The sequence below is a fragment of the Streptomyces cellostaticus genome (genome assembly GCF_023630175.1).
Lineage (GTDB): Bacteria > Actinomycetota > Actinomycetes > Streptomycetales > Streptomycetaceae > Streptomyces > Streptomyces cellostaticus_A.
The window spans coordinates 115344-173014 of sequence record NZ_JALLIN010000008.1; the positions used below are offsets into that span (position 1 = coordinate 115344).

At 73.0% G+C, this 57671-nt stretch carries 46 protein-coding genes, 2 tRNA genes and 1 pseudogene (2 of these 49 cut by a window edge); 8 read left to right on the forward strand and 41 right to left on the reverse strand.

Annotation, left to right across the window (positions count from 1 at the left end; all coding sequences use genetic code 11):
- From MXD57_RS07475 to hrcA, 4 genes are all read right to left on the reverse strand, one after another.
- Window positions 1–166, reverse strand: partial view of a 16S rRNA (uracil(1498)-N(3))-methyltransferase gene (locus MXD57_RS07475; protein WP_250400520.1) — the 5' end (the start) only. Its footprint begins 587 nt before the window's first position; the window shows 166 of its 753 coding nt (coding positions 1–166); the start codon lies at window positions 164–166; the stop codon falls past the left edge of the window.
- A complete protein-coding gene (locus MXD57_RS07480) occupies window positions 163–1239 on the reverse strand; it encodes a nitronate monooxygenase (protein ID WP_250400521.1) in 1077 nt (358 codons plus the stop codon). Before MXD57_RS07480 ends, MXD57_RS07475 begins: the two co-directional genes overlap by 4 nt.
- Before the next feature lie 172 nt (window positions 1240–1411).
- Window positions 1412–2548, reverse strand: a complete 1137-nt coding sequence (gene dnaJ / locus MXD57_RS07485; RefSeq protein ID WP_250400522.1) for a molecular chaperone DnaJ — start codon at window positions 2546–2548, stop codon at window positions 1412–1414.
- On the reverse strand, window positions 2549–3565 hold the full coding sequence (gene hrcA / locus MXD57_RS07490; RefSeq protein ID WP_250400523.1) for a heat-inducible transcriptional repressor HrcA: 1017 nt from the start codon (window positions 3563–3565) through the stop codon (window positions 2549–2551).
- A gap of 161 nt (window positions 3566–3726) precedes the next feature.
- Between hrcA and MXD57_RS07495 the strand changes: the two genes are divergently transcribed.
- Together MXD57_RS07495 and MXD57_RS07500 are read left to right on the forward strand one after the other, a co-directional pair.
- Window positions 3727–4449 carry an MBL fold metallo-hydrolase gene (locus MXD57_RS07495; protein ID WP_250400524.1) on the forward strand — a complete coding sequence of 241 codons (723 nt, stop codon included), beginning with the start codon at window positions 3727–3729 and terminating at the stop codon, window positions 4447–4449.
- Window positions 4450–4483: 34 nt separating this feature from the next.
- Window positions 4484–5281, forward strand: a complete 798-nt coding sequence (locus tag MXD57_RS07500; protein WP_250400525.1) for a DUF3097 domain-containing protein — start codon at window positions 4484–4486, stop codon at window positions 5279–5281.
- Window positions 5282–5498: 217 nt separating this feature from the next.
- Here the strand turns inward: MXD57_RS07500 and hemW are convergent, their stop codons facing one another.
- The 4 genes from hemW to lepA form a co-directional block, all read right to left on the reverse strand.
- Window positions 5499–6731, reverse strand: coding sequence for a radical SAM family heme chaperone HemW (gene hemW, locus MXD57_RS07505; RefSeq protein WP_250400526.1), 1233 nt, complete (start codon window positions 6729–6731; stop codon window positions 5499–5501).
- A gap of 27 nt (window positions 6732–6758) precedes the next feature.
- Window positions 6759–8564, reverse strand: a complete 1806-nt coding sequence (locus MXD57_RS07510) for a SpoIIE family protein phosphatase (protein WP_250400563.1) — start codon at window positions 8562–8564, stop codon at window positions 6759–6761.
- A gap of 190 nt (window positions 8565–8754) precedes the next feature.
- The gene (locus MXD57_RS07515) at window positions 8755–10629 is read right to left on the reverse strand and encodes an AMP-dependent synthetase/ligase (RefSeq protein WP_250400527.1); all 1875 of its coding nucleotides are present in this window, start codon (window positions 10627–10629) and stop codon (window positions 8755–8757) included.
- 261 nt (window positions 10630–10890) lie between these two features.
- Window positions 10891–12765, reverse strand: a complete 1875-nt coding sequence (lepA, locus tag MXD57_RS07520) for a translation elongation factor 4 (protein WP_250400528.1) — start codon at window positions 12763–12765, stop codon at window positions 10891–10893.
- Between the two features lie 226 nt (window positions 12766–12991).
- On the opposite strand from lepA, the gene rpsT reads away from it, so the two are divergent.
- Window positions 12992–13258 (forward strand): 30S ribosomal protein S20, encoded by a 267-nt coding sequence (gene rpsT / locus MXD57_RS07525; RefSeq protein WP_199210489.1) that lies wholly within the window; start codon window positions 12992–12994, stop codon window positions 13256–13258.
- 189 nt (window positions 13259–13447) lie between these two features.
- On the opposite strand, the gene MXD57_RS07530 is transcribed toward rpsT, so the two are convergent.
- The 9 genes from MXD57_RS07530 to leuS form a co-directional block, all read right to left on the reverse strand.
- Window positions 13448–13843, reverse strand: a complete 396-nt coding sequence (locus tag MXD57_RS07530; RefSeq protein ID WP_250400529.1) for a nuclear transport factor 2 family protein — start codon at window positions 13841–13843, stop codon at window positions 13448–13450.
- A 120-nt stretch (window positions 13844–13963) separates the two neighbouring features.
- Entirely contained in the window at window positions 13964–14953 is a 990-nt protein-coding gene (gene holA / locus MXD57_RS07535) for a DNA polymerase III subunit delta (protein ID WP_250400530.1), read from the reverse strand.
- Window positions 14954–15094: 141 nt separating this feature from the next.
- A complete protein-coding gene (locus MXD57_RS07540; RefSeq protein WP_250400531.1) occupies window positions 15095–15340 on the reverse strand; it encodes a hypothetical protein in 246 nt (81 codons plus the stop codon).
- 33 nt (window positions 15341–15373) lie between these two features.
- Window positions 15374–16213, reverse strand: a complete 840-nt coding sequence (locus MXD57_RS07545; protein WP_250400532.1) for an arylamine N-acetyltransferase family protein — start codon at window positions 16211–16213, stop codon at window positions 15374–15376.
- Window positions 16214–16241: 28 nt separating this feature from the next.
- A complete protein-coding gene (locus MXD57_RS07550) occupies window positions 16242–18824 on the reverse strand; it encodes a ComEC/Rec2 family competence protein (protein ID WP_250400533.1) in 2583 nt (860 codons plus the stop codon).
- A complete protein-coding gene (locus MXD57_RS07555; RefSeq protein ID WP_250400534.1) occupies window positions 18821–19963 on the reverse strand; it encodes a ComEA family DNA-binding protein in 1143 nt (380 codons plus the stop codon). Before MXD57_RS07555 ends, MXD57_RS07550 begins: the two co-directional genes overlap by 4 nt.
- Before the next feature lie 136 nt (window positions 19964–20099).
- Window positions 20100–20945: a DegV family protein gene (locus MXD57_RS07560; RefSeq protein ID WP_250400535.1), complete on the reverse strand. Its 846-nt coding sequence runs from the start codon at window positions 20943–20945 to the stop codon at window positions 20100–20102.
- Between the two features lie 72 nt (window positions 20946–21017).
- The gene (locus MXD57_RS07565) at window positions 21018–21752 is read right to left on the reverse strand and encodes a hypothetical protein (RefSeq protein WP_250400536.1); all 735 of its coding nucleotides are present in this window, start codon (window positions 21750–21752) and stop codon (window positions 21018–21020) included.
- A 169-nt stretch (window positions 21753–21921) separates the two neighbouring features.
- Complete coding sequence (leuS, locus tag MXD57_RS07570; RefSeq protein WP_250400537.1) at window positions 21922–24792, reverse strand: leucine--tRNA ligase; 2871 nt, start codon at window positions 24790–24792, stop codon at window positions 21922–21924.
- A 427-nt stretch (window positions 24793–25219) separates the two neighbouring features.
- On the opposite strand from leuS, the gene MXD57_RS07575 reads away from it, so the two are divergent.
- Both MXD57_RS07575 and MXD57_RS07580 read left to right on the forward strand, forming a co-directional pair.
- On the forward strand, window positions 25220–26515 hold the full coding sequence (locus MXD57_RS07575; protein ID WP_250400538.1) for a cytochrome b/b6 domain-containing protein: 1296 nt from the start codon (window positions 25220–25222) through the stop codon (window positions 26513–26515).
- On the forward strand, window positions 26512–28122 hold the full coding sequence (locus MXD57_RS07580; protein ID WP_250400539.1) for an NADH-ubiquinone oxidoreductase-F iron-sulfur binding region domain-containing protein: 1611 nt from the start codon (window positions 26512–26514) through the stop codon (window positions 28120–28122). Before MXD57_RS07575 ends, MXD57_RS07580 begins: the two co-directional genes overlap by 4 nt.
- 176 nt (window positions 28123–28298) lie before the next feature.
- Here MXD57_RS07580 and MXD57_RS07585 read toward each other — a convergent pair.
- Window positions 28299–28371, reverse strand: a tRNA-Ala gene (locus MXD57_RS07585).
- Window positions 28372–28472: 101 nt separating this feature from the next.
- On the opposite strand from MXD57_RS07585, the gene MXD57_RS07590 reads away from it, so the two are divergent.
- Window positions 28473–29714 (forward strand): glycosyltransferase 87 family protein, encoded by a 1242-nt coding sequence (locus MXD57_RS07590; RefSeq protein ID WP_250400540.1) that lies wholly within the window; start codon window positions 28473–28475, stop codon window positions 29712–29714.
- Here MXD57_RS07590 and MXD57_RS07595 read toward each other — a convergent pair.
- The 9 genes from MXD57_RS07595 to MXD57_RS07635 all read right to left on the reverse strand — a co-directional run bounded on the left by MXD57_RS07595 (window position 29693) and on the right by MXD57_RS07635 (window position 34825).
- A complete protein-coding gene (locus MXD57_RS07595; RefSeq protein ID WP_003976229.1) occupies window positions 29693–29926 on the reverse strand; it encodes a hypothetical protein in 234 nt (77 codons plus the stop codon). The genes MXD57_RS07590 and MXD57_RS07595 overlap by 22 nt on opposite strands.
- 3 nt (window positions 29927–29929) lie before the next feature.
- On the reverse strand, window positions 29930–30103 hold the full coding sequence (locus tag MXD57_RS07600; protein ID WP_250400541.1) for a hypothetical protein: 174 nt from the start codon (window positions 30101–30103) through the stop codon (window positions 29930–29932).
- A gap of 362 nt (window positions 30104–30465) precedes the next feature.
- Window positions 30466–30538 (reverse strand) — tRNA-Ala (locus MXD57_RS07605).
- Window positions 30539–30668: 130 nt separating this feature from the next.
- The gene (locus tag MXD57_RS07610; protein ID WP_250400542.1) at window positions 30669–31337 is read right to left on the reverse strand and encodes a histidine phosphatase family protein; all 669 of its coding nucleotides are present in this window, start codon (window positions 31335–31337) and stop codon (window positions 30669–30671) included.
- Complete coding sequence (gene rsfS / locus MXD57_RS07615) at window positions 31334–31768, reverse strand: ribosome silencing factor (RefSeq protein ID WP_250400543.1); 435 nt, start codon at window positions 31766–31768, stop codon at window positions 31334–31336. Before rsfS ends, MXD57_RS07610 begins: the two co-directional genes overlap by 4 nt.
- 101 nt (window positions 31769–31869) lie before the next feature.
- Entirely contained in the window at window positions 31870–33621 is a 1752-nt protein-coding gene (locus tag MXD57_RS07620) for a LytR C-terminal domain-containing protein (RefSeq protein WP_250400544.1), read from the reverse strand.
- Between the two features lie 16 nt (window positions 33622–33637).
- Window positions 33638–34297 carry a nicotinate-nucleotide adenylyltransferase gene (gene nadD, locus MXD57_RS07625; RefSeq protein ID WP_250400545.1) on the reverse strand — a complete coding sequence of 220 codons (660 nt, stop codon included), beginning with the start codon at window positions 34295–34297 and terminating at the stop codon, window positions 33638–33640.
- Window positions 34298–34353: 56 nt separating this feature from the next.
- Window positions 34354–34518, reverse strand: a complete 165-nt coding sequence (locus tag MXD57_RS07630; protein WP_250400546.1) for a hypothetical protein — start codon at window positions 34516–34518, stop codon at window positions 34354–34356.
- A 142-nt stretch (window positions 34519–34660) separates the two neighbouring features.
- Window positions 34661–34825, reverse strand: a complete 165-nt coding sequence (locus MXD57_RS07635; RefSeq protein ID WP_250400547.1) for a hypothetical protein — start codon at window positions 34823–34825, stop codon at window positions 34661–34663.
- A gap of 102 nt (window positions 34826–34927) precedes the next feature.
- On the opposite strand from MXD57_RS07635, the gene MXD57_RS07640 reads away from it, so the two are divergent.
- Window positions 34928–36076, forward strand: coding sequence for a M48 family metallopeptidase (locus MXD57_RS07640; RefSeq protein ID WP_250400548.1), 1149 nt, complete (start codon window positions 34928–34930; stop codon window positions 36074–36076).
- A gap of 41 nt (window positions 36077–36117) precedes the next feature.
- On the opposite strand, the gene MXD57_RS07645 is transcribed toward MXD57_RS07640, so the two are convergent.
- The 5 genes and pseudogenes from MXD57_RS07645 to proB form a co-directional block, all read right to left on the reverse strand.
- Window positions 36118–37188, reverse strand: a complete 1071-nt coding sequence (locus MXD57_RS07645; protein ID WP_250400549.1) for an SCO2583 family membrane protein — start codon at window positions 37186–37188, stop codon at window positions 36118–36120.
- Window positions 37189–37278: 90 nt separating this feature from the next.
- Window positions 37279–37851, reverse strand: a complete 573-nt coding sequence (locus tag MXD57_RS07650) for an SCO2584 family spore wall biosynthesis protein (RefSeq protein ID WP_250400550.1) — start codon at window positions 37849–37851, stop codon at window positions 37279–37281.
- A 108-nt stretch (window positions 37852–37959) separates the two neighbouring features.
- Window positions 37960–39246: a glutamate-5-semialdehyde dehydrogenase gene (locus MXD57_RS07655; RefSeq protein ID WP_250400551.1), complete on the reverse strand. Its 1287-nt coding sequence runs from the start codon at window positions 39244–39246 to the stop codon at window positions 37960–37962.
- Window positions 39247–39373: 127 nt separating this feature from the next.
- Complete coding sequence (locus tag MXD57_RS07660) at window positions 39374–39808, reverse strand: hypothetical protein (protein WP_250400552.1); 435 nt, start codon at window positions 39806–39808, stop codon at window positions 39374–39376.
- Between the two features lie 165 nt (window positions 39809–39973).
- Window positions 39974–41074: pseudogene (proB, locus tag MXD57_RS07665) on the reverse strand (glutamate 5-kinase); the annotation flags it as partial.
- A gap of 230 nt (window positions 41075–41304) precedes the next feature.
- Between proB and MXD57_RS07670 the strand changes: the two are divergent.
- Window positions 41305–42708 (forward strand): polysaccharide pyruvyl transferase family protein, encoded by a 1404-nt coding sequence (locus MXD57_RS07670; protein WP_250400553.1) that lies wholly within the window; start codon window positions 41305–41307, stop codon window positions 42706–42708.
- Between the two features lie 17 nt (window positions 42709–42725).
- Here the strand turns inward: MXD57_RS07670 and MXD57_RS07675 are convergent, their stop codons facing one another.
- The 9 genes from MXD57_RS07675 to MXD57_RS07715 form a co-directional block, all read right to left on the reverse strand.
- Window positions 42726–43964, reverse strand: a complete 1239-nt coding sequence (locus MXD57_RS07675) for a glycosyltransferase family 2 protein (protein ID WP_250400554.1) — start codon at window positions 43962–43964, stop codon at window positions 42726–42728.
- 229 nt (window positions 43965–44193) lie between these two features.
- Window positions 44194–46308 (reverse strand): hypothetical protein, encoded by a 2115-nt coding sequence (locus tag MXD57_RS07680; RefSeq protein ID WP_250400565.1) that lies wholly within the window; start codon window positions 46306–46308, stop codon window positions 44194–44196.
- A 204-nt stretch (window positions 46309–46512) separates the two neighbouring features.
- Window positions 46513–48009: a D-ribitol-5-phosphate cytidylyltransferase gene (locus tag MXD57_RS07685; RefSeq protein WP_250400555.1), complete on the reverse strand. Its 1497-nt coding sequence runs from the start codon at window positions 48007–48009 to the stop codon at window positions 46513–46515.
- 211 nt (window positions 48010–48220) lie between these two features.
- The gene (locus MXD57_RS07690) at window positions 48221–49384 is read right to left on the reverse strand and encodes a hypothetical protein (protein WP_250400556.1); all 1164 of its coding nucleotides are present in this window, start codon (window positions 49382–49384) and stop codon (window positions 48221–48223) included.
- A 112-nt stretch (window positions 49385–49496) separates the two neighbouring features.
- Window positions 49497–51050 carry an alkaline phosphatase D family protein gene (locus MXD57_RS07695; protein ID WP_250400557.1) on the reverse strand — a complete coding sequence of 518 codons (1554 nt, stop codon included), beginning with the start codon at window positions 51048–51050 and terminating at the stop codon, window positions 49497–49499.
- Window positions 51051–51470: 420 nt separating this feature from the next.
- Window positions 51471–52919 carry a GTPase ObgE gene (gene obgE / locus MXD57_RS07700; RefSeq protein ID WP_250400558.1) on the reverse strand — a complete coding sequence of 483 codons (1449 nt, stop codon included), beginning with the start codon at window positions 52917–52919 and terminating at the stop codon, window positions 51471–51473.
- Between the two features lie 116 nt (window positions 52920–53035).
- Complete coding sequence (gene rpmA, locus MXD57_RS07705) at window positions 53036–53290, reverse strand: 50S ribosomal protein L27 (protein WP_018846648.1); 255 nt, start codon at window positions 53288–53290, stop codon at window positions 53036–53038.
- 14 nt (window positions 53291–53304) lie between these two features.
- The gene (gene rplU, locus MXD57_RS07710) at window positions 53305–53625 is read right to left on the reverse strand and encodes a 50S ribosomal protein L21 (RefSeq protein ID WP_004931419.1); all 321 of its coding nucleotides are present in this window, start codon (window positions 53623–53625) and stop codon (window positions 53305–53307) included.
- 232 nt (window positions 53626–53857) lie between these two features.
- Window positions 53858–57671, reverse strand: part of the annotated coding region (locus MXD57_RS07715) for an Rne/Rng family ribonuclease (RefSeq protein ID WP_250400559.1) (this coding region is incomplete at its 5' end). 58 nt of the annotated region lie beyond the right edge of the window; 3814 of its 3872 annotated nt are in view.

The window sequence follows — 57671 nt, forward strand, 5'->3', positions numbered from 1 at the left end:
CGACCCCGGACGCCCCACGGCCCCGGCCGTCGGTGATCACGACCTCCTCGCCGGGCTGCAACCGCCGCACCGACACCGCGTGCCGCCCCTCGGGGCCCTCCACGTCGATGACCGAGCCGGGGCCCACGCCCTCCAGCGAGTCGACGACGAACACCGGCGCGGTCATCGCGCGTCACCCCCGGCCGACAACGCTGTCCGGGCCGCGACGAGTTCGGCCGTCAGCACCTCCACCAACCGCCCGGCAGGCAGCTCCCGGGCCAGCCGGTGTCCCTGGCCGGCCCACAGCGCCATGCCCTGCGCGTCACCGGCCCGGGCGGCGGCCCTGCGCAGCGGCACCGTCACGTGGTGGACCTCGGGGTAGGCGGCGGGGGCGTAGCGGCCGTGCTCGCGCAGGAAGCGGTTGACCAGGCCGCGCGCGGGGCGGCCGGAGAAGGCCCGGGTCAGCTCGGTGCGGGCGAAGAGGGGGTTGGTCAGGGCCTGCTTGTGCAGGGCGTGGGCGCCGGACTCCGGGGTGGCGAGGAACGCCGTGCCGAGCTGGGCGGCGCTCGCGCCCGCCGCGAGGGCGGCGGCGATCTGGCCGCCGCGCATGATGCCGCCGGTGGCGACGACCGGGATGCGCACGGCCTCGCGGATCTGTGCGAGCAGCGACAGCAGGCCGATGCCCGAGCCGTCGTTCTCGGGGACGTCCCGGTGGGCTCCCTGGTGGCCGCCGGCCTCGACGCCCTGCGCGATCACCGCGTCCGCCCCGGCCCGCTCGACGGCACGCGCCTCCTCCGGCGTGGTGGCGGCGACCAGGGTGATCGTCCCGGCGCGGCGCAGGGAGTCGATGGCCTCGCGCGCCGGGACACCGAAGTGGAAGGAGACCACCGGCACCGGGTCGTCGAGCAGTACGGCGAGCTTGGCGTCGTAGCCGTCGTCCCGGCCGCTGTCCGGGTCGCCCAGCTCGGTCTCGTACCAGGCGGCCTCTCCGGCGAGCTGGTGGGTGTAGACCTCGACGGTGCCGGACTCCGCGTACTCGGGCTGCGGCATGAGGAGGTTCACGCCGAAGGGCCGGCCGGTGAGTCCCCGTAGCTGCTTGATCTCCTGGTACATGCCGTCGGCGGTCTTGTAACCGGCGGCGAGGAATCCGAGCCCGCCCGCCTCGGACACGGCCGCGGCGAGCTGGGGTACGGAGATCCCGCCCGCCATGGGAGCCTGCACGATCGGCCGGGGGAAGAGATCGGTCAGCGCGGAGGACATGCCCGCATGTTGTCACGTCCCGGGGGGAGCACCGAATCGGGTCTTCCTCATGGCACATGCCACTTTCCGGCCCACGGCTCCGGCCCACCGCACCGGCCGGCGGGTGGACCGGGGCCGGGCTCCGGGGGCGACGGCCCCCGGCGGGGCCGGGGAGGCACTGCCCCTTCGGCCCTCAGCGCCCGTTGAACGCGTCCTTCAACCGGGAGAACAGACCCTGCTGCCCCGGCTGGAACTGCCCCTGGGGACGCTCCTCGCCCCGGAGCTTCGCCAGTTCGCGCAGCAACCGCTCCTGCTCGGGATCCAGCTTGGTCGGGGTGGTGACCTCGACGTGCACGATCAGGTCGCCCCGGCCGCCGCCGCGCAGATGCGTGACGCCCCGGTTGTGCAGCGGGATCGACTGGCCGGACTGGGTGCCCGGCCGGATGTCGACCTCCTCCAGGCCGTCCAGCGTCTCCAGCGGGACCTTGGTGCCGAGCGCCGCCGCGGTCATCGGGATGGTGACCGTGCAGTGCAGGTCGTCGCCGCGCCGCTGGAAGGTCGAGTGCGGCAGCTCGTGGATCTCGACGTACAGGTCACCGGCCGGACCGCCGCCGGGGCCGACCTCGCCCTCGCCGGCGAGCTGGATCCGGGTGCCGTTGTCGACACCGGCCGGGATCTTCACGGTGAGGGTGCGGCGGGAGCGCACCCGGCCGTCGCCCGCGCACTCGGGGCACGGGGTCGGCACGACCGTACCGAAGCCCTGGCACTGGGGGCAGGGCCGCGAGGTCATGACCTGGCCCAGGAAGGACCGGGTGACCTGCGACACCTCGCCGCGGCCGCGGCACATGTCACATGTCTGGGCGGTCGTGCCCGGAGCCGCGCCCTCGCCGCTGCAGGTGTTGCAGACGACCGCGGTGTCGACCTGGATGTCCTTGGTCGTGCCGAAGGCCGCCTCGTCCAGCTCGACGTCGATCCGGATCATCGCGTCCTGGCCGCGCCGGGTGCGCGAGCGCGGCCCGCGCTGCGACGCCGTGCCGAAGAACGCGTCCATGATGTCGGAGAAGTTGCCGAAGCCACCGGCCCCGAACCCGCCCGCGCCCGCGCCGCCCGACTGGGAGAGCGGGTCGCCGCCGAGGTCGTAGACCTGCTTCTTCTGCGGGTCCGACAGCACCTCGTAAGCGGCGTTGATCTCCTTGAACCGCTCCTGGGTCTTCGGATCGGGGTTGACGTCCGGGTGCAGCTCGCGCGCGAGCCGACGGAACGCCTTCTTGATCTCATCCTGCGACGCGTCGCGGCGCACGCCGAGAACGGCGTAGTAGTCCGTGGCCACTTACGACTCCGCCAGGATCTGTCCGACGTACCGTGCCACTGCGCGTACCGCTCCCATCGTTCCCGGGTAATCCATGCGGGTCGGTCCGACCACGCCGAGCTTGGCAACCGCCTCGCCGCCCGAACCGTAGCCGACCGACACGACGGACGTGGAGTTGAGTCCCTCGTGTGCGTTCTCGTGCCCGATGCGCACCATCACGCCCGGATCCTTCGCCTCGCCGAGGAGCTTGAGGAGCACGACCTGCTCCTCGAGGGCCTCCAGGACGGGCCGGATCGTGAGGGGAAAGTCATGTCCGAAGCGGGTGAGATTGGCGGTGCCGCCGATCATCAGCCGCTCCTCGTTCTCCTCGACCAGTGTCTCCAGCAGAGTGGAGAGCACTGTGGAGACCGTACCGCGATCCTCGTGCTCGAACGCGTCGGGCAGGTCCTCGACCAGACGCGGCACGTCGGTGAACCGGCGTCCCGCGACCCGGCTGTTGAGCCTCGCCCTGAGGTCGGCGAGGGCAGTCTCCCCGAACGGCGCCGGGCAGTCCACCATCCGCTGCTCGACCCGGCCGGTGTCCGTGATCAGCACGAGCATCACGCGCGCGGGGGCGAGCGAGAGCAGCTCCACGTGCCGCACGGTGGACCGGGTCAGGGACGGGTACTGCACGACGGCGACCTGCCGGGTGAGCTGCGCGAGCAGCCGCACCGTGCGGGCGACGACGTCGTCGAGGTCGACGGCGCCCTCGAGGAAGTTCTGGATCGCCCGGCGCTCGGGCCCCGTCATCGGCTTGACGCCCGCGAGCTTGTCCACGAACAGCCGGTAGCCCTTGTCGGTGGGGATGCGCCCGGCGCTGGTGTGCGGCTGGGCGATGTACCCCTCGTCCTCCAGGGCGGCCATGTCGTTGCGCACGGTCGCCGGGGACACGCCGAGGCCGTGCCGCTCGGTGAGTGCCTTGGAGCCGACCGGCTCCTCGGTGCCCACGTAGTCCTGGACGATGGCGCGCAGCACCTGAAGCCTGCGTTCACTCAGCATCCGCGCGCACCTCCAGCATGTCTTCCGCTCGGCCCTTCGGTTCGTCCGCCTGGCACTCGATGTGCCCGAGTGCCAGCGTTCCCCGGCCAGTGTACGGCCGTGGGGTACTCCCCGGGCAAGGTCGGCCCCGCCGTACCCCGTCCTACCGCTAGCGTCGCGTCATGACCGTGACTTGGGAAGAGCTGGGGTGGGAGCGGTTGGCCGGCGGGGTCGGGCGCTGCCGGCTGCCCGGCTGGGACTGCACCGCGGGCCTGGTGCTGGGGGCGGGTACGGCCCTGATGGTGGACGCCGGGTCGAGCCTCGCCGAGGGTGCGCGGCTGCGGGAGCAGGCGCAGCGGCTCGCGGGGCACCGTGTGACCCATCTCGCGCTCACCCATCCCCACTTCGACCACGTCTTCGGGGCGTCCGCCCTGGCCGGGGCCGAGGTGTACGCGGCGGTCGGCATGGACGCGGTGCTGGCGCGCGGGCGCGAGGAGCTGCGCCTGGACGCCATCAGGAACGGCCTGCCGGTGCCGGACGCCGACGAGGCGGTGGACGCGCCGGCGCGGCCCCGGCACCTGGTCTGCGGGGAGTGGACCCTGGACCTGGGCGGCGGGCGCCAGGTGCTGCTGGCCAACGTGGGTCCCGGCCACACGGCCCACGATCTGGCGGTGCTGGTGCCGGGCGACCCGGAGGTCGTCTTCTGCGGCGATCTGGTGGAGGAGTCGGGGGAACCGCAGGCGGGCCCGGACGCGGTGCCGTCCCGCTGGCCGGACGCGCTCGACCACCTGCTGTCCCTCGGCGGCGAGGACGCGCTGTACGTACCCGGCCACGGAGCGGTGGTGGACGCGGCGTTCGTACGGCGTCAGCGCGAAGAGCTCGCGGCTCGCTTCGGCGTGTCATGAGCACGGACCCGCCGGTTCTCCTATCGTCGTGCGAATGCGCCAGTACACCTCCGATCTGACCCCGCCGTGGAAGAAGCCCCGGCCCGTGCCCGAGGTCGCGGCCCAGCCGGGGCTGGTGGTCGAGGAGCCCGGTACCGGGTTCTGCGGGGCGGTGGTCCGCTGCGAGGCGGGCACGGTGACGCTGGAGGACCGCTTCGGCAAGCACCGGGTGTTCCCGCTGGAACCGCGCGGTTTCCTGCTGGAGGGCAGGGTGGTGACCCTGGTGCGGCCGTCGTCGGGTCCGGCACGGCCCACCCGCACGGCGTCCGGTTCGGTGGCCGTTCCCGGCGCACGCGCGCGCGTGGCCCGCGCCGGCCGCATCTACGTCGAGGGCCGGCACGACGCCGAGCTGGTCGAGAAGGTGTGGGGCGACGACCTGCGCGTCGAGGGCGTGGTGGTGGAGTACCTGGAGGGCGTGGACGACCTGCCGTCGATCGTGGCGGAGTTCGCGCCCGGCCCCGACGCGCGGCTGGGTGTCCTGGTGGACCACCTGGTGCCGGGCACGAAGGAGTGGCGCATCGCCGAGTCGGTGACGAGCGAGCACGCGCTGGTCGTCGGCCACCCGTACATCGACGTCTGGGAGGCGGTGAAGCCCGCCTCGCTGGGCATCCGGTCCTGGCCCCGCGTCCCGCACGGCCAGGACTGGAAGACCGGCGTGTGCCGGTCCCTGGGCTGGCCGGAGAACACGGGCGCGGCCTGGCAGCGGATCCTGTCCCGGGTGCGGTCCTACAAGGACCTGGAGCCGGAGCTGCTGGGCCGCGTGGAGGAACTGATCGACTTCGTCACGGCGTAGCGGGGAGCGGCGGAAGGCGCCGAAGCGGCGCGTGTCGAGATCGATGCCGACGGCCGGCGGTGGCACGAGGTCGCCGAACCTACGCGTCCGCCTGCTCCGGTGGTCCGCCGCCAGGCCTGTCCCGGCGGGCCCCGTCCGCCGCGCACCGTCGGCGGCAGCCCACGAACCACGTCAGGGACGCGATCCCGGCTTCCCGCCGGTTCGCCCTCCGGCGGGATCAGTCCACCAGGTCCCGCACCACCGCGTCCGCCAGCAGGCGGCCGCGCAGGGTCAGGACGGCGCGCCCCTCGTCGTACGGGCCCGCCTGGAGGAGGCCGTCGGACAGGGCGCGTCCTGAGGCCGCCAGGCCCTCCCGACGCAGCAGCGACAGGGGGGCGCCCTCCCGCAGCCGCAGCTCCAGCAGGACCCGCTCCACCCGCCGGTCCTCGTCCGAGAGCAGTTCGCGGCCCGCGCCCGGGGAACGGCCCGCGGCCAGTGCCGCCGCGTAGGCGCCCGGGTGCTTGACGTTCCACCAGCGGACCCCGCCCACGTGCGAGTGGGCCCCGGGACCCGCTCCCCACCAGTCGGCGCCCCGCCAGTACAGCTCGTTGTGCAGACAGCGCCCGGACCGGGACGTGGCCCAGTTGGAGACCTCGTACCACTCGAAGCCCGCGGCGGACAGCGTCTCCTCGGCGATCAGGTAGCGGTCCGCGTGGACGTCGTCGTCCGTCGCCGGGACCTCGCCGCGGCGGATGCGCCGGGCGAGCTGGGTGCCCTCCTCCACGATCAGGGCATAGGCGCTGACGTGGTCGGGGCCCGCGCCGACCGCCGCGTCGAGCGAGGCCCGCCAGTCGTCGTCGCTCTCCCCGGGAGTGCCGTAGATCAGGTCCAGGTTGACATGCTCGAAGCCGGCCGCCCGGGCCTCGGCCACACATGCCTCGGGGCGTCCGGGGGTGTGCGTGCGGTCGAGCACGCGCAGCACGTGCTGCCGCGCGCTCTGCATGCCGAACGAGATCCGGTTGAAGCCGCCCTCCCGGAGGGTGGCGAGGTACGCCGGGTCGACCGACTCCGGGTTCGCCTCGGTCGTGATCTCCGCGTCCGGCGCGAGACCGAACTCGTCGCGGATCGCCGCCAGCGCCCGCACCAGGTCGGCCGCGGCCAGCAGGGTGGGCGTGCCGCCGCCCACGAAGACGGTACGGACCTGGCGGGGGTCGTCGCCCAGGACCTTCCGCGCCAGCCGGATCTCGTCCGTCAGGGTGTCCGCGTAGTTGTCCCGGGACGCGAGCACACCGCCGGTGCCGCGCAGCTCGGTGGCGGTGTACGTGTTGAAGTCGCAGTAGCCGCAGCGGGTCGCGCAGTACGGGACGTGCAGGTAGAACCCTAGGGGGCGGCCGGCGGCCCCGGCGAGCGCGGAGGCGGGCAGCGCGCCGTCGTCGGGGACGGGCTCACCGTCGGGGAGTGCGGAAGGCATGCCCCCCATTGTCCCGTACGGCGGGACTCACCCCGCCTGGAGCACCAGCAGGGCCAGGTCGTCCTCGGGCCGGCCCCCGCCGAAGTCGTGCACGAGGCGGCGGATCCGCTCGGCTATCTCCTCGGCGTTCAGGCCCGCGCAGCCGGACAGGGCCCGGGCGAGCCCGTCGCCGTCGTCGAACTGGCGGGAGCCGGAGCGCCGCTCGGTGACGCCGTCGGTGACGCACAGCATGCTGTCGCCGGGCCGCAGCTCGACGGTCTCGCTGGTGTAGGTCTCGTCCTCCACCACGCCGAGCAGGGTCTGCGGGCGGGCCGCGGTGCGCACCTCGCCGTCGGGGCGCAGCAGCAGTGGCAGGGGGTGCCCGGCGGAGGCGAGGGTGCAGCGGACGCCGCCGTCGGCGTGGGGCGTCAGCTCGCCGTAGAGCAGGGACAGGAAGCGTGTCTGCGGTCCGTCCCCGGCGGCCACGGGGCGGCCGCCGGCCGCGACCAGCGTGCGGGCGGCGGCGTCGGCGGCCTCGGTGGCGTCGTCGAGGAGGAGCTGGTTGAGCCGGTCCAGGACGTCGGCGACCCGGTACCCCTCGCGGGCCAGCAGGCGCAGCCACGGCCGGGCGAGCCCGATCACGACGGCCGCCTCCGGGCCCTTGCCCTGGACGTCGCCCACGGCGAAGCACCAGCGGCCGTCGCCCGCCGGGAACAGGTCGTAGAAGTCGCCGCTCGGGCCGCCCTTGTCGCGGGGTTCGTAGACGAGGGCGCTGCTCATGCCGGGGATCTCGGCCACCGCCCCGGGCAGCAGCCCGCGCTGCAGGACGGCGCTGATGGTGGCCTGCCGGGCGTACTGGCGGGCCGCGCCGATGGCGAGGGCCACCCGGCGGCTCAGGTCCTCCACCAGACCGGTCACCTCATCGGGGAACCGGGGCTGTCCGCACCGCCCGAGGACCAGGGTGCCGAGCGGGCGGCCGCCGGCCATGAGGCGGAAGGCGAGGGCCGTGCCGTGGGTGCCGAGCGCCTCGCCGGGCCACGGGTAGGGCTCCGGGTCGGGGCGCAGGCACTCCGGTGGCCGGGGCGGTTGCTTCTCCAGGGCGAGGTGCAGTTCCTCGGCGCGGTCCTCGTCCGCCACCCACACCCGGGCGGGTACGAGGCCGTCGCCGCCGCGTACGGTCGCCTCGTCCTCCAGCCAGACCGCGCACCAGTCGGCGAGCCGGGGCACGATCAGCCGGCCGGTGAGGGCGGCGACCAGGTTCTCGTCGAGCTGTCCGGCCAGCAGGTCGGAGGCCTCGGCGAGGAAGGAGAGCGCGCCCCGGCCGAGCCAGTCCCGGTCGCGTCCGGCTCCCTGCGGCCGCGGGGCGAGGACCTCGGCGACGCCCAGGTCGGGGGCGGACGGGTCCAGGGGTTCGCCGCCGGGCCGCAGCCGCGCCCAGACGGTCTTGCCGTCCCGGCGGTAGGTGACGCCCCAGGTCTCCGCGAGGGTGGCGACCAGGCGCAGCCCGCGCCCGTACTCCTGCGTCTCGTGCGGTGCCTCGCCGGCACCGGGATCGCGCGGGGCGCGGCACGGATGGCGGTCGCCGACCTCGACGACGAGGGCTCCGGACGCCTCCAGACGCCAGTCCACGTCGATGTCGGTGCCCGCGTGGACGACGGCGTTGGTGACGAGTTCGCTGACGACGGCCATGGCGTCGTCCACGAACCGCCGGGGCGCCTGGGGGACGTCGGCGAGCGCGGCGCGCACCAGGGCGCGGGCGGAGCCCGGGGCGAGCGGACTGCCCGGCAGGCCGGCGTGCCCGCGCACCGTCGGGGCGGGGGCGTCGTTCTCCCGTTGCGTCGGTATGGCCGCCATGTCCATGCGGCCAGGGTGACAGACCGGACGCGAGCCTAAGCGGTGAGTCACCGAAGCGGGCGGCAACGCGTGAGAACTGTGCTACCGAGGCGCAGGAAGACGGTCAGTTCCGGACGGGAAGCGGCGCGAGTCGTAAGGGGGCGGGGACCGCACCGGGCGCGGCCCCCGCCGTCCTCACGCTTCGGCGGCGTCAGGATTCACGGGTTCCCGCGTACATCTCGTCGATGAGGTGCTTGTACTCCCGCTCCACGACGGGCCGCTTCAGCTTCAGGCTCGGCGTGATCTCGCCGTGCTCCACATCGAGGTCACGGGGCAGCAGCCGGTACTTCTTGATGGTCTGCCAGCGCTGCAGGCCCTCGTTGAGCTCCTTGACGTAGCCGTCGACCATCTCGACGGTCTGCGGCGCGGCCACCACCTCGGCGTACGACCTGCCGTCGAGTCCGTTGTCCTTGGCCCACTGCAGGATGGCGGCCTCGTCGAGGGCGATGAGGGCGGTGCAGTAGTTCCGGTCGGCGCCGTGCACCAGGATGTTGGAGACGTACGGGCACACCGCCTTGAACTGGCCCTCGACCTCGGCCGGGGCGACGTACTTGCCGCCGGAGGTCTTGATGAGGTCCTTCTTGCGGTCGGTGATCCGCAGGTAGCCGTCGGGGGACAGCTCGCCGATGTCACCGGTGTGGAACCAGCCGTCGGACTCCAGCACCTCGGCGGTCTTCTCGGGCTGCTGGTGGTAGCCGTCCATGATGCCGGGGCCGCGCAGCAGGATCTCGCCGTCGTCGGCGATGCGGACCTCGGTGCCGGGCAGGGGCTTGCCGACGGTGCCGGTGCGGTAGGCCTCGCCGGGGTTGACGAAGGAGGCCGCGGAGGACTCGGTGAGGCCGTAGCCCTCCAGGATGTGGATGCCGGCGCCGGCGAAGAAGAAGCCGATCTCGGGGGCCAGCGCGGAGGCGCCGGAGACACAGGCGCGCAGCCGCCCGCCGAAGGCCTCGCGGAGCTTGCCGTAGACGAGGGTGTCGGCGACCTTGTGCTTGGAGGCCAGGCCGAACGGCACCGAGTGGGCGCCGGTGCGGCGGAAGTTGTCCTGCGAGACCTTGGCGTACTCGCGGGCCACCTCGGCGGCCCACTGGAAGATCTTGTACTTGGCCGCACCGCCCTCGCGGGCCTTGGCCGCGACGCCGTTGTACACCTTCTCGAAGATGCGCGGCACGGCCGCCATGTACGTCGGCCGCACCACCGGGAGATTCTCGATGATCTTGTCGACCCGGCCGTCGACCGCGGTGACGTGCCCGACCTCGATCTGCCCCGAGGTGAGCACCTTGCCGAAGACGTGCGCCAGCGGCAGCCACAGGTACTGCACGTCGTTCCCGTCGACCAGACCGGTCGCGGCGATCGCCTTGGCCATGTACGCCCAGTTGTCGTGCGGCAGGCGCACGCCCTTGGGGCGGCCGGTGGTGCCCGAGGTGTAGATCAGGGTGGCGAGCTGGTCCCCGGTGATCGCACCGACCCGCTCCTTGATCAGCTCGGGGTGCTTCTCCAGATGGGCGGCGCCGCGCTGCTCCAGCTCGGCGAGGGTGGTCACCCAGTCGTCGGTCTCGACGCCGGCCGGGTCGATGACGACGACCTTGGTCAGCGCGGGCAGCTCGGCGCGCTTCTCCACGGCCTTGGCGAGCTGGGCCGCGTCCTCGGCGATCAGCACCCTGCTGTCGGAGTCCGAGAGGATGAACGCCGACTCGTCGGCGTTGGTCTGCGGGTAGATCGTGGTGGTGGCACCGCCCGCGCACATGATGCCGAGGTCGGCGAGGATCCACTCGACCCGGGTGGAGGCGGCGAGCGCCACCCGCTGCTCCGGCTGGAGGCCCAGTTCGATGAGGCCGGCGGCGATGGCGTAGACCCGCTCGGCCGCCTCGCCCCAGGTCAGCGACCTCCAGTCGTCGGGACCCTCCCCGGAGGCCGGGGGCACGGGATGGCGGTAGGCCTCGGCGTCCGGTGTGGCCGCCACGCGCTCCAGGAAGAGGGCCGCCACGGACGGCGGACGGTTCTCGATCAGGGTCTGTGTGTCGCTCACGACATCCTCCGGGGCCCGCGACGGTGCGGCTGGCTCAGGTGCGGCTGGGTTGACTCACGGTGGGATTGGGACTCGTTGTTTAACTCGCGAGTAACTATCGAGCAGGCATCAGGGTAAGGGGCGACCGGCCGCTGCGTAAGGGGCACCGGCCTGTCACTTTCCCCGCGGCGCGGTGCCACGCGCGCACAGGGGCCCGCCGCGCTTTCGCACGACGAGCCCCTCGGTGTCCGTTTTGCGCATGTGACCGGCTGTAACCTCCGGTTACTTCTTGCCCTTGCCCGACCCCGCGCTGTCATCGCTGGACAGGACGGCGATGAAGGCCTCCTGCGGAACCTCCACGGAACCCACCATCTTCATCCGCTTCTTGCCTTCCTTCTGCTTCTCCAGCAGCTTCCGCTTGCGGGAGATGTCGCCGCCGTAGCACTTGGCGAGGACGTCCTTGCGGATGGCGCGGATGGTCTCGCGGGCGATGACCCGGGAGCCGATGGCGGCCTGGATGGGCACCTCGAAGGCCTGCCGCGGGATGAGCTCGCGCAGCTTGGCGACGAGCCGCACGCCGTACGCGTAGGCCGCGTCCTTGTGGGTGATCGCCGAGAAGGCGTCCACCTTGTCGCCGTGCAGCAGGATGTCGACCTTGACCAGGCTCGACGTCTGCTCGCCGGTGGGCTCGTAGTCCAGCGAGGCGTAGCCGCGGGTCTTGGACTTCAGCTGGTCGAAGAAGTCGAAGACGATCTCCGCGAGCGGCAGCGTGTAGCGGATCTCGACCCGGTCCTCCGAGAGGTAGTCCATGCCGAGCAGGGTGCCGCGCCGGGTCTGGCACAGCTCCATGATCGAGCCGATGAACTCGGTGGGCGCCAGGATGGTGGCGCGCACGACGGGCTCGTAGACCTCGTTGATCTTGCCTTCGGGGAACTCGCTGGGGTTGGTGACCGTGTGCTCGGTGCCGTCCTCCATGAGCACGCGGTAGACCACGTTGGGGGCGGTGGCGATCAGGTCCAGCCCGAACTCGCGCTCCAGCCGCTCGCGGATCACGTCCAGGTGCAGCAGGCCGAGGAAACCGACGCGGAAACCGAAGCCGAGGGCGGCGGACGTCTCCGGCTCGTAGACCAGCGCGGCGTCGTTGAGCTGCAGCTTGTCCAGGGCCTCGCGCAGCTCGGGGTAGTCGGAGCCGTCCAGCGGATACAGGCCCGAGAAGACCATGGGCTTGGGGTCCTTGTAGCCGCCGAGCGGCTCCGTGGCGCCCTTGGCCTGGCTGGTGACGGTGTCACCGACCTTGGACTGGCGGACGTCCTTCACACCGGTGATCAGGTAGCCCACCTCACCCACGCCGAGGCCGTCGGCGGGGAGCATCTCGGGCGAGTTGGTCCCGATCTCCAGCAGCTCGTGCGTGGCGCCCGTCGACATCATGCGGATGCGCTCGCGCTTGTTGAGCTGGCCGTCGATGACACGGACGTACGTCACGACACCGCGGTAGGAGTCGTAGACCGAGTCGAAGATCATCGCGCGGGCGGGGGCGTCGGCGACCCCGACCGGCGCCGGGATCTCCCTGACCACCTTGTTCAGCAGGGCGTCGACGCCCAGACCGGTCTTGGCGGAGACCTTGAGGACGTCGTCCGGGTCGCAGCCGACCAGGTTCGCCAGCTCCTCGGCGAACTTCTCCGGCTGCGCGGCCGGCAGGTCGATCTTGTTCAGCACGGGGATGATCGTGAGGTCGTTCTCCATCGCCAGGTAGAGGTTGGCGAGGGTCTGCGCCTCGATGCCCTGGGCGGCGTCGACGAGGAGGATGGTCCCCTCACAGGCGGCCAGTGACCGCGACACCTCGTAGGTGAAGTCGACGTGCCCCGGAGTGTCGATCATGTTGAGGATGTGGGCCGTGCCCTGGTCGGGGCCCTCGGTCGGGGCCCAGGGCAGACGCACCGCCTGGGACTTGATCGTGATGCCGCGCTCGCGCTCGATGTCCATCCGGTCGAGGTACTGAGCACGCATCTGCCGCTGCTCGACCACACCGGTCAGCTGGAGCATCCGGTCGGCGAGCGTGGACTTGCCGTGGTCGATGTGCGCGATGATGCAGAAGTTGCGGATCAGGGCCGGGTCGGTGCGGCTCGGCTCGGGCACATGGTTAGGGGTCGCGGGCACGCAGGGTCCTGTCTCTTGAGGCGCCTTATGCCTCGGGTCGGATCGATACGTAGTCTCCATGGTCCCACGCGGAGGGACCGGAGACCGTTTTGGGCCGCTCGCAGGGCCACTGGTACTGTAGATGGCTGTGCCTCATGCCCTCTCAGCACGAGGCACTACCAGGAAATTTTGGATCACCGGCGCGGGACCCCAACGGCCCCGCACCAGAACCTGAAAAGGCTCCTTCGTGGCGAACATCAAGTCCCAGATCAAGCGGATCAAGACCAACGAGAAGGCCCGGCTGCGCAACAAGGCCGTCAAGTCCTCCCTGAAGACCGCGATCCGCAAGGCCCGTGAGGCCGCTGCCGCGGGTGACACCGAGAAGGCCACCGAGCTGCAGCGCGCTGCCGCGCGTGCGCTCGACAAGGCCGTCTCCAAGGGCGTCATCCACAAGAACCAGGCCGCCAACAAGAAGTCGGCGCTCGCTTCCAAGGTCGCGTCCCTCCAGGGCTGAACCTCCTTTGTGATCTGACCGCCGGAAGGACCCAGAGCGGGCCCTCTCTCATCCGCTCCCGTCCGGCACCCCGGATCCGTACGCGGCCTGCGTTCGCCACGCGGGTGCGGATCCCCCGTTGTGATCCGAAGGCCCCGGCGCTCTCCCTTCCCCAGGGCGGGCGGCGGGGCCTTCGGCATGCCGCGGGCCTCAGCCCCAGAACCGGTTCTCCTCGTCCACGTCGTCGACGCACTCGTCGATGTCGGTGATCCTGTCGCCGACGACACGCAGGACGAGGCATCCGTCCGCACGGTGGCTTCTGCCCTCGCGCTCGGCGGTGATGCGGTGCAGGGCCACGGCATGGCCCCGGCCGTCGACGAACACATGACGCAGCTCGGCGCGGAAGCTGCCACCGGTCTCCTGGAAGAGGCGGCGGTACATGCCGATCACCGCGTCCTGGCCCTTGAAGTCGCCCGAGAGCGCGTGGCTGCCAGGCACGTGGTGGGTGACGTCCGCCGTCATCAGCCCGCGCAGGGCGTCCAGATCGGCGCGGAGGAAGGCCGCGTAGGCCTCGCGGACGAGGGTCGCGTGCGGGTGCTCAGCCATGGCGATCGCCATCTTCCCGTGTGTCTGCGACGGACGGCGGACACCTACGATTCTCCTCGCCGACCGCCGCCGGGCGACTCGATCAGAGGGTGCCGCGACGGCGGAGTACGGCCCCCGCCGTCAGCCCCGGCCTCGGGAGCGCGCGGCCCGGGCGATGGTCACGACCGCCTTCTCCAGCGCGTACTCGGGGTCGTCGCCGCCGCCCTTCACACCCGCGTCGGCCTCGGCGACCGCGCGCAGCGCCACGGCCACTGCGTCCGGTGTCCAGCCCCGCATCTGCTGGCGCACCCGGTCGATCTTCCAGGGCGGCATGCCCAGCTCCCGCGCGAGGTCCGCGGGCCGGCCACCGCGGGCCGAGGAGAGCTTGCCGATCGCCCGCACTCCCTGGGCGAGCGCGCTGGTGATGAGCACCGGGGCCACGCCGGTCGCCAGCGACCACCGGAGCGCTTCCAGCGCCTCCGCCGTCCGCCCCTCCACGGCCCGGTCGGCGACCGTGAAGCTGGAGGCCTCGGCCCGCCCGGTGTAGTACCGGCCGACGACCGCCTCGTCGATCGTCCTCTCGACGTCGGCGACGAGCTGCGACACCGCGGAGGCCAGCTCCCGCAGATCGCTGCCGATGGCGTCGCAGAGCGCCTGGCAGGCCTCCGGCGTCGCCGACCGGCCGAACGAGCGGAACTCCCCCCGTACGAAGGCCAGCCGGTCCGCGGGCTTGGTCATCTTCGGGCAGGCCACCTCCCGCGCGCCCGCCTTGCGCGCCGCGTCCAGCAGCCCCTTGCCCTTGGCGCCGCCCGCGTGCAGCAGCACGAGGGTGATCTCCTCCGCGGGCGACCCGAGGTACGCCTTCACGTCCTTGACGGTGTCGGCGGGGAGATCCTGCGCGTTGCGTACGACCACGACCTTGCGCTCGGCGAAGAGCGAGGGGCTCGTCAGTTCGGCGAGCGTGCCGGGCTGCAACTGGTCCGGCGCCAGGTCCCGTACGTCGGTGTCGGCGTCGGCGGCCCGGGCGGCGGCCACCACCTCCTGCACGGCACGGTCGAGCAGCAGGTCCTCCTGGCCCACGGCGAGGGTCACCGGGGCGAGAGGCTCGTCATTCGCAGTCTTTCTGGCCATCGCCTACAGCATCCCACGCGGCACTGACAGCGACCGGCCCGCGGGCCCCGGCCCGACCCCGGCCCGACCCGGGCGGCGGGGCTCCGGGGCGGCGGGGCTCCGGGGCTCCGGGGTCAAGGCGGCGGGGCGGCGGGGCGGCGGTCAGGGCTCCTCGCGCCAGCCGTCCCACCGGCCCGCGAACGCGTCCAGCTCGGCGGGGTCGAGCCGGCCCGCCTCGTCGCGCAGTGCCAGCAGCCACTGGGCGTCCTCGGCGTCGTCCTCGCCGGCCAGGGCGTCCCGCACCGGCCGAGGAACCTCGTCGACGCCGAAGTGCTCCGCGAGCGCCTCGGCCACCTCCTCGGCGGCGTCGCGGTCGGGCAGCACCAGCACATGTCTCACATCGTTCACGGGCACATTCTCGGGCACCGGGGACGGGCCCGTTCAGCCGGCACCGCTCCGCTGCCGCACCGTCGGCACGGCGGCGGGCCCGATCCCGAACTCCTCCCGGTACAACGCCAGCACCTCCTCGTCCGTCGCCGCCTCCCGGGTCTCCTTCCTCCCGCCGGGTGCCGTGATCGTCAGCGCGCGTCCGCTGAGGGTGATCCGCCCGCCGTCCCCGGTCACCCGCGAGCACACCAGGGACCGGGTGAAGTGCGAACGGGGCGAGGTGCTGTGCCACCAGGCGCCGCCCGCGAAGTCACCGAGCGCCCGCGGCCGCTGCTCCAGCCGGTACCGCGGCCGCCCGTCCCGGAGCACGTCCAGGTCCGCGCCCCCGGTCGCCGGCCCCGCACCGGTCACGCCGGCCGGGTCGGGACCGGACTCCGTCACCCGGAACGTCCCGCCGGGGTCCGGCTGCTCACCGCGCTCGGCCGCCGCCAGCGGAAAGTGGCTGTGCGCCCCGAACCCGACATCCGCGAGCCAGTCGGTGCCGTCCGCCGCGCGCACCCGCAGCGCGAGATGGTCGTACGGGATGCCGAGGCGCCCCTCCTCCCCGTACACCCGGCCCGCCAGCAACGCGACCTCGTAGCCGAGGGCGGCCAGCAACGCCCCGAAGGCGCCGTTCAGTTCGTAGCAGAAGCCGCCCCGCCGACGTCCGACCACCTTGTCCAGCAACCGCTCCTCCTCCAGGACGATCTCCTCGCCCAGATGGATGGAGAGGTTCTCGAAGGGGACGGTCCGCAGATGGCGCAGGTGCAGCTCGCGCAGCGCCTCGGCGGTGGGGTGCTGCGGGCGCGCGGCCCCGATGCGGCGGAGGTAGGCGTCCGCCTGGGCTGAGTTCATGCGCCCAGTCTGGGCGAACACCCGCCGCTCAGTCTCCCGTCACCCGCACCTCCCCCCGCGTCCCGCCGTCACCGACGACCGCGAGCGCCCCGTCCCGGTCGGTGCGCAGCACCACGGCCCCACCGGCCCGCAGCGCGGCCACGGTCGCCGGTGCCGGGTGGCCGTAGGGGTTGCCGGCACCGGTGGAGACGAGCGCCACCCGCGGGGCGGCCAGCCGTATCAGGTACGGGTCCTGGTACGCCGAGCCGTGGTGGGCCACCTTCAGCACGTCCACACCCGCGAGTTCGGCCGCGTCCGGGGACCGCGACAGGGCCTGCTGGGCCGGGGGTTCGAGGTCACCGAGCAGCAGCAGCCGCAGCCCGCCGGAGCGCACGAGCAGGACGACGCTGGCATCGTTCGGGCCGTCTGGTTCCGGTGCCGGTGCCAGGCCCGGGCCTGGCGCCGCGGGCGGCCACAGCACTCGCCAGCTCAGCGCCCCGCTGCGCCGCTCCTCCCCGGCCGCCGCCGTACTGAGCGGGATGTTCCGTCGCGCCGCCTCCCTTCTGACGAACTCGGCCTGGTCGGCGGGTTGCGCGTAGTACGTGGTCTCGATCGCGGCCACCGAGCGGCCCCGCAGCACACCGGGCAGACCGGTGACGTGGTCGGCGTGGAAATGGGTCAGGACCAGCAGCGGGACCCGGGTGACGCCGAGCGCCCGCAGGCAGTGGTCCACCCGTTCCGGATCCGGTCCGGCGTCCACCACCACTCCGGCCCCGTCACCGGCCGCCAGCACGGTGGCGTCACCCTGCCCGACGTCGCACATCGCGTACCGCCAGCCCGGGGGCGGCCAGCCTGTGATCACCCGGGTCAGCGGCGCCGGCCGGACCAAGGCCAGCAGGAGCAGCACGGCTGCCGCGGCACACCACCAGGGGTGCCTCAGCAGCCGCCGTCCGACCGGCGGGACGGCCGCGACGACCGCCGCGAGCAGCAGCGCCCCGGTCCGGCTCGCCGGCCAGTCCACTCCCGCGCCGGGCAGTGCCGCGCCGGTCCGCGCGATCCACGCGATCCATCCGGCGGGCAGGCCGGCGCACCACGCCAGCGCCTCGGCCCCGGGCATCGCCACCGGCGCGACGGCCAGCGCCGCGAACCCCAGCACCGTGGCCGGGGCGACCGCCACCTCGGCCAGCAGGTTGCAGGGCACCGCCACCAGGCTCACCCGGGCCGACAGCAGCGCCACGACCGGCGCGCACACGGCCTGTGCGGTGGCGGCCGCGGCCAGCGCCTCGGCGAGCCGGGCCGGCACCCGGCGCCGCCGCAGGGCCTCGCTCCAGCCGGGTGCCAGCAGCAACAGCGCACCGGTGGCCAGTACGGAGAGCAGGAACCCGTGGCTGCGGGCCAGCCAGGGGTCGTACAGCACCAGCAGCAGTACGGCCGTGGCGAGGGCGGGGAGCATGGATCGGCGGCGTCCGGTGGCCAGGGCGAGAAGGGCGACCGAGCCGCAGGCCGCGGCCCGCAGCACGCTGGGGTCCGGCCGGCACACGATCACGAAGCCGAGCGTGAGCCCTGCCGCCGGCACCGCGGTCGCCCGCAGCGGAAGTCCCAGACGCGGGGCGAGTCCGCGGCGCTCGGCGCGCTGGGCCAGCCCGGGTGGGCCGAGGAGCAGGGCGAGCAGGATCGTGAGGTTGCTGCCCGAGACGGCGAGCAGGTGCGTGAGGTCCGTCTCCTTGAAGGCCTCGTCGAGTTCCGGCGTGATCCGTGAGGTGTCGCCGACGACCAGCCCGGGCAGCAGCGCCCGGGCGTCCGCGGGCAGTTCCCCGGTCGCCTCCCGCAGCCCGGCCCTGAGCCGGCCCGCCAGCCGCTGCGGACCGCTCGGCCCCGCCACGATCTCCGGCTCCGGATCACCGCGCACGCGGAGCACGGCCGCCGTGCGGTCCCCTCCGGTCAGGGCGGGTGCCAGCCGGGCGGTCACCCGCAGCCGGGTGGACGGCAGCAGCCCGAGCCAGGCGCGGCGCGCCTCGCCCGGCCCCGGCGCCGTGCGCGCCGCCTCGCCGGGGGGCGGCCTCGGCGCCGGGACGTCCCGGTCCACGACCAACAGGACCGGGCTCCGCGTCCGCGTGGTCCTCCCGTCGTCCCGCTCGACGCGCCGCACCTCCGCCCGGGCCAGCACCGCCACCGGCGCCGCGTGGTCGCCCCGCACCCGCGGCCTGCTGAGCCACGGGTCGCCGCTCAGCTCGACCTCGGCGGTCACGGCGGCGAAACGCCGTGCCGACTCCGGCACGGGGCCCCGCCGAACGTCCGCTCCGTGCAACCCGGCGGAGGCGGCGGCCGCCGCCACGCACAGGAGCACCGCGGCGACCGGGGCGCGGGACCCGGCGAGCCGGCCGGGACCGGCCCGTCGACGCGTCGACAGCAGCGCGGCCCCGGCGATGCCGCAGCCGACCGTGAGGACGGCACTCCAGGCCGGCGAGGCGCCGAGCACCACGGCGGCCGTCCCCCAGGCGGCGAGAGCGGACGGCACCAGGCGCAGGTCGGCCGGGGCCTCGGGCTCGCCCGGGTGGCCGCTCCCGCGCCGCTCCCCGTGGGCTTCCCGCGTGGGGCCCGGTCGCCCCGCTCCGGCCTCTCCCCCGCTCATGGCCGCACCATGGCGCGCAGGTCGGCGAATCGGCGGTCGCCGATGCCGTCGACCTGTCGCAGTTCGTCCACCGAGCGGAAACCGCCGTGCCGGGTGCGGTAGTCGATGATGTGCCGGGCCAGCACCGGACCGACCCCGGGCAGGGTGTCGAGCTGGTCCACGGTCGCCGTGCTGAGGGAGACCGGGGCCGCGGGGCCCGGGCCCGCCGCCACGGCGCCCGCGCCGTTGCCGGGGGCGGGCGGGACAGCCGCCGTCCCCGCGGGAGCGCCGACCAGCACCTGCTCGCCGTCCACCAGGAAACGGGCCCGGTTGAGCCCCTCGGTGCTCACCCCCGGCCGCACCCCGCCCGCCGCGCGCAGCGCGTCGGCCACCCGGGAACCCGCCGGAAGCCGCTGGATTCCGGGCCTGCGGACCTTGCCACCGACGTCCACGACGATCTCCACCGCGGGCGCCGTCGGGGCGTCCGCGGCTGACGTGTTCACCGCGGGGACGCCGGTGGACCGGCCCGACTTCGGGTTCTCCTCCTTGCCCCCGTAAGGCGCCTCGGCACGCACCACCCGCGGAGCGCTCACCGTCTGCGTGCGGCCCGACCAGAAGTGCTGGACGGCGAACACGGCGGCCGCCACGAGCACCACGGCCAGCGCGACGACGCCCCGCCGCTCCACCCCGCACCGCGCCTGCAGCCAGACCGGCAGCCGCTCCCGCAGCACGAGCCCGGTCCGCTCCCGCAGGCCCGGCGCGGACCGTGCCTCCGGCTCGAAGCGGCCCGTGGCGGGCGGCGGTCGCGTCCCGTGGACACCGGCCGGGCCGGCGTCGTGGGCCGCGGCAGCCGCTTCGCTCGTTCCGGCCGGAGCGGCCGCTGCCGTGCCCGGCGACCGCGGTCCCGGCGCCGGTCCGGTCGCACCCCCCGTCTGCGCGGGAGGTCGGGTGTCCGGCGGGGCGTTGCCCGATTCCGGCCAGTGCACGGCGTGTTCACCGAAGAGGAGTTCCGCGCGGCGGCGCAGGTCCTCGGCCGGCGCGGGCGCGCGGTGCCGGACGCGGGGGCGGTCGGCGGGGCGGCGGACGCGGCCGTCGGAGGCGGGGCCGCGGCCCGGTCCACTGGTCGGGGTGGCGGTGCGTGAACGCGGTCGAAGTGCCATGCGACGAGGTTCGGGCATCGCGCCGACTCGCGATGATCTTGGTCAATTCCCGTGGACGGCCGCCCCGTTGTGGACAACTCCACCACCCGCCCGGGTGATCACATCCGGTGCGACCGCAGCGCCGGACCGAGCCGGCTCAGCGCGGCGAGACGACCGCGCCCAGCAGCCCGGGCCCGGTGTGCGCGCCGATCACCGCGCCGACCTCGCTGACGTGCAGGTCGGCCAGCCGGGGCACCCGGGTTCGCAGCCGCTCGGCGAGGGCGGACGCCCGGTCGGGCGCGGCGAGGTGGTGGACGGCGATGTCCACCTCGGCACCGCCCGCCCGGTCGGCGGCGATCTCCTCCAGGCGAGCGATCGCCCGGGTCGCCGTGCGGACCTTTTCCAGGGGTTCGATGCGCCCGCCGCGTAGCTGGAGCAGCGGCTTGACGGCCAGGGCGGAACCGAGCAGGGCCTGGGCGGCGCCGATACGCCCGCCGCGGCGCAGGTAGTCGAGCGTGTCGACGTAGAAGTAGGCGGAGGTGCCGGCGGCCCGCTTCTCCGCGGCGGTGACGGCCTCGTCCACGCCGGCGCCCGCCTCCGCCGCCTCGGCGGCGGCCAGGGCGCAGAAGCCCAGGGCCATCGCGATCATCCCGGTGTCCACGACCCGCACCGCGACCGGCGCCTCGCGCGCCGCGACGACCGCCGCGTCGTAGGTGCCGGACAGCTCGGCGGACAGGTGCAGGGAGACGATGGCGCCGGCGCCGGACTCGGCGACCCTGCGGTAGGTCTCCGCGAACGTCTGCGGGCTGGGCCGGGAGGTGGTGACCGGACGCCGTTTCTGCAGCGCCTGGGCGAGGGATCGGGTCGAGATCTCGGTGCCCTCTTCGAGTGCCTGGTCACCGAGGACCACGGTCAGGGGCACCGCGGTGATGCCGTGGCGCTCCATCGTCCGTGGCGGCAGGTAGGCCGTTGAATCGGTGACGATCGCGACATGGCGGGACATGAGCTGGAGGTTACCTGCCGGGGTGCCCGTGCGGCAGACCGGCCCCTGTCCGCCGGTCCCGGGGCGGTCCGGTCAAGTGGTGCTCTCGGGGCGCGGGTTCTTCTGCCAGGGGTGGGCCTGTCGCGGCGGTGGCGGGGTGAGCGAGGCCGGTGCGGGCGTCTCGCCGGAGCGGGACGCCCGCGGGTCGCGCCCGGGCTGCCCCCCGGCGGTGCCGTCGGGCGCCGCGGGGGCGTCCTGCCACGCCCGCGCCTGCTGGGGCTCGGTGTCCGTCCAGTGCCGCAGGGCGCCCGTCTCGATGTCGATCTGTGCGCTGAGCGCGTCCAGGTCGTCCTCGGCGAAACGGTGGGACCGGTCACGGGCCGCCCAGCGGAGCGAGTCCGCGGAGTGGGTGATCCGCTCCGTGCGGCGACGCAGTCCGGGAAGGTGCGCGGCGAGCGTCGTCCGGTCCGGCTCGGACTCCAGGCGCTTGAGGTCGGCGTCCAGCTCCTGCCCGTGGGCGCTGAGTCGCTGGAAGAGGCCGAGGGACTCCCGGAGCGACTCGTCCTCGGCCACGCCCGCGTGCAGCGCGTCCTGGGTGGCGCGCATCGAGCTGCGCAGCGTGAGCCGCAGCTGGGCGATCTCGGCGGCCGGGCCGACCTGCGCGATGGATCTGGCGCGCAGGGTGTGGTCCTCGACCGTGCGGCGGGCCTGCGCGATCGTGCGGTCCACGCCGCGCTTGGCGGCGCCGACGGCCTTGACCGTCGCGTACACGCCGAGGGCCACGAAGACCAGGAACAGCAGGGCGAACACGGTGATCACTGTTTCCATGCCGTTCCTCCCGGGCCGGGTGCGGCGTGCGCCGCTGTGCTCTCCACCGTAAACGCAGCGGGCGGGCCCGGGGTTCCGGAGAAACCCCGAACCTGCCCGTAGGGGACCACCCCGAGGTGTCCGGTCCCCGGGCCCTGGGGCGTGCTCACGCGCTCACGCGCTCACGCCCTCACGCCGGAACGATGTTGACCAGCTTGGGCGCCCGCACGATCACCTTGCGGATGGCCGCGCCGTCCAGCGCGGCGACGACCCTCTCGTCCGCCAGGGCCGCCTTCTCCAGCTCCTCGTCGGAGATGCCGGGCGACACCTCCAGACGCGCCTTGACCTTGCCCTTGATCTGCACGACACAGGTCACGGTCTCGTCCACCACGTACCGCGGGTCGGCGACCGGGAAGTCCCGGTGGACGACCGAGTCGGTGTGGCCCAGCTTGCGCCACAGCTCCTCGGCGACGTGCGGGGCGAGCGGGGCGACCAGCAGCACCAGCGGCTCGGCGACCGAGCGGGGCAGCTCGCCGCCGGCCTTGGTCAGGTGGTTGTTCAGCTCGGTCACCTTGGCGATGGCGGTGTTGAAGCGCAGCCCCTCCAGGTCCTGGCGCACGCCGTCGATCGCCTTGTGCAGGGCGCGGAGCGTCTCCTCGCCGGGTTCGGCGTCGGTGACGGTGACCTCGCCGGTGCTCTCGTCGACGATGTTGCGCCACAGCCGCTGCAGCAGCCGGAACTGACCGACCACCGCGCGCGTGTCCCACGGCCGGGACACGTCCAGCGGGCCCATCGCCATCTCGTACAGGCGCAGCGTGTCGGCACCGTACTCGGCGGCGATCTCGTCCGGAGTCACCGCGTTCTTCAGGGACTTGCCCATCTTGCCCAGCAGGCGGGTGACCTTCTCGCCCTGGTGGTAGTACGCGCCGTCGCGCTCCTCGACCTCGGCGGCGGGTACCGCGATGCCGCGGCTGTCGCGGTAGACGTAGGCCTGGATCATGCCCTGGTTGAACAGCTTGTGGAACGGCTCCGCGGAGGAGACGTGCCCCAGGTCGAACAGGACCTTGGACCAGAAGCGCGCGTACAGCAGGTGCAGCACGGCGTGCTCGGCGCCGCCGACGTACAGGTCGACGCCGCCGTGCGGCAGGCCCTCGCGGGGGCCCATCCAGTACCGCTCGATCTCCGGGTCGACGAGCTGCCGGTCGTTGTGCGGGTCCAGGTAGCGGAACTCGTACCAGCAGGAACCGGCCCAGTTGGGCATGGTGTTGGTCTCGCGCCGGTACTTCTTCGGCCCGTCGCCCAGGTCCAGGGTGACGTTGACCCACTCCTCGTTGCGCGACAGCGGGGTCTCGGGCTGGGTGTCGGCGTCGTCCGGGTCGAAGGTGCGCGGGCTGTAGTCCTCGACCTCCGGCAGCTCCAGCGGCAGCATCGACTCGGGCAGCGCGTGGGCGACGCCGTCCTCGTCGTAGACGATCGGGAAGGGCTCGCCCCAGTAGCGCTGGCGGCTGAACAGCCAGTCGCGCAGGCGGAAGTTCACGGTGCCCGCGCCGATGCCCCGGCGTTCCAGCCATGCGGTGATGCGCGCCTTGGCCTCGGTGACGCCCAGGCCGTCGAGGGAGATCTCGTCGTTGGCGGAGTTGATGACCTTCGCGTCGTACGACGCGAAGGCGTCCTCCCAGGTGGAGGTGTCCGTGCCGCGGCCGTCGGTGGGCTCGACGACGCAGTGGATCGGCAGTTCGAAGGCGCGCGCGAACTCGAAGTCGCGCTGGTCGCCCGCCGGGACGGCCATGATCGCGCCGGTGCCGTAGCCCATCAGGACGTAGTCGGCGACGAAGACGGGGACCTGCTCGCCGTTGACCGGGTTGGTGGCGTACGCGCCGATGAAGACACCGGTCTTGTCCTTGGCCTCGGCCTGCCGCTCGACGTCCGACTTGGCGGCGGCCTGCGCGCGGTAGGCGGCGACGGCCTCGGCGGGCGTGGCGTGGCCGCCGGTCCACACCTGGTGGGTGCCCTCGGGCCAGGCCTGCGGGGTGAACTTCTCGACCAGCGGGTGCTCGGGGGCCAGCACCATGTAGGTCGCGCCGAACAGGGTGTCGGGGCGGGTGGTGAAGACGGTGATGCGCTCGCCGTCGATCGGGAAGTCGACACGGGCGCCCTCGGAGCGGCCGATCCAGTTGCGCTGCTGCAGCTTGATGGCCTCGGGCCAGTCCAGCGCCTCCAGGTCGTCCAGCAGCCGGTCGGCGTAGGCGGTGATGCGCATGTTCCACTGGCGCAGCTTGGCCTTGAACACCGGGTAGTTGCCGCGCTCGGAGCGGCCGTCGGCGGTGACCTCCTCGTTGGCCAGCACGGTGCCCAGGCCGGGGCACCAGTTGACCGGCGCGTCGGAGGCGTAGGCCAGGCGGTACTCGCCCAGCACCTCGGCGCGCTCGACGGCGCTCAGCTCGCGCCAGGGGCGCCCGCCGGGCACCGCGCGCTCACCGGACTCGAAGCGGGCGACCAGCTCGGAGATCGGGCGCGCCGCCCCGGCCTCGTCGTCGTACCAGGAGTTGAAGATCTGCAGGAAGATCCACTGGGTCCACTTGTAGTACTCCGGGTCGATCGTGGCGAACGACCGGCGCTTGTCGTGGCCCAGGCCCAGCCGGCGCAGCTGGGCCTTCATGTTCTCGATGTTCGCCTCGGTGGACACGCGCGGATGCGTGCCGGTCTGCACGGCGTACTGCTCGGCGGGCAGGCCGAAGGCGTCGAAGCCCAGGGTGTGCAGGACGTTGTGGCCGGTCATCCGCTGGAACCGGGCGTGGACGTCGGTGGCGATGTAGCCCAGGGGGTGACCGACGTGCAGGCCGGCGCCCGAGGGATACGGGAACATGTCCATGATGAACTTCTTGGGACGGGCGGCCAGCTCGGGGTCGCCCGCCAGGTCGCCCTTGGGGTTCGGCGCCGCATAGGTGTCGTCGGCGTCCCAGAAGTCCTGCCAGCGTGCCTCGATCTCGGCCGCCATGGCGGCCGTGTAGCGGTGCGGCGCGGCCACCTCGGCGGTGGCAGCGGGGTTCGTCTCGCTCATGGTCCTCAAAGCTCCATCGATCGTCTCTGCCTGCGGCTGCCTGCGGCTGTGACACTCAGGAAACGAAAAATCCCCTCGCACAGGAGGGGACGCCGCGCCGATGCCGACCACACGGTTCGACCGGTGGGTCGGTACTGATCAGCGCGGCCCGCTAAGCAGAAGGCGTACGGCACGCATGGCGCTAGGGTACCGCAGCCCTTGAGCAAGCCGCGACGCGCTTCCGTATGCCTGGTGGACATGACACGAACCCGCCCGCAACTGAACCAAGGTCAGAGAATACTTCGCGTAACAGCCACTAAGGGACACCGTCCCAGTCGCATTGTCATTTGATAACAACGCAATAACTCAAAGCTCCTACTGATCGGTATGGCGCCACTTAGAGTTCGGCAGCGGGACCGCTTTCCCGGAACTGCTCGGAGTTGCCCCCATGAACCCTCGTCGTAGTAACAGCTCGCTCCCCAAACCGGGCCGGTCGGCCTATGGGGTGGCGTCCGCCGTCGCCCTGCTGCTCATACCCGTGGTCGTGCTGGTCGGAGGAAGCCAGTTCCAGGAGTTCCTGAACTTCGGAGCGGGCGTCCTCTCCCTGGTCTCGCTGAGCTGTTCGGTGATCTGGGGCCTGTTCGCCCAGGACCGGATCTTCCTGAACACACGCCAGCGGATCATCGGCCAGGCGGTGCACCGGACGACCGCGGTCGCCTCCATCGCGTTCCTGCTGCTGCACATCACGACCAAGATCGCGCTGGACCACACCCAGCTCATCGCCGCGATCGTCCCGTTCTCGCTCGGCGTCACCGGAAGCGCCGGCCTGATCGGACTGGGCTCGCTCGCGGGCCTGCTGATGGTGTTCGTGGGCGTCACCGGCGCCCTGCGCAGCAACTTCGCCGCACCCGCCCCGGTCGCCGCCCGCTGGCGGGCGATGCACATGCTGGCCTATCCGGCCTGGTGCGCGGCGCTGGTGCACGGGCTCTACGCGGGTCGCCCGGCCAAGCCGATCTTCGTGATCCTGTACAGCCTCTCCCTGCTCGGCGTGATGGGCGCGCTGGCGCTGCGCTCCGCCCCGCGCCCCGTCAAGCGCAAGGTCGCCGACCGGCTCGTCGCCGTCCTCGGCTCCTCGGAGCGGCGCGGGTTCGACGAGCTGGACGCGAGCCGCACGCGGGCCGCCGAGTCCGCCCTGCCGGGTTTCGACTCCCGGCGCGAGCCGAGGCCGTCGCCCGCCGACGCGCCGGGCGGCCCCGGGACCGCGCCGCTGTACCAGCCCTCCCCCGCCGCCCCGGCCGCCGAGCCCGGCTCCGGCTTCGCGGCCGCCTATCGCGCGGTGTCCACGCCGGGCCGCCCCCAGCAGCCGTACGCGGCCGACCGGACCGCGCGCATGGACCTGCCGCTGGACATGCAGGCCACGGAGGCGATGCCGCGCGTGGACGGCCCGTCGAGCACCTCGGGAAGCTGGCCGATCCCGTCCCCGCCGCCGGTCGGTGAGGCCCCGCCGTCGGCGTACGACCCGCTCCAGGACACCGGATACAACATCCCGGCCTACGACAATCCCGGCACCGGCGGCTACGGCGGACGTGACATGTACGACACCGGTGAGACGAACGCCCCCTATGGGACGTACAACTCGGGTGACACGTTCAACAGCGGTCCCGCCACCGAAACAACCCCCGGCGCGTACGGCACGCCGGGTTCGGGCGAACCTTGGAACACGCCTTCCGGAGGCTATAGGTGAACGAGGCCCTGCCCGACGTCCCGGAGGTCCGCGTGGTCGGCCTTCCGCAGCTGACCTCGGGCTTCGACCTTGTCGAGCGGCTCGACCTGCCCATGCACCTGAAGGTGCACGGGCCGCTGGACCCGCTGGGCGGCGAACAGCTCGCCCAGCTCGCCGAGCGCATCGGCCTCAAGGGCCGCGGCGGCGCGGGCTTCCCGTTCCACAAGAAGCTGCGCTCGGTCGCCGAGTCGGCGATCAAGCGCGGGGTGCGCCCGGTCGTCGTCGTCAACGGCAGTGAGGACGAGCCGGCCTGCCGCAAGGACACGGTGCTCATCAACCGCGCCCCGCACCTCATCCTGGACGGCGCCCTGCTGTGCGCGGAGGCGCTCGGCGCGCGCACGCTCGTGATCGGCGTCACCAGGGAGTCCACCCAGCGCTCCATGGAGGCGGCGCTGGCCGAACGAGGCCTGAGCAACAGCCGCAGGTCGGCGCTGCGCGCGTGGGTGCAGCGCAACCCGGTCCGGATGGTCACCGGCGCCGCCGCGTCGCTGATCCGCTCGGTCGACGGCGGCCCGGCGATCCCGCCCGGCCGCAAGATCAGCGCCTCGCAGAGCGGCGTCGGCGGCGCGCCCACGCTGCTGTCCAACGCGGAGACGTTCGCGCAGCTCGCCATCGCCGCCCGCATCGGCCCCGAGCGCTACGGCAACACCGGCCTGTACGACGAGCCGGGCACCGTCATGCTCACCGTGTCCGGGGCGGTCGCCCGGCCGATGGTGCTCGAGGTCCCCACCGGGGTGCCGCTGCGCTACGTCCTGCAGCTCGCCGGCGCCCCGCCGGTGCCGCAGGGCGTGCTGACCGGCGGCTACCACGGCAAGTGGATCGACGCGGCGACCGTCAACGAGGCGATCGTCTCCCGCAACTCGCTGAACGCGGTGGGCGGTTCGCTGGGCGCGGGCGCGATCCTGCCGATCAGCCAGGAGACCTGCCCGCTGGGCGAGTCGCTGCGGGTCGCCCAGTGGCTGGCCGAGGAGAGCGCCGGCCAGTGCGGCCCCTGCTACCTCGGACTGCCCGCCGCCGCGCGCGGCCTGGAGGACATCCTGAACGGCGGCGGACCGGCCGCCCTGGAGGCACTGAAGCAGGTCGCGAAGAACGTGAAGCGGCGCGGGGCGTGTTCGCACCCCGACGGCTCCGCGATGTTCCTGGAGTCGACCATCAAGGCGTTCACCGACGACCTGGCCGCGCACGTCCTCGGCAACGGCTGCGGACGGCCCGTGGAGGGCGTGCTGCCGCTCTTCGAGGGGGGCAGGGCCCCCGCCGGCCTCCCGGGCGGCGCCGAGCCCGAGGAGGCCGGCGGCAGCCGCCAGAAGATCTACGTCGACTGGACGCTCTGCCGGGGCCACGGTCTCTGCGCCGACATCCTCCCCGAGGTCTTCGAGCTCGGCGCGGACGGCTTCCCGACGGTGGCGCAGGCTCAGGTGCCGCGCTACGCCGAGGCGAAGGCGCTGCGCGCGGTGCGCCGCTGCCCCGCCCTGGCGCTGCGCATCGAGGAGGACACCCGCGGCCAGGCGCCGTCACGCAACCTGCCCGTCCTCTCCCAGGGCCGCGGCCGGCGGGCGCTCGGGCGCTGACACCAACGGCCACGTGCGAAGGGCGTCCGGACCGGGCGCCCTTCGCACGCCGGTCGACGCGCACACGCGCGGGCGTACGGGCCGGGCGGGACGGCGAACACGTCCGCGACGGGAAACGTGGCAGGAGACACGTCGAAGGCGGACCATCCGTTCGGACGGTCCGCCTTCGATTTCTGTGGAGCTAAGGAGAATTGAACTCCTGACCTCCTGCATGCCATGCAGGCGCTCTACCAACTGAGCTATAGCCCCTCGCCTTGTTCCGCCCGGTCTCCCCGGCGGCGACGCCAACATTACACGGTCCCGGGGGTGCAGCACCAAATCGTTTCCCGCTTGGCGCCATATGAGAGCTAATGTCTGCTTTCGTGACCCTGATCGCGCCCCCCGGAGCCCGGCGCCGTCCGCCGGTGGCGGCGGGCGCGTGCCTGGTGTCGTTCACGGTGTTCTGGCTGGCCCAGCGGGCCGCGCACGTGTCGATGATCGACCTGATGGTGTACCGGGCCGAGGGGGCCACCGTCCGCGCGGGCGGCGACCTGTACGCGCTGCGGGCGACCGCCGCGCACCTGCCCACCACCTATCCCCCCTTCGCGGCCCTGCTGTTCACGGCGTTGACGCTGCCGGGCACCGCGGTCCTGCGCACGCTGGCCACGGCCGGGAACCTGGTCCTGCTGCTGGTGTTCGTGCGGCTGTCCCTGACGCTGGCCGGGCACACGCGCGCGCAGACCGTCTGGTGGGTCGCGGCGGTGGCCGTCTGGTGCGAGCCGGTGTGGACGACCCTGCGCTACGGCCAGGTCAACCTGCTGCTGGCCACGGTGGTGCTGTGGGACCTGGCCCCGCACCGGGCCGGCGGCCGCGGCCGCCGGCCCGGTGCGGGGCTCGGGCTGGCCGCCGCGGTGAAGCTGACGCCGGCGCTGTTCCTGGTGTTCCTGCTCGCCACGGGGATCGCGGCCCGGCTGCGGGGCGGCGACGGGGAGCCGTGGCTGCGTCACGCGCGAGGGGCGGCGATCACGTTCACCGGCGCCACCCTGCTCGCGGCGGCCGCCCTGCCGAAGGACTCCTGGCGGTTCTGGACGGACACGGTGTTCCGCTCGGACCGGGTCGGGCACGCCGAGGACACCGCCGACCAGGCCCTGCGCGGCGTTCTGGCGCGACTGCTGCACACCGCGGACCCCGGCGCCGTCTGGACGGCCTGCGCGGCCGTGGTGGCCGCCGCGGGGCTCGCCGTGGCGGTGGCGGCGGAGCTGCGCGGGATGCGGGCCTGGGCGGTGTGCTGCTGCGCGGTCACCGCACTGCTGGTCAGCCCGGTGTCGTGGACGCACCACTGGGTGTGGTGCGTACCCGTGGTGCTGCTGCTGTGGTCGCGCGGACACCGGGCGGCGGCCCTGGGCGCGGCCCTGGTGTTCTGCTCGTACGCCCCCTGGTGGGTGCCGCACGGCCCGGCACGGCCCGAACTGCACCAGAGCGGCGCGCAGATGGCGCTGTCGGCCCTCTACGCGGGGGCCGCCGCGCTGTTCCTGGTGGCGGCCCGCGCCGCGACATCGTTGCCGGGGCGACGTCGGGGGTCGGCGTTACGTCAAGCCGTGACGAAGGAGTAGAACCTCTTGAGCGTGCAGTGCTCCTCCAGCAGGCGGCCGTAGATCGGCTCGCCCTCCAGCTCGCGGTAGGTCTCGATCGGGTCGCCTTTTATGATCAGCGCCCGCGCGCATTCCTCGCACCAGTACTGGTAGTCGGGATTGACCGGCTCCATGTCGCGGACGATCGGCGTACCACTGCCGCACCAGTCGCACTTCCGCCTGTGTGCACCCATCGATCAGCTCCAGCTGTGGCCGCAGGCCGTGCACACGTAGGAGATTCCGCCGTTGTCGCCGAGGACCTGCGCCACATGCCCGGAACCGCAGGAAGGGCAGCTGATCCGGGTGGCCTTCTCCCGTATCGACGCAGCATCGAGGAGGTGGCCGACCTCCCCAAGGATGCTCGCAGGCATCGCTACTCCTCCCGTCGGGCCGCGCCCCCTTCCGGCCGTTTGATTCTGCCACGGCCGGGCCAATACGGTCAGCGACGCCTCGGTACCGGTCCGGACACGGCGCCCGCCGCGGCCTGGCCGGCGGTACCCGCGCGCCCACCGGGAACGCCTCCGTGGAGGTATACGCCCGCAGGCCCCCGGGTGACTCAAGCCGGTACGGGACCAGTCTGCCCAACACCGCCCCGCCGGGTCAGCCGGACGAGCCGGTAACAACGCGAGGGCCGGCCGTCCGGAACAGTCGCCGGAACACAGAGGATCCCGCCCCCTGTGGGGGACGGGATCCTCATCATCGATCTCTGACAACTCGGCAGAGTGTCGATCCGTGGAGCTAAGGAGAATTGAACTCCTGACCTCCTGCATGCCATGCAGGCGCTCTACCAACTGAGCTATAGCCCCTTGTCCCACGCGGCGAGCCGCATGGTGTTTCGCCCCGCTCGGCGGGGCGAACAAGAAGAACTTTAGCCTGTGACCTGCCGGAAAGTGAAATCCGGGTCCCCGGGTGGGGAACGGCGGGCCGGAGGGCCGCTCAGTCGTCGTCGCCGAGGACGGGCTCCGGGAGGGTGCCCGCGTTGTGCTCCAGCAGGCGCCAGCCGCGGGCGCCCTCGCCGAGGACGGACCAGCAGCAGTTGGACAGGCCGCCGAGGCTCTCCCAGTGCTGGGCCTCGAGGCCCAGGAGCCGACCGATGGTGGTGCGGATGGTGCCGCCGTGGCTGACCACCACGAGGGTGCCGTCCTCGGGCAGCTTGTCGGCGTGCCGCAGCACGACGGGAGCGGCCCGGTCGGCGACCTCGGTCTCCAGCTCACCGCCGCCGCGGCGGACCGCCTCGCCGCGCTTCCAGGCGGCGTACTCCTCGCCGTGGCGGGTGATGATCTCGTCGTGCGTCAGCCCCTGCCAGACGCCCGCGTAGGTCTCGCGCAGACCCTCGTCCCGGGTGACGTCGAGCCCGGTGAGGGCGGCCAGCTCGGCGGCCGTGTTCGCGGCCCGGAGCAGGTCGGAGGAGACGATCGCGTCGGGCCTCAGCGAGGCGAGCAGCCGGGCGGCGCGGCGGGCCTGGCCGACGCCGGTCTCGGTCAGCTCGACGTCCGTGCTGCCCTGGAAGCGGCGCTCGACGTTCCACGAGGTCTGGCCGTGCCGCCACAGGATGACGCGGCGGCCCCGGCCCCTGTGATCGGTCACTTCGCCGGTGGCGCTCATCGCCAGTCCCCGTCCGGCTCCTCGGCCTGCAGCTTGGCGTGCTCCTCGGCCTTGCCGCGGGTGGCCCTGGCGTCGGCGGGCAGTTCGAGCTCGGGGCAGTCCTTCCACAGCCGCTCCAGGGCGTAGAAGACCCGCTCCTCGCTGTGCTGGACGTGGACGACGATGTCGACGTAGTCGAGCAGGATCCAGCGGGACTCGCGGTCGCCCTCGCGGCGTACGGGCTTGGCGCCGAGTTCCTTCTGCAGGCGCTCCTCGATCTCGTCGACGATCGCCCGGACCTGGCGGTCGTTCGGCGCGGAGGCCAGCAGGAATGCGTCCGTGATCGACAGCACGTCGCTGACGTCGTAGGCGATGACGTCGTGGGCGAGCTTGTCGGCCGCGGCCTGGGCGGCGGTGTTGATGAGGTCGAGGGAACGGTCGGTGGCGGTCACTACGCGGCTTTCGGTCGGCGGTCTGTTGACCTCAAGGGTCTCACGGACCGCCTCGCGCACCCCACGCGATTGCGGCATCGCGCGGGGTGCTCCGCCCGGGGTCACGAGGAGGCGGGCCGGTAGTCCCCGCCGAGGACGACCGAGACGTCGGCGCCGGAGGACACGGTGCCCTTGGCCACGGAGCCGGCCGGCAGGCCCAGCGTCTTGGCGACCTCGGCGGCGTCCGCCTTGTCGGCGGCGTCGGCGTAGAGCACCTGGGAGGTGGTGCGGGCGCCGGACGCGGTGCCGCCCTCGAGGAAGGTGAAGCCGCCGTTCAGGAGCACGACGCGGGCCTTCTCCGTGTCGTCCTTCACACCGGTGGCGTTCTGGACCGAGACCCGCACCGCCGATCCGGCGTCGGGGCTCTTGGCGGTGCCGCCGAGGACGTCCTTGACCACGCTGTCGCCGGTCGCGGCGCTCAGGGTGCCGTCGGCCCGCACGGGCAGCAGGGCCGTCCGGTAGTCGCCGCCCTTGGCGAGGTCGGCGAGGCCCGCGAGGAAGGTGCCGAGATCCTTGTCGGTCAGCGGCGGGTCGAGGATCTGCGCCAGGGTCCGCACGGTGGTGGTGGCGGCCGCGGGCTCGGAGGAGAGCTTGCGCAGCACGCCCCGCATGACCTGCCCGAACCGCTCGAGCTGAGCGTTCTGGGACTCGCCGGACGCGCGGTAGGTGGCGTAGGCGACGGCCATCCTGCCGCTGAGGGTCTGCGCCCGGCCCCGGTGGACCAGGGGGGCGGAGCCCTTCTTCCCGGCGTCCGGGTCGGGCACGTCGGCGTCGGTGTCCACGTCGATGTTGCCGACCAGGTCGACGAGGTTCTGCAGGTAGGGCGTGTCCAGCCGCCAGGTGCCCTGGATGCTGGTCCCGAGGACGGTGTCGAGTTCTTCGCGGGTGCCGGAGGCGCCGTCGTCGTCGACGGACTCGGCGAGCGTCGTGGTGGAGCCGTCGTCGCCGCTCAGCGCCAGGGAGTTGGGCAGCAGCACGGTGGTGCCCTGCTTGGTGGTGGTGTTGTCGACCAGCAGTGCCGTGGAGGTGCCGGCCTTCCCGGTGTTGTGCAGGTGGACGACGATGACGTCGCGCTTCTGGGCGCCCACCGGCGTGGCCGTGCCGTTCTCGGTGCCGGAGGAGGACAGGCCGGGCAGCTTCCCGGCGTACCAGAGGTAGCCGGCGCCGCTCACGGCGACGAGGGCGAGGACCACGAGGAGGGCGATGGCCCGGCCGCGGGCACGGCGGCGGGCCTCCTCGCGGCGCTCGGTGCGGTTCTCCGTGAACGCCAGCCAGTCGATGACGTCCTCGGAGTCGGCGTCGGGTTCCTCGACGAAGGCGAACTGCTCGTCGCCGCCGTCCGGCTCCCCGGGGGCGGCCCGGGGCCCGGGGGCCTCGGGCTCCCGAGGGGCGGTGGTTCCGCCCGGGCCCGCCTGCTGCGGGATGTGGGCGGTCTGCTCGGCGACCCGGTGGTGCTGCCCGCCCGCCGCCTGCCCGTAGGGGTCGTACGGGGCGGAGGTGTCGGGGGCGGAGGTGCCGTAGGTGTCGTAGGTGTCGTACGGGGCCGGGGAGCCGTACGGGTCGTAGGCGGGCGTGGCGGGCTGCTGCCCGCCGGTGCCGTAGGCGTCGTAGGCGTCGTAGGACCGCGGCTCCCGGGTGCCCGCGGGGTACGGGTCGTAGCCGTAGCCCTGCTGGGCGTACGGGTCGTAGGACGGCTGTGGCGCCTGCTGCGCCGGGATCTGCCGGTACACGGGCTGCCCGTACTCGTCGTAGCCGACGAGTTCGTACGGGGCGGCGCCCCGGGCGGCGTCATCCGCGTCGTATCGGTCGTTCACCGGTGCCCCTCTCGGCTCACTCGCCGCGGTACAGCTCGCGCTTGTCGATGTAACGCACGACTCCGTCCGGCACCATGTACCAGATGGGGTCGCCCTTGGCGACTCTCGCACGGCAGTCCGTCGAGGAGATGGCGAGGGCGGGAACCTCGACGAGCGAGACACCGCCCTCCGGCAGGCCCTGGTCGGTCAGGTGGTGACCGGGGCGGGTGACGCCGATGAAGTGCGCGAGGGAGAACAGTTCCTCGGAGTCCCGCCAGGTGAGGATCTGGCCGAGGGCGTCGGCGCCGGTGATGAAGAACAGGTCGGTGTCGGGGTTGAGGGCCCTCAGGTCGCGCAGCGTGTCGACGGTGTAGGTGGGGCCGCCCCGGTCGAGGTCGATCCGGCTGACGGAGAACTGCGGGTTCTCGGCGGTGGCGATGACCGTCATCAGGTAGCGGTCCTCGGCCGGGGAGACCTTGCCGTGGGACTTCTGCCACGGCTGGCCGGTGGGCACGAACACCACCTCGTCGAGCTGGAACTGGGCGGCGACCTCGCTGGCCGCCACGAGGTGCCCGTGGTGGATCGGGTCGAACGTTCCGCCCATGACGCCGAGACGGCGCTTGCCCGTGTGGGCGGGGCCGTTGCCCGGGTGTGGCACCGGGCGCACCGGACCGGTGGGCATGTCCTGCTCTTCCATGCGTGCAGACCCTACCGGCCCGGTCCGAGGGCCCTGGCCGGGGACGGGGTCCCGGTTCAGCGGTCGCGGTTGAAGCGGGTGGTGATCCACAGCAGGAGCAGCAGGACGATCAGCGCACCGCCGCCGGTGACCGCCGGGTTCAGGCTGTTGTGGTTGCCGCCGTGCTCCTCGCCCTCGGCGGCGAGGGTGACGAGCTGGGCGGCGGCGAGATGGAGGCTCATCGGCAGGACCTATCGCGTGTGGGCGGGATGAAGATGTCGGCTCATCGTAAGCGGGCGGCCCGGCGGCGATCACCCCGGCACCGCCGTCGCGGCGGACGGGGAGGCGCCGAGCGCGCCCCGGGCGGGGAACTTCCGCGGCCCGTCAGTCGTCCTTCTGCTTGTAGCCGCGCAGCAGGAGCCATGCGGTCAGTGCGCAGCCCAGGAACATCACGATCAGAACGATCCGGAGCAGGTTGCCCGATCCGTGCTGCTGGACCGCGGTGCCGGCGGCCTCGGTCAGCCAGGTGGCCCCGGGGCGGTACTCCATGACGTGGTCTCCTTCGCTGTACTGCCCTTCCACGGTATCTCCGCCTAGGCTGGCTCCCGCCTCGGGGGCGACAGTGGCACTGACACGCACATGGGGGAAGACATGTCCGACGACGGCCGTGAGCACACCGGGCACGAGCGGGTGCCTGGCAGGCAGCGCAGGCGCTTCCCGGGGATCTCCTCGCGCGCCTACGAGCATCCGGCCGACCGGTCGGCGCTGGTGGCACTGCGCAAGCTGAGCGGTTTCGACACCGTGTTCAAGGCGCTCAGCGGGCTGCTGCCGGAGCGGAGCCTGAGGCTGCTGTTCCTGTCCGACTCGGTGCGTGTCTCGGAGCGGCAGTTCGCGCACCTGCACGGCATGCTGCTGGACGCCTGCTACATCCTGGACCTGGAGAAGGTCCCGCCGATGTACGTCACGCAGGACCCGCAGCCGAACGCGATGTGCATCGGTCTGGACGAGCCGGTCATCGTGGTCACCACCGGCCTCGTCGAGCTGCTCGACGAGGAGGAGATGCGGGCGGTCGTCGGGCACGAGGTGGGGCACGCCCTGTCCGGTCACTCGGTGTACCGCACGATCCTGCTGTTCCTGACGACGCTCGCCCTGAAGGTCTCCTGGATCCCGCTGGGCAACATAGCGGTCATGGCGCTCGTGACCGCGCTGCGGGAGTGGTTCCGCAAGTCGGAGCTGTCGGCGGACCGGGCCGGGCTGCTGGTCGGGCAGGACCTGCGGTCCTCCATGCGCGGCCTGATGAAGATCGCGGGCGGCAACCACCTGCACGAGATGAACGTGGACGCGTTCCTGGAGCAGGCCGAGGAGTACGAGGCCGGCGGCGATCTGCGCGACTCGGTGCTGAAGATCCTGAATGTGCTGCCCCGCTCGCACCCCTTCGCCACCATCCGGGCCGCGGAGCTGAAGAAGTGGGCCGGGTCCCGGGACTACCAGCGCCTGATGGACGGCCACTACCCGCGGCGCAGCGAGGACAAGGACACCTCGGTGAGCGGCTCCTTCCGTGAGTCCGCCGCGAGCTACGCCGGCGATGTGCGGACCTCCAAGGACCCGCTGATGAAGCTGGTCACGGACCTCGCGGGCGGCGCCGGGGACTTCGGCGGCCGGGTCCGCCGCGGTTTCGACGGCTTCCGTAGCCCGGCCCCGCCGAAGGACGGCCCGCGGGACGGTCGTGCGGACGGGCCGCAGGACGGCCCGCGGGGCGCGTCCGAGCAGGACGGGCAGGAAGGGCAGGACGGGCAGTAGCCGGACACCCGCCCCGGGCCGCGGGCGACCCGCCCGCGGCGTCAGACCTTCGGCTGGGCCTCGGCGGCCAGCGTGCCGCAGAGCGCCGCGGGGCTGTCCGCCATGTAGGGGTCGGTGCCCGCCGGGCCGCCGCTCCGGGCGGTCTGGCCGGACAGCAGGGGGCGCAGGTACGAGGTGGCGTCCTCGGCGCAGGACAGCGGGCCCGCCTGGGTGTGGGAGCCCGCCAGCCGGACCTGTCCCACGCGCAGGTCGTCCCGGGTGAAGCGGAAGGTCAGCTCACGGCGGACGGTGAAGAGGGACACGGCGGCGTCGGCGGTGGCACCGGCCGGGCGCAGGGCGTAGGCGAGGACCGCGTCGGCGCCGATCTCCAGCGTGGCGGCGTCGTGCTCGGCGACCCGCAGGGTGCCCTGGGCGCGGATCCGGTCGTCGGCCAGACGCGCCCGGGAGGGATCGATGCGCACCAGCCAGCCGGTGGGGGCGTGGCGGCCGTCCGCCGCGGGGTGGTCGAAGCTCCGGTCGAACTGGTCGAGCTGGTCGGAGTCGACGAGGGCCCGGACCGGGCGGACCTGGCGGCCGGTGAGGACATCGGGGTCCAGGGAGGAGCGGACCAGGTAGTTCCTGGCGATGCTCAGGGCCTCGGTGACCTGGCTGTCCGAGAAGTGCGCGGTGCTGCGGGAGGCGGGCAGCGGGATCCCCTCGGCACCGACCTCGAACCGGGCGGCCGGGCTGTGCGCGTACAGGTACTCGGCGTCGGCGGCCCCGGGCACCTCGTCCTGCGGGACCAGGGGGACGACGGTCATCCGCAGGGGCTCGGCGACGGACCGGACCCGCGAGGAGTCGTAGGGGTGGCGGACGCCCATGTAGACCGCGGTGCCGAGGGCGACGGCGATCAGCAGCAGGAGGAGCAGGACCTGCCGGGTCAGGCCGCGGCGCAGGGGCGGGCGGCGGCGTACGGCGGGCGCGTGGTCGGTCATGCGCTCCTGCGCCGAGTACTCCTGCAGGCGGGCAGCGCGGACGAACGACTCGTCGAACACGACGGATCGGTACTCGTCCTCGCCACCTGCGGGGCCGCCCTCGGGTGTCCCCTCCGGTGGGTCTCCAGGCCCGCCCATACTTTCAGGGTGGGTCCCGGGGGGCTCCGGTAAACGCACCGGTGTGCGACAACTTCTGGCAGGTTCTCGCCAGGAACGCGGGGCCGGCTCTCAGGGCGACCGGGGGACCACCGGGACCGCGGGGGGCGCGGTGTCGGAGGGGGCGGAGGGGCGGCCCTCAGCTCCCTGCTCCAGGCCGGTGGACGCGGGTGACGGCATCCGGTCGCGGGTGCCGGAGGAGGCGCCCCGGTAGACGGCGGCGAAGGCCAGCGCGACCATGCCGACGCCCATCACCAGCGCGAGCACCCAGGCGACGGGCCGGTGCCAGCGGATCTGCCCGCCGCAGGGCCAGGAGGCGCCGTGGTGGTCGTCGCGGGACCGGTCGTCGTCGAACTCGTCGTCGTCCTGATCATGACCGAATCCGGTGCCCTCGGGGCCGTAGGCGTCGTCGTAGCGGTCGCCTCCGGCGTGCGCGCGGCGGGCTTCCGCCTCGGAGGCCTCGGCCCTGGCCCGGGCAGCGGCCAGGAGGCGTTCGACGGCGGACGGCTCGTGCACCACGGCCGCCCGGACGAAGGCCTCGTCGAAGACCACGGAGGCGAACTCTTCGTCCGACACCCCGCGGTCGTGGTCGTCGTCGGGCTCCCAGCCGTCCGGGAACGGCGTGCCCCCCACGTCCTCCGGCACGGATCCAGAGTAGACCTGGGGGGTCAATTTGGGCAGACGGTACGGAAATTCATCCACCTGCCGAGACGGCTTTCCGCCAGGCCCGGCGCCGGTGGGCCGGCGGCCCGGTCAGCGGCGTACGTGCCCGTCGCCGGTGACGATGTACTTCGTGCTGGTGAGCTCCGGCAGGCCCATGGGGCCGCGGGCGTGCAGCTTCTGGGTGGAGATGCCGATCTCCGCGCCGAAGCCGAACTGGCCGCCGTCGGTGAACCGGGTGGAGGCGTTCACGGCGACGGTGGTGGAGTCGACGAGTTGGGTGAAGCGGCGGGCCGCCTGCTGGGAGGTGGTCACGATCGCCTCGGTGTGCCCGGAGGTCCACAGCCGGATGTGCTCGACGGCCTTGTCGAGGGAGTCGACGACGGCGGCGGCGATGTCGTACGACAGGTACTCGGTCTCCCAGTCCTCCGGGGTCGCCTCGACCACGGTGGCCTTGGAGTCCGCGGCGTGGGCCATGACCCGCTCGTCGGCGTGCACGGTGACTCCGGCCTCGGCGAGGGCGTCGAGGGCCCGCGGCAGGAACTCGGCGGCGATGTCCCGGTGCACCAGGAGGGTCTCGGCGGCGTTGCAGACGCTGACCCGCTGGGCCTTGGAGTTGATCAGGATCTCGATCGCCATGTCGATGTCGGCCTGCGCGTCGACGTAGACGTGGCAGTTCCCGGTGCCGGTCTCGATGACCGGCACCACGGACTCGCTCACCACGGTCCGGATCAGGGAGGCGCCGCCACGCGGGATGAGCACGTCGACGAGCCCGCGGGCACGCATCAGTTCGCGGACGGAGTCACGGCTCTCGCCGGGCACGAGCTGGGCGGCGTCCGCGGGCAGCCCGGCACCGCCGACGGCGTCCCGGATCACCCGGACGAGGGCGGTGTTGGACTCGTAGGCGGAGGCCGAGCCGCGCAGCAGGACGGCGTTGCCGGACTTCAGGCACAGCGCGGCGGCGTCCACGGTGACGTTCGGCCGGGCCTCGTAGATGATGCCGACCACACCGAGCGGGACACGGACCTGGCGCAGGTCGATGCCGTTGGGGAGGGTGGAGCCGCGCACCACCTCGCCGACCGGGTCGGGCAGCTTCGCGACGTCACGGACGTCCGCGGCGATGGCGCGGACGCGCTCGGGGGTGAGGGTGAGCCGGTCGACCACGGACTCGCTGGTGCCGTTCTCCCGGGCCTTGGCCACGTCCCTGGCGTTGGCCTCGACGATCTCGCCGGTGCGGACCTCCAGGGCGTCGGCGATGGCGAGCAGCGCGTCGTCCTTCACGGCGCGCGGGAGCGGCGCGAGACCTGCGGCGGCGGCCTTGGCCCGGTAGGCGGCCCGGGTGACCGGGGACATGGAGTCGTACGGCGAGAGCGTGGTCATGGGGGAAGGGTAGTGCGCGGCACCGGGCCGTTCAGCCGTCGTCCCACACCGCGAGACGGGGCAAAACGGGTGCGCCCGGCGTGGGACCGCACCGTGGGGCCGGGCTCCCCGGCGCGCCGGAGGCCGCTCAGAACGGGTGCACGCCCACCGGGGTCGCGGGCGCGGGGCCGTACCCCGCGGCGATGCGCTGGTGGTACGTCTCGCGGTCGATCACCTCGAGGCCGACGATCTCCCAGGCCGGCAGTCCGGCGCTCTGCCGGTGCTCGCCCCACAGCCGCAGCGCGACCGCGGCCGCGTCATGGAGGTCGCGGGCCTCCTCCCAGTAGCGGATCTCCGCGTGGTCGCCGGCGTATCTGCTGGTCAGCAGGAAGGGGTGGTCGTGGGCGAGCTGCTCAAGGGCGCGCCGCAGGTCGGGCAGCGGCACCTCCGCCCCGGAGACGCTGAGGGTGACGTGCCACAGCCTGGGCAGGTCCCTGGGTCCCTCGTGCGGCTCGTAGGTCTCTCCGGCCGCGACGCTCGTCAGAGCACCGCGGGACGCCGTCCCGGGGCGCGCTCGTCTCACGACGGCCTCCTTCTCGCATGACCCTTGACGGAACGTGTCCCATCAACATGTCCCCGGGAGAAAGTTGAGCAGGCCTCAGGGCTCCGTGTGGCGGTTTTACGGAACGTCCCCCACCGGAGGCGTCCCGTACGCCCCGTTCCGCTGGTGGCCCCGGGGGCGCGTCGAGTGGAGCAGCACCAGGTCGTCCCTGTGCACGACCTCGCGTTCGTACGCCGGGCCCAGCTCGCGCGCCAGCTCCCGGGTCGAACGTCCGATCAGCAGGGGAATCTCCTTGGCGTCGAAGTTGACGAGCCCGCGGGCCACCGCGCGCCCCCGCGCGTCCCGCAGTTCGACGGGGTCGCCGGCGGCGAAATCCCCGTCCACGGCGGCGATGCCCGCCGGCAGCAGCGAGGTGCGCCGCTCCACGACGGCGCGGACGGCGCCGTCGTCGAGGGTGAGAGAGCCCTGCGGGGTGGAGGCGTGCTGGAGCCAGAGCAGCCGGTCGGCGGAGCGCTTGCCGCTGGGGTGGAAGTAGGTGCCGGTGTCGCCGCCGGCCAGCGCCTCCGCCGCGTGGACGGCACTGGTCAGCACCACGGGGATGCCCGCGGCGGCGGCGATCTGGGCGGCCTCGACCTTCGTGACCATGCCGCCGGTGCCGACCCCGGCCCTGCCCGCACTGCCGATCTCGACCTCGGCGAGGTCCCCCGGCCCGCGCACCTCCGCAATCCGCGAGGTGCCCGGCCGGCTCGGGTCGCCGTCGTAGACGCCGTCGACGTCGGAGAGCAGCACCAGCAGGTCGGCGTGGACGAGGTGGGCGACCAGGGCGGCGAGGCGGTCGTTGTCACCGAAGCGGATCTCGTCGGTGGCGACGGTGTCGTTCTCGTTGACCACCGGCAGGGCGCCCATCGCCAGCAGCTTGTCCAGTGTGCGGGAGGCGTTGCGGTGGTGGGCGCGGCGGCTCATGTCGTCGCTGGTGAGCAGCACCTGGCCGACACGGACGCCGTAGCGGGCGAGGGATGCGGTGTAGCGGGCGACGAGCAGGCCCTGCCCGACGCTCGCGGCGGCCTGCTGGCGCGCCAGGTCCCTGGGGCGGCGGCGCAGCCCCAGGGGGGCGAGTCCGGCCGCGATGGCTCCGGAGGAGACCAGTACGATCTCCCGCTCCCCTCCGCTGCGCACCTTGGCGAGGACGTCGACGAGCGCGTCGACGCGGTCCGCGTCCAGACCGCCCGCGGCGGTGGTCAGCGAGGAGGAGCCCACCTTGACTACGATCCTGCGGGCCGCGCCCACGGCCTGCCTTGCCTCGGTCACCTTGCCTGCTGTCCCCTCGCCCCGTACCGGCCGCCCGAGCGGCGGTCGCCGCCTGTGCGGCAATCTACGCGAAGGGGGCCGGGCGGTGCGCGCCGGTCCAGCCCCCGGACAGGCGGACGGTAACCGTTCGCTCACGGTTCGCGTACGGCAAAAAGGTTGTACCCGTTGCCTATAGAAATTAAATCCTTCACCAACTTAAATTGACCGTCGTGTCACCTACTGTTCCCCACCCCAAGCGCATCCTGCTCCGATCGGGCAAGAGCCCCTATGACGTCTTCTCCGTGGAGCAGGCCCTCCACCAGGACGTCATCGCCACCAACTCCGGCAACCTGATCTTCCAGGACGCCGCGCACAAGATCCTCGAGACGCCGGACACCGAGGTGTTCTCGAACGGCGGACGCACCGAGGTGGCCGCGGCGGCGCGCATCAACGCGGAGTACGACGCGTTCGTCGTGCCGCTCGCCAACGCCTTCCGTCCGTCCTTCGAGGTGGCGCTGCAGCGGCTGACCCGCCTCATCTCGAAGCTGCGCATCCCCGTCGTGGTGCTCGGCGTGGGCGCGCAGACCGGGGTGGGCTACGACGCGACGCGGCTGAAGCAGATCGAGCCGACGGTGCGCGCGTTCTGCTCGGCGGTACTGGAGCGCAGCGCCTCGATCGGCGTGCGCGGCGACTTCACCGAGCAGTACCTGCGGGACATGGGCTTCAAGGACATCGAGGTCATCGGCTGCCCGTCGCTGTTCATGCACGGGCGCGACCTCGACGTGCGCAAGCAGGCCGACGGCCTCACCGCCGAGTCGCGGATCGCGATCAACGGCTCGCACAGCGCGGTGAAGAAGCAGGGCATGGGCCGGATCATCAGCCGCACCCACGAGCAGTACCCCAATCTGCGCTTCATCGGCCAGAACCTCTCCGACGCGCGCCAGCTCCACTGGCGGGACATGTCGGACCCGAACGCCGCGGTGACCGCGATACCGACGCACCCGGACCACCCGATGTACCGGGAGGACAAGGTGCGGGTGTACGTCGACCCGATCACCTGGATCGACGAGCTGCGCCCGTTCGACTTCTCCTTCGGCTCCCGCATCCACGGCAACATCGCGGCGCTGCTCGCCGGCACCCCCGCCACGGTGCTGTGCGGCGACTCGCGCACGCTGGAGCTGTGCCGCTACTTCGAGATCCCGCACCAGCGCCTGGACAAGGTCGCCAAGGACCCCGAGGCGGCGGACCCGGCCCGGCTGTACGAGCAGGCCGACTTCAGCGGGCTGACCGGAAACCACGCCGAGCGCTTCGACCGCTTCATCGGCTTCCTGGACAAGAACGGGCTGCAGAACACCTTCACGCACGGCGACGGTGGCGCCGCCTTCGAGAAGCGGATGCGGTCGCTGGCGTTCCCGCCGGGCGTGCGCCCCTGGAACGACGCGGACCTGTCCTCGCTCACCACCCGGTTCGGCTGGCTGCACACCCAGGTCGGCGAGCTGACCAAGGACAACGACCGGCTGCGGCGGGAGCTGGCCCGGTCCAAGCGGGTCAAGGACGCCGTCCCGGCGCCCGCGGCCTCCGTCTACCGGCGCGCCCGCCGGGTGGTGGGCCGGGCGCTGCACTCGGGCAAGTAGCGGGCGCGGTATCGGCCTCAGGCCGCCGCCGCGCCGATCCCGGCGCTCGGCAGCAGCCGCCTGATCCTGCGCAGCGCCCTGCGCGGCAGGGAACGGGCGGCCGGCCCGCGGTACCCCGGGAAGGCGCGGGCCTCCCGGGGTTCGGCCAGGTACACGTCGTCGGGGATGCCCGCGGCCTCGGAACGGAAGTGCGGGTAGGCGAGGTACAGGCGGGTGCCGCGCCTCTCCAGCAGCGCGGGGGCCTGCTTCCCGGCCCGCACGAACTCCACGACGTCCAGCAGCGGCTCCGCCCGCTGCTCGGCCACCAGGTGCAGCCGCAGCCGCTCGTGGACCTTCAGGCGGCGGGCCACCCCCGGCGTCCAGTAGGCGTCCAGCAGCGGCTTCGCCAGCGCGAGCTTGTTGCGGCGGACCGCCTCGCCGTCCTTGAGGAACTTGGGCCCGAACTGCGGCAGCAGGGTGATGAGGAAGGGCCGGACCATCAGGTCGTCGCGCCGGGGGCCGGCCGGGACCATGTCGGCGATCAGCTTCATCAGGGCGCGCGCGGAGTCGAAGCGCAGCGTGTAGCTGCCGGTCTTCGTCACGTGCTTGCCGTCCTCGCGGCCCACCAGGTAGTAGCAGGTGTGATCGGCGAGCACGGAGACACCGTCCGCCCGCAGATAGGCCTCCAGGGTGAACAGCGCGTCCTCGCCGGTCCACAGCGACTCGTCGAACCGCATGCCGTGCCGCTCCAGCAGTGCGCGGCGGAAGAGCTTCTGCGCGCTCAGCGTGAACTTTATGTTGGAGGAGAAGACGTCGGTCCGGTCCAGGGTCCGGCCGAACATGGACCGCGGCGGCGTGCGGTTGACCCCCTCGACCCGGCCGAGGACGACGTCGGTGCCGTTCCGGTCGGCCATGGCGACCATGCGCTCCAGGGCCTCGGTCCCGAGCCGGTCGTCCGCGTCGAGGAAGAAGACGTAGCGTCCGGCGGCCTTGCCGAGGCCGACGTTGCGCGGGCCGCTGGGACTGCCGGAGTTCTCCTGGCGGACGACGGTCACCGGCATCTCCGCGCGGGCCGCGAACTCCTCCAGGTACTCCCCCGTGCCGTCCGTCGAGCCGTCGTCGACCGCGATGACCTCCATGCGGGCCGGGCCGATGGTCTGCGCCTCGACCGACGCCAGGCACTCCACCAGATACGGCATCGCTTCGTACGCCCCGATGACTACGGTCACATCAGGCTGCGTCACGACGGTCACGGTTCCCCCTTGTTCACAGGACATTTCCCCCGAATCACATCATTCGCAACCTGTTAGACGGGGTCCTGTCGGAGGCGGTTGTCTGACACGGAGTAATGAGTGAGGCACGCCACACGGGGCGCGGCGGCCGCACCCGAAGGTACGCGCGAGCGGTAAGGACTGCTCATCCGTGCGACAGGGGAGCGGTAAGGGAGACGTGAAAAAGGGCCTGCCCCGGAGTGCTCCGGGGCAGGCCCTTGCGGCGGCGCGGTCGTCAGACCGCGTTCACGTCGTCCGTGTCACCGGCGGAGGTGCTCCGCTGGGCCGGCAGCGCGGTGGTCAGCTCGGCCGCCTCCGCGGGGTCGATGCTGGCCGCGCCCACCCGCGACTGCTGGCCGACGTTGCGGGTCTCGGCCTTCCGGGCCAGATCGGCGACCGCCGCGTTGAACTGGTCGATCGACGTCGGCTCGTCGGGGCCCAGCAGGTACTGCTTGAGCTCCTTGCGGTCCGCGGCCAGCGGGTCGGCGGACGGGTCGCGGACCGCGTCCAGCAGACCGCCCAGCTCGGCCGCGCCGTTGGACAGGATCGTCGCGGCGCGCACGGCGGTGTTCTGCCGCTTGAACTCCTCGGCGCCCAGCTCACCGGAGTCCGTGACCGCGTACGGCTTGCCGCTCGCGATGAAGTCGGAGACCACCGAGGAGATGTCGGAGACCATCGCGTCGGAGACGTTGAAGCAGTCGTACAGGCGCGGCTCGGCACCGGTGATGACCCTGTGCTCGTACTCCGGGAAGGAGTTCCAGTAGGCGGCGTTCCACTCGGCCCGCAGCCCGGCGATCTCCCGGTGCCGCTCGACGTCGACGATCCCGTCGCGGGTGGCCTCGGCCTCGTCGCCCTTGTCCCCGCCGGCGCCGGCCAGCTCGGCGAGGCGGGCCTCGATCCGGGCCAGTTCGGCCCGCGCCCGCTCCTGCGCGGCGGTGTCGGTGGTGAAGCGGGGGTCGGCGGCGCGCCCGGCGGCGGCCTTCTCGACCAGGGCGGTGACGCGCCGGTGCGCGGCGCCGGCCTGGGCGCTGACGGTGCCGGTGAAGGGGTGCGGCTTGTACAGGACACGCACCGGCGGGTCGGCCTCGACCAGCTTCCTCACGATGTTCTCGCCGGCCAGCACGATCGAGGTGTTGCCGGGGTTGCCGTCCCAGCCCTCCCAGGTGGGGGCGTACAGCACGGTCGGGACGCGGCCGTCGGCGGCTCCGGCGCGGGGACCCTCGGGGCCGCCCTGCCAGGTGGCGATCGGCGCGAGCTGCGGGCGGCCGACCTCGACGATGTCCTCGTCGCGGACGCCGACGTCGGCGATGGCGTAGCGGTCGCGGCCCGCCCGGCCGGCGGTCCACACCTCGTCGTACACCTTGCTGTACGGGTTGACGCTGGCCAGCTTGTCGCTGTCGCCGTGCCCGATGAAGACGTGCTTCATGGTGGGCACCCGCAGCAGGTGGATGTTCTTGCCCACGTTGGCCGCGTAGAGCGCGACGCGCACCGTCGACAGGTCCAGGTTCATCAGGTGCACCCCTCCGGGCACGCAGATGACGGGGACGGTGGTGGGGGCGAGGTTGTTCAGGATGGCACGCTCGCGCAGGATGATCAGCGGCCGGGTCTCGAGCTGCTCCATCGTCTCCAGCCACATGTTGACCTGGTACGCGGAGTCCTTGGAGCCGGAGAAGTACAGGACCGTCTCAGGCTTGTGGGCGGCCAGCCAGTCGTCCACGGCGGCGAGCACGGTCTCGGCCTTCGGCGGGATCCGCCGGCCGCGCACGTACGGCAGCAGCACCGCGACGTACAGGCAGCCGAGGGCCACGGTGATCCCGGCGCCGACGAAGCCGACGAAGGCGTCGTCCAGCGCGGCGGAGACCAGGAGGCCGGCGACCGCGAACAGGTCGAGGTGCAGCATCTTCTCCGCGGAGCGGTGCAGCAGGCCGCGCGGCGGGGCGTCCGGGACGCGGATGCGGGACTTCAGGTCGATGTTGCGGGTGGCGACCGGCATCCGGCGGCGGTTGCGGATCAGCGTCACGAGCGCGCCGTGCGGGGCCTGCAGGCCGTAGAAGGCGATGAAGCAGGCGACCGCCGCGTAGAAGACCAGGTTGTCCGCGAGGGACATCCGGGCCAGCAGCAGGATGAGCAGAAGCTGCCGGATCAGGAACCGGATCGACAGACCGGCCCGGACCTTGCTCAGGCGGTTGATCAGATAGCTGCCCTTGCGGTGCAGAAAGTGGTCCGCCAGGTACGTCACGGCGGCCGCGACCACGAAGGCGTACACGCTGGGAAGGAGCGCGGCCAGCATGAGGCAGGGGAAGCCCAGCATCATGAGGGCCGCCGCGGCCAGCTCGGCCGCGCTGCCCACCCGGGCGACGCGAATAGCGGTGGATATCACGGAGAAACCTGCTCTGAGAGGGGGAGTGCCGGTTTTGTTCGGTATCGCCGTAATTGCACGGGAATCGCGGGCTTTACCGATTACTGGGAGAGGTACGGACTCAGGCCTCTGCGAACGCCCAGTGAATGAGCGAGCGCAGAGGCCTGAATTCCCGAAAGCTATTTACCGCGATTATTACACGCCGTCCTGACGGTCCAGCACCGTGGCGAGAGCCTGCTCGAAACCGGAGGCCTTGGCGGCGCCCGCGGTCGGGTCCTGCTGGCGGACGTCGATGACGTGGCCGGTCAGCTCCGACAGCAGCACGTCCAGGGAGGTGCGGGCCACCGCCTCGGAGGAGAGCAGCGAGCCGGCCGGCTCCTGGCCGAACGCCTTGGTGCGCATCGGGGTGGCGGTGCGCTCGGGGTTGATGCAGTTGACGCGGATGCCCTCGGCCGCCCACTCGTCGGACAGCGCCTGGGTGAGGTTCACCATGGCGGCCTTGGTGGAGGAGTAGAGGCTGTACTCGGCACGGCCTCGGGTGTAGCTGCTGGAGGTGTAGAGCAGGAGCTGGCCCTTGGTCTCCGACAGGTACTTGTAGGAGGAGCGGGCGATCTGCACCGGGGCCAGGTAGTTGACCTTCAGCGCCTCCTCGATGGTGGCGTTGTCGGTCTCGGCGAGCTTGCCGATGCGCAGCACGCCCGCGGTGTTGACCACGTAGTCGATCCGGCCGGTCTCCGCGTACGCCTTGGACAGCGCGTCGTCGACCTCCTCCGGGTTCTCCACGTGGGTGCCGGTGGTGGAGCGGCCCAGCGCGTACACGGAGGCACCGTAGGACTCGGCGAGTTCCGCGATGTCCTTGCCGATGCCGTAGGAGCCGCCGAAGATGACGACCGTCCTGCCGGTCAGCAGCTCGCGGTAGGCCTCCTCGCCGTTCTGCTCCGGGGCGGCCGTCGAGGCGAGCTGGAACAGCTTGTCGGCGATGAAGACGTCGACCGGCTGGGTCACCTTCATGTTGTACTCGTCACCCGCGACGACGTGGATCGGCACGTCCGGCAGGTACTTGAGCACGACGGAGCAGTCGTCCGTGGCCTGGAAGTTGGGGTCGCCGGAGGCGACCTCGTAGGCGCGGCGGATCGTGGACAGCTTGAAGGCCTGCGGGGTCTGGCCGCGGCGCAGCCGGGAGCGGTCCGGGATCTCGGTGATGAACTCGCCGTCCTCGCCGTGCGTGCGCGTGACGATGATCGTGTCCGCGGACGGGATGGCCACGTCCACGGCCTGGAAGCGCTCCAGCGCGGTCACGCAGTCGTCGATGACGCGCTGCGAGAGCAGCGGGCGCACGGCGTCGTGGAAGAGGACGTTGCTGTCCTCGCCCTCGGCCAGGCCCTCACCGAGGGCGGAAATCGCGCGCTCGGTGGTCTCGTTCCGGGTCGAGCCGCCCTCGATGACCTTCTTGACCTTGGTGAGGCCGGCCTTGGCGACGATCTTCTCGACGTCCGGCACATAACCGGGCGCCATCAGCACAATGATGTCGTCGATCGAGTCGGCGTTCTCGAAAGTGGTCAGCGTGTGCTCGATGACTGCCTTGCCGGCGATCTTCAGCAGCTGCTTGGGGATCGAAAGACCCACCCGCTGGCCGGTGCCACCGGCCAGGACGACTGCGGTGGTTCGGGGCTTGGCTATGTGCTGTGACACAGGCTGACCTACCTTGGGGCGACAGGGAACGTTCGAAATGGTCCCACTTCGGGTAACCGCTGTGCAAGGTGAGTGACGTCCCATGCATATGTGCGCGCCACCTGTCATTCACCTTGCGCCCCCGGTGATTGGGCGACGGCCTCCGCGAACCTCCGTGGAATTGCTGTGAGTAAGTCCACAGGTCTCTCACGGGCCCCGTCGGGAGGGGTGTTCAGCGGCGCCGCAGCCGTTTCAGGCCACGGTGCCCGAGGACCCGGAGGAGCTCCCTCGACGGCGTCCGGTGGACCCCGCGCGCGCCGGCGGTCCCCGCGCCCCCCGCGGCGGCCGCCGCGAGTGCTCCGTACAGTGCCCGAGCCGCCGCTTCCGGGGCGAGCCGGGGCTCCTGGGGCGACGGTACCGGCTGCTCGGGCACCGTGGACAGCGGGCCCGGGTCGCCGAGGACCCGGACGCCGAGCGCCCCGATCCGCTCCGCCGCCGAGGCGCCGATCGCGGCCGCCGCCTCGGCCGCCCAGCGGGGGGTGGCGATCCTCACGTCCGCGGGCGCGGGCTCGTAGGTGTTCTTCATATGCGTCACGGCGCCGTTGCGGACCAGCCGGGAATACAGCCCGTCGGGCAGCCCATTGCCACGGAATTCGACGTTGAGGTTCCGCAGCATTTCGGTCTCGGCCAGGGTGAGGGATCGATTCACGGTGTCCGGAACCGGCCGCAGCAGATTCTCCGGCAGTCCGAGCAGTGCCTCGAAGGCGCGGTTCAGCCCGCCGCGGTCGCGGTCGTCCACCACGACGACGGTGACCCGTCCGGGCCCGGCGGCCCGGGCCCACCGTGCCACGAGCCGGTCGTGCCGGTGACGCCGCCAGAAGCTGGGGGTGGGCCGGTCGTACGGCGGCTTGCGCAGCATGTGCTCCAGCCAGTCCTCGTATCCCATGCGCAGGCCGTTCTGCACGTACTGCTGCCACTGCGAGGGCATGATCCTCGCCAGCGGGCGCAGGGTGACCAGGACGTGCACGCGGTCGCCGCCGAGCTGCCCGACGATCCGGGCGATCGTGGCGTCGTCGGGGGCGTCGGCGAAGAACTCGCTGCTGATGACCGAGGTGCTCGCCCCGGTGGCCCGCACCCGCTCCAGCAGCCGGGCCCAGTGCCCCTCGGTGGGCACGGTGTCGCCCATCATCCCGGGCCGGCCGCAGGCGGCGAGGGCGGCCTCCATGGGGTGCCTGCTGTGCGCGGGGAAGGCCACGCCGTGCTCGCCCATCCGCTCGCGCGCCGCGAACAGCGCGCCCTGGACGGCGGTGGTCCCCGTCTTGTGCGGGCCGATGTGCAGCAGCCGGGTGCCCGCGGGCAGTGGCGCGGGGATGTCGCTCGTGCGGTCCGTCTCCATGGTCAAGGGACGGTAGGAGCCCTGCCTGAGGACGGGCTGAGCGGAACCTGGGACCCGGATGAGTCCCCGGGCCCCGCTCGCACCGGTCCACGGCGCGCCCGGGTGGCCCGCGTCACACGGTCCGGACGCCGGGCTCGTCCGACTCCACCCGCAGCCGCGCCAGGGTGCGCGCGCCGGACCGCGGCGTCAGGACCGTGTCGACGATCCGGACCTGGGCGTCGAGATGGGAGCGGCCGATGTCGAAGAGGTGGTAGCCGCGATGGGCGTCGATCACCTTCCAGTGCGGGTTGTCCGCCTTCAGCGGGTCCCACTGGGCGTGGAAGGCCGCCTGGTCCTGGTCGCCGTTGCTGGAGACGGAGGTACCGACGAACTCGGCGCCGACGACGGCGGACCCGGGGTCGGCGAAGTCCTCCCTGAGGTCGCTGATCATCGTCAGGTGCCGGTCGCCGCTGAGCACGACCGGGTTGCGGACCCCCGCGAACTCCCGCAGCAGGGCATTGCGTTCGGCCTGGTAGCCGTCCCAGGCGTCGTAGTACCAGAGCTTGCCGTCGCCGGGCAGCAGGTCGGTCTCGGCCATCATGATCTGCGAGGCGACGAGGTTCCAGCGGGCCGGTGAGCCGTGCAGCCCGTCCAGCAGCCACCGCTTCTGCGCGGCCCCGAGCATGGTGAGCGACGGATCCTCGGCACCGGCCGGGCTCGTGGCCTGGTCGCTGCGGAACTGCCGGGTGTCCAGCACGTTGAGCCGGGCCAGGCGCCCGAAGTCCAGGCGGCGGTACATCTGGATGTGCGGGCCGTCCGGGACGGCGGTGGCGCGGACCGGCATGTGCTCGTAGTAGGCCCGGTACGCGGCGGCCAGCCGGGCCGTGAACGCGTCGTGCGACTGCTTGCCGGGGTCCTGCGGCACCTCGCCGGCGTAGTCGTTGTCGACCTCGTGGTCGTCGAAGGTGACGACCCAGGGGGCGTTCGCGTGCATCGCGGCGAGGCCGGGGTCGGTGCGGTACTGGGCGTAGCGGTTGCGGTACTCGGCGAGGGTGTACGGCTCCCCGATGCCCTCGTGCCGCCGTACGGCCGTCGCGGACGGCGTGGACTCGTAGATGTAGTCGCCCACGAACAGGACGACGTCCGGGTCCTGGGCGAGCATGTCGGCGTACGGCGTGAAGTAGCCGTGCTGCCAGTTCTGGCAGGAGGCGAGCGCGACGCGCAGGGCACCGCCGCGCCGGTGGGGGTGCGGCGCGGTGCGGGTGCGGCCGGTGGGCGAGAGCTGCCCGCCCGCCCGGAAGCGGTACCAGTACCGGCGGTCCGGGCGCAGCCCCCGTACGTCCACGTGCACACTGTGCCCGAACTCGGGACGGGCCTGGGCGGTGCCCCGGCGGACGGTCCGGCCGAACCGCCCGTCCTCGGCCAGCTCCCACTCCACCGGGACGGTCGTGTCCGGCATCCCGCCGCCGTTCAGCGGGTCGGGGGCGAGCCGGGTCCACAGCACGACGCCGTCGGGCAGCGGGTCCCCGGAGGCCACGCCGAGGGTGAACACGCCGTCGGGCAGCGGGGTGGCGGCGGCGCGGGCGGTGCCCGGCAGCCAGAGCTGGGCGGAGGCCGCGGCGCCGAGGACGGCGGCGCCCGCGGTCAGAAGGCGGCGCCGGTCGGGCTGCGGTGCTGCACCGGTCATTCGGCTGACTCCCTTGCCACACGGACCTCTTGGGCTTCACTCGCGGACCCTCGCAAGCTCCCACGGCCGGACCGCCCGGCCGTCGAACGGCAGCATTCGCGTGCATGACAAGTTGGCGGACAGCAGAAGACCCGCCGCGGCACCGGCTCCACAGGGACAACGTGGGGGTGCCGCGGCGGGTCACGAGAAGTCAGAAAGGTTCCCGGCGCTTGACGTTCAGGCCAGGGGTCCGGCGCGTGAGTTCAGGCCGGGGGCCCGGCCTCGGGACCGCCCGGTCGCCACGGCGACATGACCGTGCGGCCCGGACGGGACCGAAGTCCCGCTCCGGGCCGCACGGTCCGGCTCACCGGGGAGCGGCGGGGGCGGCCGGCCCGGCGCCGGGGCCTCTCCCGGCGCACCCGGCCCCGCGTCCGCCCGGTCCTACTCGAACGGGTCGAACTCGTCGTACTCGCGCAGCGCCTCGTCCCGCTCGGCCTGCCGGTCGCGCCGCCGCTGGGCGGCCGGCCGGGCGGCGTCGAAGCGGTGGTCCTCACCGCGCCGGCCCAGCATCTCGGCGCCGGCCATGGCGGTCGGCTCCCAGTCGAAGACGACCGCGTTCTCCTCGGGCCCGATGGCCACGCCGTCGCCGACGCGGGCGCCCGCCTTCATCAGCTGGTCCTCGACACCGAGGCGGTTGAGCCGGTCCGCGAGGTAGCCGACGGCCTCGTCGTTGTTGAAGTCGGTCTGGCGCACCCAGCGCTCCGGCTTCTCACCGCGCACCCGGAACACCGGCTCGCCGCCGACCTCCTCACGGGTGACCGTGAAGCCCGCGTCGTCCACGGCCTTCGGCCGGATGACGATCCGCGTGGCCTCCTCCTTCGGCCGTGCGGCCCGTGCCCTGGCGACCAGCTCGCCGAGCCCGTACGTCAGCTCCTTCAGGCCGATGTGGGCCACCGCCGACACCTCGAAGACGCGGTAGCCGCGCTCCTCCAGGTCGGGGCGGACCATCTCGGCGAGGTCCTTGCCGTCCGGCACGTCGACCTTGTTCAGGACGACGATGCGGGGACGGTTGTCGAGGCCGCCGTACTGCTTCAGCTCCTCCTCGATGATGTCCAGGTCGGAGACCGGGTCGCGATCGGACTCGAGGGTCGCGGTGTCCAGCACGTGCACCAGCACGCTGCACCGCTCGACGTGGCGGAGGAACTCCAGGCCCAGGCCCTTGCCCTGGCTGGCGCCCGGGATCAGGCCCGGCACGTCGGCGATGGTGTAGACGGTCGAACCGGCCGTGACGACACCGAGGTTGGGCACCAGGGTGGTGAACGGGTAGTCGGCGATCTTCGGCTTGGCCGCGCTGAGCACCGAGATCAGCGAGGACTTGCCGGCGCTCGGGTAACCCACCAGGGCCACGTCCGCGACCGTCTTCAGCTCCAGGACGATGTCCCGCAGGTCCCCCGGCTCGCCGAGCAGCGCGAAACCGGGCGCCTTGCGGCGGGCGGAGGCCAGCGCCGCGTTGCCGAGGCCGCCCCGGCCGCCCTGGGCGGCGACGAACGAGGTGCCCTGGCCGACCAGGTCGGCGAGCACGTTCCCGGCCTTGTCCAGGACGACGGTGCCGTCCGGCACGGGCAGGACCAGGTCCTGGCCGTCCTTGCCGGAGCGGTTGCCGCCCTCGCCGGGCTTGCCGTTGGTGGCCTTGCGGTGCGGGGAGTGGTGGTAGTCGAGCAACGTGGTGACCGACTGCTCGACGGTCAGGATCACGTCGCCGCCGCGGCCGCCGTTGCCGCCGTCCGGGCCGCCGAGCGGCTTGAACTTCTCACGGTGGACGGAGGCACAGCCGTGGCCTCCGTTACCCGCGGCGACATGCAGCTCGACGCGGTCCACGAAGGTGGTCATGGTTCATGCCTCCAGAACTACGGTGATGTCTCTTGCGTAACACGCGAAAGGCGGACCCGCCTTCCCGACCGGGAAGTGAGGTCCGCCTCGCGAAAGGTTCGAACGGAACGCTCGGGTCAGGCGACCGGAACGACGTTCACGACCTTGCGGCCACGGTGGGTACCGAACTCCACCGCGCCGGGCTGCAGCGCGAACAGCGTGTCGTCGCCGCCACGGCCGACGCCGGCGCCCGGGTGGAAGTGGGTGCCGCGCTGGCGGACCAGGATCTCACCAGCGTTGACGACCTGACCGCCGAAGCGCTTCACGCCGAGCCGCTGGGCATTGGAGTCGCGACCGTTCCGGGTGGACGATGCGCCCTTCTTGTGTGCCATTTCTCCTCAGTCCCTTACTTCGCAGCCGCGGGGATCTCAGTGACCTTGATCGCCGTGTACTGCTGGCGGTGGCCCTGGCGACGGCGGTAGCCCGTCTTGTTCTTGTAGCGCAGAATGTCGATCTTCTGGCCCTTGTGGTGGTCCACGACCTCGGCCTGGACCTTGATGCCGGCCAGCACCCACGGGTCGCTGGTCACAGCGTCGCCGTCGACAACGAGCAGGGTCGAGAGCTCGACCGTGTCGCCAACCTTGGCGGTGGAAATCTTGTCAACCTCAACGATGTCGCCGACAGCAACCTTGTGCTGGCGACCACCGCTGCGCACGATGGCGTACACGCGGATCTCACTCTCTCGCTCGGGAACGGCACCCCCGCAGTCCAGCCGCCCGGGCATGGACACGGACAGCCTCTCCCGGCCACCGAGGTACCCGGGAGGAAGAGGTTTACGGGGATGTGGCGTGCCAGTCGACACGCCGACGGTCAAGGGTACGGGGCCACGGCCGAAGGGGTCAAACCGGGCCCGGCGGGTGTGGGGCCGGTCACGTGGACCGGCCCCACACCCCAGGGCGTCAGCCCTCGTCGCCGGCGGGGACCGTGGCGGTCTTCTTCGCCGCCGTCTTGGCGGCGGCCGTCTTGGCGGTCTTGGCCGCCTTCTTGGCCGTCGTCTTCTTGGCGGCCGTCTTCTTCGCCGCGGTCTTCTTGGTGGCCGCCTTCTTCGCCGTGGCCTTCTTGGCGGTCTTGCGGGCCGTCTTCTTGGCCGGAGCCGCCTCCTCGACGGCCTCCTCGGCCACCGGGGCCCCGGTCACCGTCGCGGCGGCGGCCGTGGACTCCTCCGGCGCGGCCGACGGGACGACCGTCACGGCCGCCTCCGCGGACGCGGTCGGCGCGGTGGCCTTGCGCACGGCGCGGCGGCGCGGGCGGGCCGGGGCGGCGCCCTCCGCCTCCGCGGCCGGCGCCGGGGCCTCGGCCGCGGGCTCCTCCACCGGGGCGGCGGGCTCGGTCTCGGACACCGTCAGCACGGCGGCCTCGGCTCCCGCGGGGGAACCGGCGGGCGCCGACACCTTCCGGGTCGCCCGGCGGCGCGTACGCCCCTTGGGCGCGGCCTCCTCGGCCACGGGCCCGGCCTGCGGCTCGGGGACCGTCTGGTCCTCGGCGGCCGCCGGCTCGGCCAGCGCCTCGGCGGCAGGCTCGGGCCGCACCGGGAGCGCCGCCGCCTCGTCGGCGGTGACGTCCTGGGCGGTCGGCGCGGAGGCGGCCGGGGCCACCTCCGTCCGCGGAGCGCTCCCGGTCTCCGGAGCCTTGTCGGCCTTGTCGGCCTTCGGGGCCCTCTCCGCCTTCGGCGCACCCGCCGGCGCCGAGGCCCGGCGGCTCGCGCGGCGGCGGGACCGGCCGCGGCCGGCCGCGGCCTCCGCCTCGGCGACGCTGCTGTACAGCTCCTCGTCCGGCGTGAAGTCCGGGCCGGGCAGCGCGACGGGCTCGGCGAGCTCGGCGGCCACCTCGACGGCGGTCTCCGCCTCGGGCTCGGCGGCCTCGCCGCTCTCCCCCGCCACGGCGGCGGTCTCGTGCACGTGCTCCTGGGCGTCACCGCCGCGGCCGCGCTTCTTGCGCTTGCCGCCACCGCCGCCGCCGGCCACGGCCGGCTGCTCCATGTGGACGATGACACCGCGGCCGTTGCAGTGGACGCAGGTCTCGGAGAAGGACTCCAGCAGCCCCTGGCCGACCCGCTTGCGGGTCATCTGCACCAGGCCGAGCGAGGTCACCTCGGCCACCTGGTGCTTGGTCCGGTCCCGGCCCAGGCACTCCAGCAGGCGCCGCAGCACCAGGTCCCGGTTGGACTCGAGCACCATGTCGATGAAGTCGATGACGATGATGCCGCCGAGGTCGCGCAGCCGGAGCTGGCGCACGATCTCCTCGGCCGCCTCCAGGTTGTTCCTGGTGACCGTCTCCTCGAGGTTGCCGCCCTGCCCGGTGAACTTGCCGGTGTTGACGTCGACGACGACCATCGCCTCGGTACGGTCGATCACCAGCGAACCGCCGCTCGGCAGCCAGACCTTGCGGTCCAGCGCCTTGGCGAGCTGCTCGTCGATCCGGTAGGTGGCGAAGACGTCGACCTCGCTGGTCCACTTCGACAGCCGCTCGGCGAGGTCGGGCGCCACGTGCGAGACGTAGCCGTGGATGGTCTGCCACGCCTCGTCGCCGCTGACGACGACCTTGGAGAAGTCCTCGTTGAAGATGTCGCGGACGACCCGGACGGTCATGTCCGGCTCGCCGTAGAGCAGCGTCGGGGCGTTGCCGCTCTTGGCCTTCTTCTGGATCTCCTCCCACTGCGCCTGGAGCCGCTCGACGTCACGGCGCAGCTCGTCCTCGCTCGCGCCCTCGGCGGCGGTGCGCACGATGACGCCCGCGTCCTCGGGGACGATCTTCTTGAGGATGGTCTTCAGCCGGGCCCGCTCGGTGTCGGGCAGCTTGCGGCTGATGCCGGTCATCGAGCCCTCGGGCACGTACACGAGGTAGCGGCCCGGGAGGGAGACCTGGCTGGTCAGACGGGCGCCCTTGTGGCCGATCGGGTCCTTCGTCACCTGGACGAGCACCGACTGGCCGGACTTCAGGGCGGCTTCGATGCGGCGCGGCCCGTTGGCCATGCCGAGCGCCCCGAAGTTGACCTCACCGGCGTAGAGGACCGCGTTGCGGCCCTTGCCGATGTCGATGAAGGCGGCCTCCATCGACGGCAGCACGTTCTGGACCTTGCCCAGGTAGACGTTGCCGACGTACGAGGTCGACTGCTCCTTGTTGACGTAGTGCTCGACCAGCACGTCGTCCTCGAGGACGCCGATCTGGGTGCGCTCGCCGTGCTGGCGCACCACCATCACGCGCTCGACGGCCTCCCGGCGGGCCAGGAACTCGGCCTCGGTGATGATCGGGACGCGGCGGCGGCCCTGCTCGCGGCCTTCGCGGCGGCGCTGCTTCTTGGCCTCCAGACGGGTCGAGCCCTTGATGGACTGCACCTCGTCGGACGGCTCGGCGGGCTTGCGGGGCTCGCGGACCTTGACGACCGTGCGCTCCGGGTCGTCGGTGGTCGGCTCGGCCTCGCCGCCGCTCTCGCCGGCGCGGCGGCGACGACGGCGCCGGCGGCGGCTGGAGCTGGAACCCCCGGACTCCTCGTCCCGGGCCTCCTCCGCGTCCTCGTCCTCCTGCTCGGCGGTGTCCTCGGCGTCCTGTGCCGCCTGCTCGGCGGCCAGTTCGTCGGAGTCGGTGTCCGCGCCCTCACCGGCCTCGCCCTCGGCGGCGTCACCGCGACGACGACGGCGGCCGCCACGGCGGCGACGGCGGCGCGAACCGGACTCCTCGGAGCCCTCGGCCTCCTCGCCCTCGTCCCCCTCGGCGAGGTCCTCGGCGGACTCCTCGGTCTCCTCCGCCTCCACCTGCGCGGGCCGCGTCTCCTCGGCGGCACCCCGGCGGCGACGGCGGCGGCGCGCGCCGGCCTCGGCGCGCTCGTCCGCGGACGCCCCGGTCTCCTCCTCGGGCTCCTCCGTGCCGGCGGCCTCGGCCGCGGCCTGGGCGGCGGCCCGCTGCGGGGTCTGGAACTGCGGCTCGGCGAACACCGGCGCCTGGAACACGGCCACGGCGGGCCGGGCCGGGCGGCGCGGCGCACCGGCCTCGTCGGCCTCGGTCTGCGCGGGTGCGGCGAATCCGGTCGCGGCCTGCCGGACGACCCGGCGACGGCGACGCGGGGCGGCCTCCTCGGCGGGGGCCTCGGCGGCGGCCTTCGGCGCCTCGGGTGCCTCGGCCCCGGCGGCGGGAGCCGTCGCGGGAACCTCGGTGGCCTCGGTCGCCTCGGTGGCCTGCGGCTCACCGGCGGGCGCGGAGGCACCGCGGGTGGCGCGGCGGCGGGTGCGGCGCGCAGCGGCCTCATCGGCGGCCGGGGCGGCCGGGGGCTCCTCCGCCACGGCCTCCGCCTCGGCGGCGGCCGTCACGACGGTCTCGGCGTTCTCGTCGGCGGCCTTCGGCGCCTCGGGCGCGGACGCACGGCGGGTCGCCCGGCGGCGGGTACGGCCGGCGGGGGCGGCCTCCTCCGTCGCGGCGGGAGTCTCGGCGGCGGCCGGGGCCTGAGCGGCGGGGGCGGCCTCGGCGGCCTCGGGGGCCTCGGGGGCCTTCGGCTCACCGGCGGGCGCGGAGGCGCGCCGGGTGGCACGGCGACGCGGGCGGGCCGGGGCGGCGGCTTCGGTCGCGGCCTCGGACTCCGCGGCCGCCGCCGTCTTCGCCTCGGTCTGCGCGGGCTGGGTCTCGGCGGCGGTCACCACGGCCTCCGCCTCGGCCGGGGCCCCGGCGGGCGCGGACGCACGGCGGGTCGCCCGGCGGCGGGTACGGGGCGGTGCGGGTTCC

What these genes read in the sequence shown, in the direction of transcription:
- MXD57_RS07600 (WP_250400541.1), bottom strand. Translation starts at nt 30,103, where the DNA reads ATGCCTGCGAGCATCCTTGGGGAGGTCGGCCACCTCCTCGATGCTGCG.
- hemW (WP_250400526.1), bottom strand. Translation starts at nt 6,731, where the DNA reads ATGCCTTCCGCACTCCCCGACGGTGAGCCCGTCCCCGACGACGGCGCG.
- MXD57_RS07565 (WP_250400536.1), bottom strand. Translation starts at nt 21,752, where the DNA reads ATGGAAACAGTGATCACCGTGTTCGCCCTGCTGTTCCTGGTCTTCGTG.
- MXD57_RS07590 (WP_250400540.1), top strand. Translation starts at nt 28,473, where the DNA reads ATGTCTGCTTTCGTGACCCTGATCGCGCCCCCCGGAGCCCGGCGCCGT.
- MXD57_RS07630 (WP_250400546.1), bottom strand. Translation starts at nt 34,518, where the DNA reads ATGAGCCTCCATCTCGCCGCCGCCCAGCTCGTCACCCTCGCCGCCGAG.
- MXD57_RS07635 (WP_250400547.1), bottom strand. Translation starts at nt 34,825, where the DNA reads ATGGAGTACCGCCCCGGGGCCACCTGGCTGACCGAGGCCGCCGGCACC.
- MXD57_RS07675 (WP_250400554.1), bottom strand. Translation starts at nt 43,964, where the DNA reads ATGTCCTGTGAACAAGGGGGAACCGTGACCGTCGTGACGCAGCCTGAT.
- hrcA (WP_250400523.1), bottom strand. Translation starts at nt 3,565, where the DNA reads ATGCTGAGTGAACGCAGGCTTCAGGTGCTGCGCGCCATCGTCCAGGAC.
- MXD57_RS07655 (WP_250400551.1), bottom strand. Translation starts at nt 39,246, where the DNA reads ATGACCACGCTCTCGCCGTACGACTCCATGTCCCCGGTCACCCGGGCC.
- MXD57_RS07510 (WP_250400563.1), bottom strand. Translation starts at nt 8,564, where the DNA reads ATGGCGGCCATACCGACGCAACGGGAGAACGACGCCCCCGCCCCGACG.
- MXD57_RS07545 (WP_250400532.1), bottom strand. Translation starts at nt 16,213, where the DNA reads ATGAACTCAGCCCAGGCGGACGCCTACCTCCGCCGCATCGGGGCCGCG.
- MXD57_RS07690 (WP_250400556.1), bottom strand. Translation starts at nt 49,384, where the DNA reads ATGGAGACGGACCGCACGAGCGACATCCCCGCGCCACTGCCCGCGGGC.
- nadD (WP_250400545.1), bottom strand. Translation starts at nt 34,297, where the DNA reads ATGGAAGAGCAGGACATGCCCACCGGTCCGGTGCGCCCGGTGCCACAC.
- leuS (WP_250400537.1), bottom strand. Translation starts at nt 24,792, where the DNA reads ATGAGCGAGACGAACCCCGCTGCCACCGCCGAGGTGGCCGCGCCGCAC.
- MXD57_RS07645 (WP_250400549.1), bottom strand. Translation starts at nt 37,188, where the DNA reads ATGGGCGGGCCTGGAGACCCACCGGAGGGGACACCCGAGGGCGGCCCC.
- MXD57_RS07595 (WP_003976229.1), bottom strand. Translation starts at nt 29,926, where the DNA reads ATGGGTGCACACAGGCGGAAGTGCGACTGGTGCGGCAGTGGTACGCCG.
- MXD57_RS07495 (WP_250400524.1), top strand. Translation starts at nt 3,727, where the DNA reads ATGACCGTGACTTGGGAAGAGCTGGGGTGGGAGCGGTTGGCCGGCGGG.
- holA (WP_250400530.1), bottom strand. Translation starts at nt 14,953, where the DNA reads ATGGCCAGAAAGACTGCGAATGACGAGCCTCTCGCCCCGGTGACCCTC.
- MXD57_RS07550 (WP_250400533.1), bottom strand. Translation starts at nt 18,824, where the DNA reads ATGAGCGGGGGAGAGGCCGGAGCGGGGCGACCGGGCCCCACGCGGGAA.
- MXD57_RS07560 (WP_250400535.1), bottom strand. Translation starts at nt 20,945, where the DNA reads ATGTCCCGCCATGTCGCGATCGTCACCGATTCAACGGCCTACCTGCCG.
- MXD57_RS07555 (WP_250400534.1), bottom strand. Translation starts at nt 19,963, where the DNA reads ATGGCACTTCGACCGCGTTCACGCACCGCCACCCCGACCAGTGGACCG.
- MXD57_RS07610 (WP_250400542.1), bottom strand. Translation starts at nt 31,337, where the DNA reads ATGAGCGCCACCGGCGAAGTGACCGATCACAGGGGCCGGGGCCGCCGC.
- obgE (WP_250400558.1), bottom strand. Translation starts at nt 52,919, where the DNA reads ATGACCACCTTCGTGGACCGCGTCGAGCTGCATGTCGCCGCGGGTAAC.
- MXD57_RS07530 (WP_250400529.1), bottom strand. Translation starts at nt 13,843, where the DNA reads ATGGCTGAGCACCCGCACGCGACCCTCGTCCGCGAGGCCTACGCGGCC.
- MXD57_RS07500 (WP_250400525.1), top strand. Translation starts at nt 4,484, where the DNA reads ATGCGCCAGTACACCTCCGATCTGACCCCGCCGTGGAAGAAGCCCCGG.
- MXD57_RS07575 (WP_250400538.1), top strand. Translation starts at nt 25,220, where the DNA reads ATGAACCCTCGTCGTAGTAACAGCTCGCTCCCCAAACCGGGCCGGTCG.
- rpmA (WP_018846648.1), bottom strand. Translation starts at nt 53,290, where the DNA reads ATGGCACACAAGAAGGGCGCATCGTCCACCCGGAACGGTCGCGACTCC.
- MXD57_RS07695 (WP_250400557.1), bottom strand. Translation starts at nt 51,050, where the DNA reads ATGACCGGTGCAGCACCGCAGCCCGACCGGCGCCGCCTTCTGACCGCG.
- MXD57_RS07480 (WP_250400521.1), bottom strand. Translation starts at nt 1,239, where the DNA reads ATGTCCTCCGCGCTGACCGATCTCTTCCCCCGGCCGATCGTGCAGGCT.
- MXD57_RS07640 (WP_250400548.1), top strand. Translation starts at nt 34,928, where the DNA reads ATGTCCGACGACGGCCGTGAGCACACCGGGCACGAGCGGGTGCCTGGC.